This window comes from Thermococcus sp. (genome assembly GCF_026991495.1).
Taxonomy (GTDB): domain Archaea; phylum Methanobacteriota_B; class Thermococci; order Thermococcales; family Thermococcaceae; genus Thermococcus.
This window is the reverse complement of record NZ_JALXBJ010000058.1, coordinates 1-47,934: the sequence shown is the minus strand read 5'-3', so window position 1 is coordinate 47,934 and position 47,934 is coordinate 1. Positions and strand designations below refer to the sequence as shown.

General features: G+C 55.6%; 29 protein-coding genes and 1 pseudogene. All 30 read right to left on the bottom strand.

Going from position 1 to position 47,934, the window contains the following annotated elements; all coding sequences use genetic code 11:
- The coding region (locus MVB78_RS07590; RefSeq protein ID WP_297489952.1) for an ATP-binding protein at window positions 1-906 on the bottom strand (906 nt) is incomplete at its 3' end.
- A 45-nt stretch (window positions 907-951) separates the two neighbouring features.
- Complete coding sequence (locus MVB78_RS07585; protein WP_297489950.1) at window positions 952-2,100, bottom strand: 26S protease regulatory subunit; 1,149 nt, start codon at window positions 2,098-2,100, stop codon at window positions 952-954.
- Between the two features lies 1 nt (window position 2,101).
- A complete protein-coding gene (locus tag MVB78_RS07580; RefSeq protein WP_297489948.1) occupies window positions 2,102-2,668 on the bottom strand; it encodes a hypothetical protein in 567 nt (188 codons plus the stop codon).
- Between the two features lie 12 nt (window positions 2,669-2,680).
- Window positions 2,681-5,842 (bottom strand): PEGA domain-containing protein, encoded by a 3,162-nt coding sequence (locus MVB78_RS07575; protein WP_297489946.1) that lies wholly within the window; start codon window positions 5,840-5,842, stop codon window positions 2,681-2,683.
- Between the two features lie 69 nt (window positions 5,843-5,911).
- On the bottom strand, window positions 5,912-9,940 hold the full coding sequence (locus tag MVB78_RS07570; protein WP_297489944.1) for a PEGA domain-containing protein: 4,029 nt from the start codon (window positions 9,938-9,940) through the stop codon (window positions 5,912-5,914).
- Window positions 9,941-9,967: 27 nt separating this feature from the next.
- A pseudogene (locus MVB78_RS11335) lies at window positions 9,968-10,765 on the bottom strand (LamG domain-containing protein); the annotation flags it as partial.
- A 5-nt stretch (window positions 10,766-10,770) separates the two neighbouring features.
- Window positions 10,771-11,964 (bottom strand): 26S protease regulatory subunit, encoded by a 1,194-nt coding sequence (locus MVB78_RS07565; protein WP_297489942.1) that lies wholly within the window; start codon window positions 11,962-11,964, stop codon window positions 10,771-10,773.
- 38 nt (window positions 11,965-12,002) lie between these two features.
- Window positions 12,003-14,639 (bottom strand): Stp1/IreP family PP2C-type Ser/Thr phosphatase, encoded by a 2,637-nt coding sequence (locus tag MVB78_RS07560; protein WP_297489940.1) that lies wholly within the window; start codon window positions 14,637-14,639, stop codon window positions 12,003-12,005.
- Complete coding sequence (locus MVB78_RS07555) at window positions 14,639-16,627, bottom strand: serine/threonine-protein kinase (RefSeq protein ID WP_297489938.1); 1,989 nt, start codon at window positions 16,625-16,627, stop codon at window positions 14,639-14,641. Before MVB78_RS07555 ends, MVB78_RS07560 begins: the two co-directional genes overlap by 1 nt.
- Window positions 16,628-16,672: 45 nt before the next feature.
- Window positions 16,673-17,797 (bottom strand): pentapeptide repeat-containing protein, encoded by a 1,125-nt coding sequence (locus MVB78_RS07550; RefSeq protein ID WP_297489936.1) that lies wholly within the window; start codon window positions 17,795-17,797, stop codon window positions 16,673-16,675.
- A gap of 4 nt (window positions 17,798-17,801) precedes the next feature.
- The gene (locus MVB78_RS07545) at window positions 17,802-20,516 is read right to left on the bottom strand and encodes a protein kinase (RefSeq protein WP_297489934.1); all 2,715 of its coding nucleotides are present in this window, start codon (window positions 20,514-20,516) and stop codon (window positions 17,802-17,804) included.
- Between the two features lie 102 nt (window positions 20,517-20,618).
- Window positions 20,619-21,191 (bottom strand): hypothetical protein, encoded by a 573-nt coding sequence (locus MVB78_RS07540; RefSeq protein ID WP_297489932.1) that lies wholly within the window; start codon window positions 21,189-21,191, stop codon window positions 20,619-20,621.
- A 138-nt stretch (window positions 21,192-21,329) separates the two neighbouring features.
- Window positions 21,330-21,728 (bottom strand): hypothetical protein, encoded by a 399-nt coding sequence (locus MVB78_RS07535; protein WP_297489931.1) that lies wholly within the window; start codon window positions 21,726-21,728, stop codon window positions 21,330-21,332.
- A 7-nt stretch (window positions 21,729-21,735) separates the two neighbouring features.
- Window positions 21,736-23,097, bottom strand: coding sequence for an ATP-binding protein (locus tag MVB78_RS07530; RefSeq protein WP_297489928.1), 1,362 nt, complete (start codon window positions 23,095-23,097; stop codon window positions 21,736-21,738).
- Between the two features lie 65 nt (window positions 23,098-23,162).
- Window positions 23,163-24,464 (bottom strand): ATP-binding protein, encoded by a 1,302-nt coding sequence (locus MVB78_RS07525; RefSeq protein WP_297489926.1) that lies wholly within the window; start codon window positions 24,462-24,464, stop codon window positions 23,163-23,165.
- Window positions 24,465-24,516: 52 nt separating this feature from the next.
- Window positions 24,517-26,886: a serine/threonine-protein kinase gene (locus MVB78_RS07520; protein ID WP_297489924.1), complete on the bottom strand. Its 2,370-nt coding sequence runs from the start codon at window positions 26,884-26,886 to the stop codon at window positions 24,517-24,519.
- An 84-nt stretch (window positions 26,887-26,970) separates the two neighbouring features.
- Window positions 26,971-28,299: an ATP-binding protein gene (locus tag MVB78_RS07515; protein ID WP_297489922.1), complete on the bottom strand. Its 1,329-nt coding sequence runs from the start codon at window positions 28,297-28,299 to the stop codon at window positions 26,971-26,973.
- Between the two features lie 44 nt (window positions 28,300-28,343).
- Entirely contained in the window at window positions 28,344-29,834 is a 1,491-nt protein-coding gene (locus tag MVB78_RS07510) for an ATP-binding protein (RefSeq protein ID WP_297489920.1), read from the bottom strand.
- A gap of 48 nt (window positions 29,835-29,882) precedes the next feature.
- Complete coding sequence (locus MVB78_RS07505) at window positions 29,883-31,481, bottom strand: serine/threonine-protein kinase (RefSeq protein ID WP_297489918.1); 1,599 nt, start codon at window positions 31,479-31,481, stop codon at window positions 29,883-29,885.
- A gap of 30 nt (window positions 31,482-31,511) precedes the next feature.
- Complete coding sequence (locus tag MVB78_RS07500; protein ID WP_297489916.1) at window positions 31,512-36,137, bottom strand: DUF2341 domain-containing protein; 4,626 nt, start codon at window positions 36,135-36,137, stop codon at window positions 31,512-31,514.
- Window positions 36,134-36,262, bottom strand: a complete 129-nt coding sequence (locus MVB78_RS07495; RefSeq protein ID WP_297489914.1) for a hypothetical protein — start codon at window positions 36,260-36,262, stop codon at window positions 36,134-36,136. Before MVB78_RS07495 ends, MVB78_RS07500 begins: the two co-directional genes overlap by 4 nt.
- Window positions 36,259-37,266 (bottom strand): ATP-binding protein, encoded by a 1,008-nt coding sequence (locus MVB78_RS07490; RefSeq protein ID WP_297489912.1) that lies wholly within the window; start codon window positions 37,264-37,266, stop codon window positions 36,259-36,261. Before MVB78_RS07490 ends, MVB78_RS07495 begins: the two co-directional genes overlap by 4 nt.
- The gene (locus tag MVB78_RS07485) at window positions 37,267-38,277 is read right to left on the bottom strand and encodes an ATP-binding protein (RefSeq protein ID WP_297489910.1); all 1,011 of its coding nucleotides are present in this window, start codon (window positions 38,275-38,277) and stop codon (window positions 37,267-37,269) included. It abuts the gene before it with no gap.
- A 29-nt stretch (window positions 38,278-38,306) separates the two neighbouring features.
- Window positions 38,307-38,924, bottom strand: coding sequence for a hypothetical protein (locus MVB78_RS07480; RefSeq protein ID WP_297489956.1), 618 nt, complete (start codon window positions 38,922-38,924; stop codon window positions 38,307-38,309).
- A complete protein-coding gene (locus tag MVB78_RS07475) occupies window positions 38,924-39,517 on the bottom strand; it encodes a chromosome assembly protein (RefSeq protein ID WP_297489908.1) in 594 nt (197 codons plus the stop codon). Before MVB78_RS07475 ends, MVB78_RS07480 begins: the two co-directional genes overlap by 1 nt.
- A 45-nt stretch (window positions 39,518-39,562) precedes the next feature.
- Window positions 39,563-39,949, bottom strand: coding sequence for a nucleotidyltransferase domain-containing protein (locus MVB78_RS07470; protein ID WP_297489906.1), 387 nt, complete (start codon window positions 39,947-39,949; stop codon window positions 39,563-39,565).
- Window positions 39,950-39,967: 18 nt separating this feature from the next.
- The gene (locus tag MVB78_RS07465; RefSeq protein ID WP_297489904.1) at window positions 39,968-40,342 is read right to left on the bottom strand and encodes a DUF86 domain-containing protein; all 375 of its coding nucleotides are present in this window, start codon (window positions 40,340-40,342) and stop codon (window positions 39,968-39,970) included.
- A 10-nt stretch (window positions 40,343-40,352) separates the two neighbouring features.
- Window positions 40,353-42,092, bottom strand: coding sequence for a hypothetical protein (locus MVB78_RS07460; RefSeq protein ID WP_297489902.1), 1,740 nt, complete (start codon window positions 42,090-42,092; stop codon window positions 40,353-40,355).
- A 1-nt stretch (window position 42,093) separates the two neighbouring features.
- Window positions 42,094-42,609: a hypothetical protein gene (locus tag MVB78_RS07455; RefSeq protein ID WP_297489954.1), complete on the bottom strand. Its 516-nt coding sequence runs from the start codon at window positions 42,607-42,609 to the stop codon at window positions 42,094-42,096.
- Between the two features lie 254 nt (window positions 42,610-42,863).
- The gene (locus tag MVB78_RS07450) at window positions 42,864-47,795 is read right to left on the bottom strand and encodes a protein kinase (RefSeq protein ID WP_297489901.1); all 4,932 of its coding nucleotides are present in this window, start codon (window positions 47,793-47,795) and stop codon (window positions 42,864-42,866) included.
- Window positions 47,796-47,934 lie beyond the last annotated feature (139 nt).

The following is a 47,934-nucleotide window of genomic DNA, read 5'->3' as shown; positions in this document are numbered from 1 at the left end:
GTTTCTCCAGAGGAAGCGGAACCAGAAGTCCACGAGGTTCTGGGCTATGCTATAGCGGTACCTCCCCCTTCCAAAGGCGTCCTTTCGCTTTACCACCAGCTCGTAGTCCCTCTCAAGGGCGCGGAGGTATTTGGTCAGACTCGTGCTCCTGACCGAGAGGTAAGCTGATATCTCGCCGAGGGTGTTCCTGCCCTCGCTTATCGCCTGGAGTATGCTGAAGTACGTCCTGTATTCCTTTCCAAGTTCTTCCTTGAGCATGAGCATGACCTCGGGGAACATCGGATACGGCTCCTCGAAGAACAGCATCCTGATGAACTCTTCAGGCTCCATCGAGAAGCGCTCAAGCGTCTCGTAGTACTTCGGCAGGCCGCCGAAGACCGACCACATCACAACGGCCTCCTCGATGCCGTAGCCAAGGTCCTTCACTATCCTTAGAACGGTTTTGAAGTCGAGCTCTCTAAGCTTTATCACCACGTCGAACCTGCCGTAGAGCGGACTGGAATAGTCCTCAACGAGCCTCTTTGACATCGCTATGAGAGAGCCGGTGACAACCAGCTTGGCCTCGCGGTACTTGTCGAGGAGCCTCTGGAGGTCGTAGAGGAAGGCTGGGTTCACCCTGAGGACGTTCTGGAGCTCGTCTATGAAGACCGTCTCCCCCTCTCGCATGAGGAACTCCACTATCTCCCCCATCGAGCCGAGCGTTGGGATGTAGCGCCTCTCCCTGATCTCTCTGATCCAGTCGTCGCATATCAAGGCCTCTCTCTTTTCGGCGGGGATGAAGAGAGTTATCGGGTTGAGGGCCTCCTCGACCAGCCTCGTCTTTCCAACCCTTCTCCTGCCTATTATAGCTACTCTCTTGGCCTTCCTCAGGAGATCGATCTCCTTTCCCCTGTTGTAGAACTTCATTTTATACCCCTCAGGTATTATACTTGGCAGGTATAAAATTTAAAACTATCCCCCGAACTCCTCCGTCCACTTCTCATACCTCTCAATGTCCTTCCTCGTCAGCGGGCTTTTGATCCGCTTAAAAGCCTCCTCGAAATCCCTCATCTCAAGGGGTCTGACCTTCAGCTCAAGCTCCCCGATCCTTGAGAGGGCATCGAGCTCCCCCAGCTCCGGGTTCACCTCCTCGAGCATGCGGTGTATCGCCGCCTGGCACAAGGCTGTGATCTCCCTGCCGGAGTACAGCCTTTTAACGCTCTCCTCCGCTATGGCGTCGAGGTCTAACCGGGAGACGTCGAGGCCCTTCGTGTGTATCCTCACGATGGCCTTGACGGCTTCCTTATCCGGCAGCGGCACGTAGACCCTGATAGGGAAGCGCGAGAGGATAGCCTCGTCCAGATCCCAGGGGGTGTTCGTTGAAGCCAGCGTTAGTACAAAGCGCTCCTCATTACTCTTGAACCCGTCCAGCTCAGTTAGGAGCGTCGCGAGGGCTCTGCGCGTCGCTTCGTGGACGCTCTCGCGCTTCATGCTGAGGGCATCTATCTCGTCAATGAAGACTATGCTCGGGGCCCTCTCCCTCGCCACCCTGTAGAGGGCAGAGATGAGCTTCGAGCTCTCGCCGTAGTACTTGCTCAGAACGTCGCTGGCCTTCACGTTGAAGAAGGTCGCGTTTAAGCTCCCGGCGGCCGCTGAAGCGAGCAGGGTTTTTCCCGTTCCCGGCGGCCCGAAGAGGAGGATCCCCTTCCAGGGCTTCACGGCCTCTGGCTTTTTGGCAAAGGCCAGAGCAACGTTCCTCGCGAGGAGCTTTTTGACCCCCTCAAGACCGCCTATGTCCTCCCAGGTTACGGCCGAGCGCGAGATTAAGCCCTCGACCAGCGGGGTGTACTCATCTTGGGGAGGGCTTCCCCCGCCGGCTGGAGCTGGAGGGAGTGCCCTTGGTTTCCCTGCCTCTTTTCTAAGCTCCCTCGCGGTGGCCTCCCACTTTTCCGCCTTTTCGAGGTACAGGCCGGCCTTTGAGGGCGTCTTCTCCGCTATCCTCCTGAGTATCCCGGCGCATTTTTCAGCGAATTCAGCCGCGGCCTTCTCGTCTCCCCCGGCAAGTGCCCGCTCGTACTCCCGTCTGCACTCCTCGAAAAGGGAGAGGTAGAGGGACTGCATGTCAACCCCTCATCGCGTCTTCGATCTGCTTGAGCCTGCTCCTGGGTTCGAGGTCAGATGAAGCCGACTCCTCGAAGAGGGAGGCAGCTTCCTCAACAGTCTCCGCGCTGAAGTCGCCGGTCAGGATGCTCTCGCTCGTTAGATCAAGCATCGAGGCGAGGGCATCGTCCAGCTCCTCCACCCTGCCCATGGCCTTCTCGAACTCCACCTGCATCTTCGCTATGTCCTGCGCCCCGGGCCCTTCGGCAATGCTCTCGACTATGTCCTGGCTGAACTGGATGAAGTTCGCGGAGACCTTCACGAGCTCCCTCTGTATCTCAGCTTCCTCCATGAGGAGGAGCAGTCGTTTAGCCTGCTTTATCCTCTCCTCCAAGGCGAGGTACTTTACCGCGCTCCTCTTTAACAGCGCCTCGTCGCCGAGCTTAGCCGCTTCCTTCCCCTGGAGGAAGATTTTGCGCTTCAGGTTCTCAAGGTTGTTTATGTACTGCTTAAGGGCCATCTTGGCCTTCCTCATGCGCATCTTGCGCTCTATCTCCCGGTCCTCCTTCGATTTCCAGAACTTCACCATGGTACTACCCCCTCAGCTCCTGAATACCTCCCACTCAATCCTCTTGAGGAGCTCCTCGACCTTAGTCTTCGTCTCATCGCTCATCGCCACACCTTCTCTCACGAGTATCTCCACCTGGCCTATTAAATGTTCCACGTCCTTTGAGTTCTCCTTAGTTATCCCCCTGAGCTCGTCGAGCGCCCCCAAGAGCTCCCCCCTGTCGTTGGCCCTGAGGCTCAGCCGGGCTATCTTTATGGTCTTGAGAACGCCGGCGCGCCACAGCTTCTCGAACTCCGCCCTGGTTTTGCTCTTCACCATGGCCGTTGTCGTCTTTTTGAGCTCCTCCTTCTCCCTCTGGATCTCCTGGACGGCGTCCAGCGCCTCAAGGAACTCGTCAACGCTCCCATAGCGTTCCTCCTTCCTCTTCGCGAGGAGCTTCTCAAAGATCCCGTCGTACTTCTTCAGCTTCGGGTTGAAGGCTGAAGGCGGCTTTGGCCTCTCGTCCGGCTTCGTTATCTTGGTCATGACGCTCACTATCGAGCTCCCCTCGTAGGGCTGCCCCCCGGTTAGGAGCTCGTAGAAGATGAGGCCGAGCTGGTAGATGTCGGTTCTGTGGTCGGTGTGGCCATAGAACTTCTCATCCACCTGCTCCGGGGCCGCGTAGAGATAGGTTAAGCCCTTCATGGCCGTCGCGGTCGTGGAAACCGCACCGACCTTTGCCAGTCCCCAGTCGGTTATCTTCGGTGTCAGGTCACTCTTTAGGAGAACGTTCTGAGGCTTGAGGTCGCGGTGGAAAACCTGCTTTGAGTGGGCGTGTTTTAAGCCCTCAGCTATGCCCCTGACGAGCTTCAGCGCGGTCTCCTCATCGGCCGGAACGGGGTAAGCCCCGAGATCCCTCACGAGCCTCCTCCTTATCCTCGCTCCCTCAACGTACTCCATCTCGATGTGGGGGACGGGCGTTTTGTACGCGCCGTAGAGCTTTACTATGTTCGGGTGGTCGAGCCTGCTCCAGGCCTTAACTTCCTTCAGGAAGGCTTTTTTAGCCGCCTCGCTGCCCAGGGAGGGGATTTTAACCGCGACTACTTTGCCGTCTTTCTTCCTTTTCACCTTATACACCCTGGCGAAGCCGCCCTCGCCGAGGAACTCAAGGGGCTCGTATTTTTCCAGAAGCTCTGGCGGGAAGTAGGGGACTCTCGGAGGTGCAGGGGGCTTCTCTTTCTTTGGTGCCCTCCTCACGCTGCTCGCTGATGAAGGCGAAGGTTTGGGCTTTCTGCCCCGGGCTTTTGCGGCAACGCCGCCGAGCAGGCCAAGGACAAGAAGGCCTGCGATGATGTAGGTTTTGGGTATCCCACCGCCGGCTGTCGCTTGAGCCGTTTGGGTTGGTGGGATTGACGTGACCAGAGGTGAACTGGTAGTTTGATGCGATTTTATCTGAACTAAACTCGCCGCAACGCTCGCCTTCTCACCGGGACTTACCGTTACCGTCTTTGTAAAGTTCTGGTAACCGTCTTTAATGATTTTAACCGTGTGCTCGCCGGTGGAGAGTTTGTAGTCCTTGAGTGGAGTGTCTCCAGCGTAAGAACCGTCAACGTAAACCTTTGCTCCGGCTGGAGAGGAGTCAACGCTCAAATAGCCATAGGCTGGCGTCAGCGTTGCCGAGATGGTTTTGCTCTCTCCCGGATTCAGGGTTACTGTTGTCGTGTAGTTCTTGTAACCCTGTTTGGTGATTTTTACTTGGTGTGTTCCAGGGGTTAGGTTGAGGGTTAAAGGTGTCGTTCCATTATAAGAGCCGTCGATGTAAACGCTTGCCCCTGGAGGAACTGAGAGTATTGTGAAGGCTGGGAGTGCCGGCCCGTACTGGGTTTTAACCGTCAGCTCGGCCTGGTTCGGGTAGGCGTGCGAGTCCTGAGGAGTAACACCTGAGTCCTCAACCGCGGCTTTTGAATCCCGCACGTCGGGACTGGGAATGGTTATCTTCGCGTTTGAATCCCTGGAGAAGCCGGGCAGGTTCCCATCCGGAGGAAGTCTGAGAACCCAAAAGTCAGCTTTTCCAGCGCCGAAGCTGTAAGTGTAGCCGGCCACGATAACGTCACCGTTGCTCGCTAAAGCAACCGCGAAAGCCACATCATTATCGCTTCCTCCGTAAGTCTTCTGCCACTTCACGTTGCCCTCGCCGTCAAGCCTGAGGATCCAAACGTTTGAGTAACCTGGAGTTCCAGCGCCGAAGCTGTCAGTGTAGCCGGCCACGATAACGTCACCGTTGCTCGCTACAGCAACCGCGTGAGCCTCATCATAATCGCTTCCCCCGTAAGTCTTCTGCCACTTCACGTTTCCCTCGCTGTCAAGCCTGAGAACCCAAACATCATTCCAACCAGCGCCGAAGCTTTCAGTGTATCCGGCCACGATAACGTCACCGTTGCTCGCTAAAGCAACCGCGTTAGCCTCCTCCCAGTCGCTTCCCTCGTAAGTCTTCTGCCACTTAACGTTGCCCTCGCTGTCAAGCCTGAGAACCCAAAAGTCAGCATAACCAGCGCCGAAGCTTTCAGTGTATCCGGCCACGATAACGTCACCGTTGCTCGCTAAGGCAACCGCGTGAGCCTCATCCAAGTAGCTTCCCCCGTAAGTCTTCTGCCATTTCACGTTGCCCTCGCTGTCAAGCCTGAGAACCCAAAAATCAGCACTACCAGCGCCGAAGCTTTTGGTGTAGCCGGCTACAATAATGTCACCGTTCGGAGCTAAGGCAACCGCGTTAGCCCCATCATCACTGCTTCCTCCATAGGTTTTCTGCCATTTCACGTTGCCGTTAGCATCAAGCCTGAGAATCCACACATCAGAACCGCCAGCGCCGAAGCTTGCAGTCCAGCCGGCCACGATAATATCACCGTTCGGAGCGATGACAACCGCACGGGCACCATCGTCCTTTGTCCCGCCGTAGGTTTTAGCCCATGCTATGCCCCCCTCCGGGCTCAGCTTCATGACTAAAACGTCCTTTCCGCCGGTGCCTGATGAAGTGGTGTATCCAACCGCGATAATGCTCCCGTCCGGCAGAACCTTAACGTCGTTGATAACATCAGTCCCGCTTCCCCCGTAGCTCCTCGCCCAGTAGTTGAAGCCGTCTGCCCTAACGCTTGGTGTTTGGACAACCAAAACTGAAAAAACCAAGATCAGAGCCAAAATCACGGAGAGCTTCTTCATTTCATTCACCTCCTCCGGTCAGCCTTTTGGAGATCCGGGAGCCGAAAAAATGAAGGAAGGGACGGCCCATCACCCCTCACTCCCCTGGCCCCCCTGGACGCCGAGGATGGAGTTTATCTCCTCGATTATTTCCCTCTTGAGGGACTCGTATTCTCTCCTCTTCGAACTCACCCTTTCGCCCGTTGACCTGATCTCCCCTAAGATCCCTTCGAGCCCCTTCATGTCACCCCTCCTGTAGGCGTCCCCGGCCTCGTTGACGAGCTCCTTCATGCGCTTCACCTCATCCCCTGCCTCAGCCGGCACCGGGCCGCTCTGCACCTCCTTGAAGACCCCGACGATCTCCGAGTAAAGCCTGTTCAGCTTCCTCCTCCTCAGATAGCGCCTCAGCAGCAGCACGGCGAGAAGGAGGAGAAGAGCTATCGCGCCGTAGAGGTAGTAGTTGTTGATGGTCGGGAACGGGTCGCTGGCGTTGGGTATCCCGTCGTTATCAACGTCGTTCGCCCTCCCAACTGCCTCCTCGGCGAGGCTCATGGCGGCTTTGTAGTCCCCCCTCGCCATCGCGGCCTTTGCCTTCTGGAGGAGCTCCTCTGCCTTGTCCGGGCTGAGACCGAGGCTTTCCGCGTCCTTTATAGCTTTTTCAGCCTCGTTTATCTTCCCAAGCGCTTCGTCGCCCTCCTTCTTCAGCCGCAGGAGGGTCGAGTTGGCGGTCGCGATGTAGGTCGCGGCGGCCGTGAAGTTCCCGTTTCTCACGTTCTCGGCCGCTCTTGAGAGGAGCAGCCCAACGTTCCCCGTGTAGTAGCCCTTCCCCCTCAGGGAGTTAGCAGTCGAGTTTACGGCCTCCACCTTCCTCAGGAGGTCACTCCCGGTCTGCTCGCAGTCCTTTCCGGCCTGGAGCGCCGATTTCGCGAGGTCTATCGCCTTCCCGTAGTCCCCTGCGGCCCCGCTGTCCTTCGCCTCCCGGAGCAGGCTCTCACCCTTCTGGCAGCCTATGCCCTTTGAGCCAAGGGATGAGAGGTAGGCCGTGGCATCTTCGAAGGCCTTTGAGAAGTCTTCGAAGAGCCGAACGGCCCGCTCGCACAGGGACTCAGCTTTCATGGCCTCAACGATCGCCGTCAGGTAGTCCCCCTCAGACAGAGCAGCCTTGGCAAAGCCCAGCTTCTTGGCCGCTTCCGCCACGACCGCCCCCCTCTTCTCCGCAGCTTTGATGCAGTTCTCGGCGTCGCTCACCCTTGAGTTAGCCTCGTTTTCGGCCAACTCGTTGGCCTTCTCGACCACCCGACCGCTCGTCCCCATCGATTCCCTTGCCCCCTCGATTGCCAAGGTGTAGTTGCCGGCGTTGAAAGCGGCTTCCGCCTCTGAGAGAGAGCGGTTGGCCGAGGCTATCATTGATGGAAGGTTTTGGGGGCTTACGTTCAGCTCGTTCAGCAGGGCGACGGCGGCCGTGGCGTTTTTAAGCCCTTCCTTCGCGTCCTGAATCGCGCTGAGCGCTTCCTCTCTGTACTTTTCCCTCATGGCGTTTTCGATGGCCGCCGCGACTTTTTCCAGCGTTCCCGTGGAGTTGCGGGCGAGCCCGTACGCCTTTATGTAGTCTCCGTCCTTGTAAGCCCTGATGGCCGCCGCGAGGGTGTTCTTTGCACCCTCCACCTCGTTCTCCCATTCAGCCAGCGCGTTGGAGTCCGCCCCGTGTTCCTTGGCGAAGTCCAGGTCGTCCTCCGCTTTCTTCAGGGTGGCGTTGGCGGTTCCCATCTCCGCCCATGCCATCTCCCTCATGCTCTCAACGCTGTCCCTGACCCTCTCTAAGGCGGCCTCGGCCGCCCTCACGGCGTCCCTGTAGTTCCCGCTCTCGTAGGCCTCCCTGGCCTCGTTCACGAGATCCTCCGCGTCCGAGACGTTGTAGCCGGCCGAGAGGGCCCCCTGAACAACCGCCTCAGAAAAGCCCACGAGCGCGCTTGAATACGAGCGGTTCGCAAGTTTCCATGCCCCCGTGTAGTTCCCGGAGCTGAACTCCTCCTCCGCCAAGTTGAGCAGGTTCCGGGCCTCGTTTACGTCCGCTCCCTCACCGGTGGCGTTCTCTATGGCCTCCCGGGCCTCGTCTATAGACTCCTCCGCCTTCTTCCTGAGTATCAGCCTCTCCGCCTCGTCGTACGCTTTTACTGCCTTTTCGGCCGCGGCAGGGTAGTAGCTCTGGTTGAAGAGATCGAGAGCGCTGTTGAGGAGGTTCAGCGGATCTGCAACGTCCGCCCCGAGATTCCTCGCCTCGCTGATCTCTCTCTCGGCCAGCTTGATCTTTGCCCCTGCATCCCTCTTGGCTTTATCCAGGGCCGCCTGAGCCTCACTGAGGGCTTTTTCCGCCTCTTCCTTTGCCCTGGTGTAGTTCCCGGAGTCGAACTCCTGCTCCGCCCGGCTGAGGAGGCTTTGAGCTTCGGCGACGTTTATCCCGTGGCTGGAGGCGAAGCTCACGGTATCGTTCGCCCGTTCTATCTCGCCCTCCGCCTCAGCCCTCAGGATGAGTGTTTGGGCTATCCCGTAGGCCTCTTTGGCCTTATCCTCAGCCGCCGGATAGTAGCCGCCCGAGAACAGGCTCTCCGACTCGTTCAGCAGTGAAAGGGGCCCGGTAACGTTCAGTCCCATGTCCCTCGCTTTGTAGGTCTCGTTTTTGGCCTCTTCTATGGCTTTTTCAGCCGACTCTTTAGCCAGGCTTATCGCACGGGTAGCGTTCTGCCCGGCCAGCTCCGCGAGCTCCCTCGCCCCCGTGCAGTTCCCCGAGCTGAGCTCCCCCTCCGCCAAGTTGAGGAGCCTCTGGGCATCGGTGACGTTTATCCCGTGCTCCGTCGCGTTGTCAATGACTTCCCCGGCGCTCCCTATGGCCTTCTCCGCCTCCTCCCTGCACTCTATGGCGCTGAGGGCGTTGAAGTACCGGAGGCCGTTGGACGCGACGAGCAGCTCCCCCGTCTCGGGCACCGCCTCCACCTTCCAGACCCTGTCCCCTGTGCCCTGGATCCAGATGGTTTCACCGCTTGAGGCGTTGAAGAGAACGACCTTTCCAAAACCTGTTCCGGCCACGACGTAGCCCCCGCTGGAGTCCATTGCCAAGGCCGTAACTGCCCCGCTCACTCCCTTTTTCCAGAGGAGGTTTCCGAGGGTGCCGAAGAGGTAGACGTTGCCGTCCCACGTGCCGGCCGCTATCCTCCCGCCGGAGGTGCTGACCCTGTATACGTCGTCGGAGAGCTCCCTTACCCACCTCAGCACCCCGGAGGTGGTGTAGAGGTAGAGGTTGTCGTCGTTCGAGCCCGCTATCAGGTACCTCCCGTCATCGGTTACTGCGACGCTGTTGACGGCTCCTCCGAGCTGGTCAGTTATAACCGGCGTCCCGTCCACTTTGAGGAGCCAGAGCGTACCGTCTTTCCTGCCCGCGGCGACGTACTGGTCGTTCGCTGATATCGCAACGCTGATGACGTTCTTACCGCTCTGAACCCCCGAGCCGGACGGGTAAACCCAGAGCTGCTTTCCGTTCCCGTCGAAGAGATACAGAAGCGATCCGGCGGTTCCCACTGCTACGTACTTTCCGTCCCGCGAGACGGCCAGGGCGTTCACGTCCCCTGCAACGGCCTCTTTCCAGAGGAGGCTCCCATCCGCCCCAAAGGCGTAGACCATGTCATCGTAGAGGGTTCCAGCCACGATTAGATCCCCGCTCCCGTCCACCGAGACCCTCGACACGGGGTCGTCCAGCCTGCGGAACCAGATGGGAATCCCCTGGCCGTTTATGGCCACCACTACGTTCCCGCTCCCGAGGACGGTCAGGTTGCCGCTTGAGTCCGTTGAAGCTGTGGTTACGGGGGCTCCGCTGCTCCACACCCATTTTAGGCCGCTCTCCTTTAAGAGGGCCGTCAGGTTGGGGCTTACGGCCGAGGTTGTGCCGTTCGTGATGGTCACGAGGGTGGAGCAGGTTGGCAGGCCTGGGTAGGCCACGCCGACCACGTGGTAGCCCGGGCTCAGGGGGTACTCCGGCAGGGGCGTTCTCCCGGCGTAGCTCCCGTCAATGTAGACCTCAGCTCCGGAGGGGGTGGAGGTGACGTTGAGGTATCCCCTTCCAACCACATCTTGGTAGAGCTCCTGAACCTCAAAGTCGGTTAAAGCGCGGTTGTAGATTCGGACTTCATCTATTGTCCCTTGATAATAATTAGCACCACCAGGAAAATCGGCTCCAATGTATATTGGGGAAGTCTCTGAATTTATTGTTGCCTTAACTTGTGTTTCAGATATTTTTTTGCCATTTACGTAAAATGAGAGAGTGTTCCCATCGTACGTGACGACAACAAATCTGAACTGATTGGGTTGGATCATAGGCTCGGGAGTGTAATACTTACAACACCAACAAGTTTCTCCAAATCTAACATGGCCCTTTCCGTTATAGAATTCTAAATTAAAGGAATTCGCACTACTACAAATGTCATAATCTCCACCTTTTGAAACAAAGGCAACCCATGAATCCACTGAATCGGGTTTTAACCATCCAGCTATCGTGAATGAGTTAGATGACCATTTAATTTTGTCTACTGTTTTAATGTAATCGCCCCAGTTAAGGTATAACGCCTTCCCTTTCACTCCATCAACGCACTCTGGACTCCCGTAAATCGTCCCGTCATGCCCGTTCCCACTGTCGTCCCGAGCATCACAGTGGTCAAAAGAATAATACGCAACCAAACCCGTGGAGAGGTCAACGCTCGACTCAGAGATCGCCGGGGTTTTTGTTGCTCCAACGTTGATTGCCGTATGCTCCGGGTTTATCCCTGCGCTCCAGTTGTAGTTCTGGCCGTTCTCAGGTTTTCTTAGTTGGTTCTGCGCTCCCGCCCCGAGGACTGGCGTCTGGGCTAAAATTGATAAAAGCAGGAGGGAAACCAACAAGAGGCTTAACTTCCTCATCCCCCTCACCCCCCGAACTCCTCGGCCCACTTCTCATACCTCTCGATGTCCCTCCTCGTCAGAGGGCTCTTGATCCGCTTGAAAGCTTCCTCAAAATCGCGCATCTCCAGCGGCCTCGTCCTCAGGGAGCGCCTCCTGAGCTTCTCGTAGGGGAGCTCTGCTAACTTGTGAAGGTTGGGGTTCTCCTCGCGTATCATGTTCCAGACCGCTGCCTGGCAGAGGTTCTTCAGGTCTCTGCCGGAGTATAACCGCTTAACGCTCTCCTCCGCTATCGCGTCGAGATCGAGCTTTGAGATGTCGAGCCCGCGGGTGTTGATCTTGATTATCTCCTTTGCGGCCTTCCTGTCGGGTAAAGGCACGTAGATCCTCCTCGGGAAGCGCGAGAGAACAGCCTCGTCTAAATCCCAGGGCGTGTTGGTTGCCGCTAACGTGAGGATGAGCCTGTCGCTCTTCTTGTCCTGGAAGCCGTCGAGCTCCGTCAAAAGCGTAGCGAGCATCCTCCTGCTGGCCTCGCTCTGCTCGCCCGAGCGCTTCGTCGTTAGGGAGTCTATCTCGTCCATGAAGACTATGCTCGGTGCCTCCTCCCTCGCAACCTCGTAGAGGGCCGAGATTATCTTAGCCGACTCGCCGAAGTACTTGCTCAGCACGCTGCTGGCCTTCACAGAGAAGAAGGTTGCGTTTAAGCTGCCGGCGGCCGCTGAAGCTAACAGGGTCTTCCCAGTTCCCGGCGGCCCAAAGAGCAGGATCCCCTTCCAGGGCTGTATGGACTCTGGCCTCTGCAGGGCCGAGATGACCACTGTCTCCATTATGAGGGCCTTCACCTCATCGAGGCCTCCTATGTCCCTCCACTTCACCTTCGACTTTGCTATGAGGTTCTCCCTTATGTAGGCCCTGAACTTGTCCTCCTCTTCTCTCTCCTCGTTTTCGGGCTTGGCAGAGCCTTCCTTCATCGGCTTGCCCCTGACTGTGCTTCTGCGTCTCTTTCCGACCTCCTTTGAGAGGGTCTCCCACTTCTTTGCCTTCTTGATGTAGCTCTCGCGGTTGAACTCGTCGTACTTGGCGAGCTGCCTGAGTATCCTCGCGCATTCAAGGGCCTTCCTCTTCGCCCTCTCCACGTCCCCTTTCTGGACTGCGTCCTCATACTCCTTCTTAGCCTTCTTAAACGCCGCCATCAGCGGCCCCGAGAGATCCACGGGCATTCTATCACCTCCACCTCGCGGAGACGCAAACAACGAAATCAGTGGCGGTAGAGCACCACCGTGATGTTGTCGTCGCTGCCGAAGGAGTAGGCCTTGTCTATCAGCAGCTTAACGGCCTCCTGCAGCGAACGTGCGCTCAAAACCGTCTTCAGTATGTCCTCGTCCGGGAGGGCGTCGCTGAGGCCGTCGGAGCACAGGAGAAGATAATCACCGGGCTTCAGCTTGACCTCCTTCACGTCCCCCTCGTCGAGCCTGAGCTCCTTCTCTATCCCGATGGCCTTCGTTATGATGTTCTTCTGCGGATGCCTCCTGGCCTCCTCCTCGGTTATCTCGCCCCTGTCTATGAGCTCCTGAACGAGGGAGTGGTCCTTTGTGAGGCGTTCTATGCTCCCGTCGCGGATCAGGTAGGTTCTGCTGTCGCCGACGTTCCCAACGGTTGCGGTATCTCCCCTGACTATGGCAGCAGTCAGCGTGGTGCCCATGTTGTAGCGCTCCGGGTGATCCGGGTCGTGCCCCATCCTGTATACCTCCTCGTTGGCCCTCAGGATGGCCTCCCTGAGTATCTCCTTGGGGTCGCCGAACTTGTTGAGCCCTAAGGTCTCCTTCAGGATCTCTATGGCCTTCGCGCTCGCGACCTCCCCTGCGAGGTGGCCGCCCATCCCGTCCGCGACCGCGAGGAGAACGTTGCCCTCCACCTTGTCCGCTATGTACGCGTCCTCGTTGTTCTCCCTCCGGCCGATGTAGCTGTCGGCCGCAACGTGCGAACCGAGGTCGAGCTTGAGGGTCTTCCCGTAATCCTCAAGGGCGGCAATGAGCGCCCCGGCCTTTTCAAGGAACGCCCGGCTGATCTCACTGATCCCAGCATAGTTCTGCATCTGGAATGCCTCTTCGGCCTCCTCGGCCATCCTCCTCAGCTCTTCCAGCTTCCCACGGGCGGTCGGATCACCCGAAAGACCGAGCTTCCTGAGCTGCCGTTCGATGCCCCCAATTTTCTTTCTCATGTCCTCGATTTTTTTCCAATACCTCTGCCGCTCTTCTTCCCTCCTGCGCTCCTCCTCCTTTCTCTGCTTTTCCACCTCGTACTCCTCCCTCTTCTGCCTGAGAACGTAGTAGCCCCAGTAAGCGGCGATGATGCCGAGGAGCACCACGGCGGCTATGATTATGCCCTTGAGTATCAGGATGATGTAGTGGCCTGCCCCCTTCGATTTCCCGGGCGTGGTAGAAGCCGTTGTGTTTGAAGCCGGGGTTGTTGATGAGCGGGGCGGCGTACTTGAGGTCGTTGAGGAGCTACTGGACTGGGTTGCGCTCTCGCTCAGGGCCAGGATCCTTTGAACGGAGGAGCTGATCCCGCTCAAGTTCACCTCCTTGAGGCCCATCTCGATCTTACCGAGATCCTTCCAGTACTGGACGAGCGGGGCCGGGTTCTTGTACGATACTGCCTTGGCGTTCCTCTCGATGCTCCGGACGCTTGAGTTCCACTTCATCAGCTTCTCAAGCGTGCCGTTGATGCTCCTCTCAAGGGCCGTGACGTTCTCCGAGATGGCCGCGTTTGTGGCGTTGATTCCCAGGAGGAGCTCCCTCTCTTCCTGGAGCGTGGAGTACAGGCTCTCTATCTCCCCCTGGAGGGAGCCGACCTTCCCCGAGATCGCTTTTACGCTCTCGCTCCTCAACCCCTTCTCTAAGGAGGTCAGGTTTCTCGCGAGCTCAGCCTGCTCGGCCTCGACGCCCTTTACACCATCCGATATTGACGATACGTTGTTGTAGAGGCCGATGAAAGCCCGGTAGTAGCTCAGCATGGCACTCAAATTCGCGGTTGAGTTGATGCCCCTCAGGGCATTCCCATAGCCCTCCTCCAACGTCCCGTTGAGGCCTATTATCTCCCCTTTGAGCTTGAGCTCACTGCTCTCCACTCCCCTCAGCTCCCGCTTGAGACCCCTGAGCTCATCCTCCTTAGTGAGCAGGAAGCTCCTGTAAGCGGAGACGTTGCCGACGCCGGAGGTCGCGTTCAGGAGGCCATCCAGGGTCTTTTCGAGGCTTTCCACCGTCTTCAGGGTGCCCGTTGTTTTGGCCATCAGCTTGAGGAGCGCTGAGTAAGCCGTTCCCAACTCACTCTCCATTCCCATCCTCTGCGAATCCATCAGCTTGATGAGGCAGCCACGGGTGCCGTTCGCGATCGCCTCGACCCTCTCAGTGGAGAGGAGCGCGATGGTCTTGTTGAGGTCTCCTATAACCATGGAGGCGTTTACCGTGCCGTTAAAGCTCTCGCGGGCTTTTTTCAGGTCGCTCTCTAACTCCGTGAGGTTTCCGAGAAGGGCCCTCACGGGCCCGGAGCAGTTCGTGGCGTTCAGCTCCCCGAGGGTTGCGTTTACCTCTTCCCACGGCTTTATCAGCCCGGCCACCGCGGAAGCGCTGACGTTGAGCTCCAGGCGCACAACCCCCCTCAGGTACAGGGCCCTCAGGGTCTCGTTGCTCTGGTTCTCGGCGAGGGTGAGGTTTCCGCCTATGGCCGCGATGGTCTCGTTCGATATTCCCAAGGCGGCGGAGTGGTTGTAGAGGAAGGAGTATATCTCCGTGGCGTTGCCAGCTAATTCGCCGGCGTAGCCGCCCTCCACAGGCGCGTAGACCGGAAGCAGGAGGAGCACGGCCAAGAGGGCGAGTAATCTTCTCATCCCCATCACCCCATCGTACAGGCGTAGCCATACCTGTTGAGCACGGGCAGGATCTGCCTCAGGCTCTCCTCGGTGGGCTTTGCGTCCTGCTCGAGCATGAGCTCAAGCTGCCTCTCCACGCCGAGCACGTCCCTGTCCCCAGTCTGCTCGTAGAGCGAGTTCAGCTCCCTTATTATGGCCTGGAGGTCAGTCCTCCAGTTTGTGCTGGAGCCGTCGGCGATGGCCTTCATCATGAGGCAGATCGTTTTCGTCATGTGCTCAACCACGTCCCTCGTCCCGAGGCTCTCCCTCACCCTCTCGCCCATCCTGATGAGGACTTCCCTGAGGTCGTTCTGCAGTTCCCTGACCGTCTGATAGCGGTTCCTCGGGTCCTTCTCTATCATCTTCATCACTATGGCGTCGAAGGGCCTCGCATCCGGGTTGAGCGAGCTCGGGGGCTCGGGGTTCTCGTTGAGTATGTTGTTGATTATCTCACCGTCGGTCTCCCCTATGAACGGGTGTCTCCCGGTGAGGAACTCGTAGAAGACGACACCGAGCTGGAATATATCGCTCCTGTGGTCGAGCTTCCCAAAGCGCTTTGAGGTCTGCTCGGGGGAGGCGTAGAGGATCGTCTTGTGCTTGACCTGGGAGGACTTCCTCGTGGCCCTCGACGCGAGCTTTGCCAGGCCCCAGTCGCCGAGCTTTGCCCTCTCCGGGCTGCCGAAGTAGAGTATGTTGCTCGGCTTCACGTCCCTGTGGTAGATGCCCTTTGAGTGGGCGTGGTGGAGGGCCCTGCTGACCTCGTATACGACCCTGCCAGCGAGCTCGACCGGCAGGGGCTTCTTGTAGTCCTCGAAGTTGCCAGTTGCGAGCTCCATCTCAAGGAACCCGAGCTGCGGGTCCGCCCTGTAAACCCTGACTATGTTCTCGTGCTCAAGCTTCGCCGAGACCTCGAACTCCCTCTTGAAGGACTCCATGTAGTCCCTGTCGAGGTACTTGAGTATCTTTACGGCCACCTTCTGGCCCCGGGAGTTGACGGCCTTGTAGACGTAGGAGAACGCGCCCTCCCCGATGACGTCCTTTATCCTGTACCTCTCGCGTATCATCTCGAACCTCTTCTGGAAGTCGAGGGACATGTCGAAGAACTCTTCCTCCTCTTCCTCCTCCTGTATCGTGAAGTCCTCCTCCTTAGGAACGCGGAAGTGCCATCCCCTGATCTTCTCCCCCGTGAAGAGAAGCTCCGAGATGCCGCTTATGTTGTGGGTGACCGCTTTCAGGAGCTCCCCTACCTGACCGATCTCGTTGACGAGCCCGTACTTCTTCGCCGTCTCCATCAGCTTGTCCAGAGAGGCCTTCGCGGCCTCAAGGGTCTTCTTGGCCGAGTAGAGATCCTCCTTCCGGTAGAGGTTGTGGGCCTCCCGTATCATTCCAGCGACCGTCTGGAGCTGCATGGCTATGAGCCTCCTGTGGGCGGTTACCATCGCGTCGAACCTGTCGTCCTCCATGGGAACCTCAATGTGCTGGAGCTCTTCGAGGGCCGCGTAGAGCTCCTTCTCGTTCTTGGCCTCCTTTATCCTCTTGTAGATCATCCTGAAGTTGGCTATCTTCCTGAAGTTGTCAGTCGTTTCCATGGCGTTCCTCAGCTTGCCGGCCTTCTCCTCGTCCCCCATAACTTCAACGGCGGTGAGGGCCTGCCTGTACCTGTCCAGGGAGTCCTCGAACTTCGATATCGCCTCCTTGAACTTCTTGTTCCTCAGGAGCTTTTCGCCGTCGTGCCTCAGCTTTAGGGCGGTGCTCAGTAGGAACTCCACGTCCGGCATCGCCGCGGTGAAGGCGTGCTTTATCAGTCCGCGCGCCTCCGAGGTTCTGTTCTCGTTCAGGGCCTTTACAACCTGGCTCAGGTAGTCGCGGGCTTTGGCAGGGTTGGAACCGGGCAGTTCGAGGCGTATGTAGTGGGATATCATGTCGAGCCTTTCCCTTATCTCCTCCAAGTCAGATATCCTTGCTTCCTCCATCCCAACACCTCCTTTATCCCATTGGTATGGACTAACATCCTTCTTTCACCTGATAAGTTTTCTGCTTATCACAACAACAAAGAAAGCCATCATGAAGGCGCCGATGAACGCTTCGGTGGCCGCGAGCATGCGGTGGTTTCCGGGGACGACGTCACCGTAGCCCACTGTCGTGAAGGTTATCACGCTGAAGTAGAGCGCGGTCCCGAAGCCGCCCGGGGTGACCCCGAGCCACCGGAAGAAAGCAGCGAAGAGGAGCACTATCGCCAGCGTGGTCAGCAGGACGCGGAAGGCGCTCTCGCCGTAGTTTGAGGTCAGCCTGTAGAGGACGTTTGCCCAGTAGCGGAGGTTCCCCTCGATGGCTATGAGCCACCTCTTCCCGCTCCTCCCCGTTAATGGGACGAACTCGGCGAGTTCGGCGGGTTTAGGGTGGAGGTGGAGGATGCGCTGGAGCTTCCCCCTGACGCGCCACTCGCCGACGCTGTAGTCCGAGGCCTTCCCGTAGAGCCCCCTCCTCCTGAAGAGGGTCTTCAGGGAGATGTAGACGGAGAGGGCCTTCCTGTAGGCCTCGACCGCTTCCTCGAACTTCTTATCCCCCCTAAACCTGTCGCCCTCTTTCTCCTCTGGGATGAAGGCGTCCATGCGCGCGTACTCCAAGCCCCTTGCTCCGGAGAGGTCAGCGCCGTAGAGCCTTGCCCCGCGGAGGTCGGCTCCTACGAGGTTCACCTGGCTTAGGTTTGCACCGTATAGCTCCGCCCCCCTGAGATCCGCCCTCGCCAGGTTCGCGTTTTCAAGGTTCACCAGTGAGAGGTTCGCTCCAATCAGAGATGCCCCGCTGAGATCCGCTTTCCTCAGGTCGGCGCTCGTGAAGTCGGCCCTCTCAGCCTTAGCCCCGCTCAGGTCTGCCTCATAGAGAACCGCCCAGCTCAGGTTCGCCCCGGAGAGGTCGGCGTCGCCCAGGTCGGCGCGGGTGAGGTTCGCTCCCGAGAGGTTCGCCCCGCCCAGCATTGCCTCGCTGAGATACGCTTCCTCAAGGTCTTCGCCCTCTAAGTTAGCCTTTCGGAAGTCTTTTCCGCCCTCGGGCAGGTGGAATATGCAGAGGCCGTTCTCAACGGCCTCGTGGGGGCACTCCTTTATGGATTTTCGGTACTCGTAGGTGCACCTCAAAGGCATCACCCTAAAGCTTTTCAAAGCCGAGGCTGACTTTATGCGCTATTATCTCCGCCTTCGCGAGCAGCTCCTCGCCGGCGAAACTTAACCCTTCCTCAAGGCGGACCTTTATCCCCTCCGCAAGCTCCTCCACGTCCCTTGAGAGCTCCCCGGAGGCGTAGAACTTCAGGTCGCTCGCGTACTTGTAGGCTTCCTTCATGTTGCCCATCTTGAGGAACATCAGCATCAGCTTGCCCGCGTAAAAAGCGGCCCTCGGGGTGTCGTTCACCGTTATCGAGCGCTTGAGTTCTTTCTTGTATCTCAGGCCGAGGTAGGTGGCGAGCTCAAGCTGAAGCTCCGCAACCGATTGATAGCGGTCGTCGGGGTTCTTCTGGAGGCAGGTGAGGATTACGTGCTCTATCTCCTTCGCCTCCGGGTTGAGCTCGCCTGGCGGAACCGGCTCGTCGGTCGCTATCCTTGAGACGACCTCGATGAGGTCGTCGCCCTCGAAGGGAAGCTTACCTGTCACGAGCTGGTAGAAGAGGACTCCCAACTGCCAGATGTCGCTCCTGTGGTCTGGCTTTCCGAACCTCCGCGAGGTCTGCTCCGGGGAGGCGTAGAAGGGTGTAAAGCTCGCCATCGTGGTTGAGTGGGTCTCTGTCATGGCTTTACTCAGACCCCAGTCGCTTATCTTGGGTATTCCCTCCTTGAGGAGGACGTTGCTGGGCTTCAGATCGCGGTGGATTATTCCCTTGCTGTGAGCATACTTCAGGCCTTCGGCGATGTTGAAGACGATGTAAGAGGCGACTTCAACGGGTAAAGGCTTCGGCAGCTTTTCGAGCGAGCCCTCGCAGTACTCCATCTCAAGGAACGGGATTGGAAGGATGTTCGCGTCATAAAGACGGACGATGTTCGGATGCTTCAGCTGGAGCCAGTGACTTATCTCCCTGAGGAAGGCTTTTCCAGTGTTCTCGTCAAGGCTGAGCGGGATTTTTACTGCGACAACTTTGCCGTCCTTCCTTTTAGCTTTGAAAACCCTCGCGAAGCCGCCCCTGCCGATGGGTTCTATCTCGGTGTATTTGTAGGCGAGCTGGGGCGGGAAGCCGGGCGGGAGTTCAGATGCTGCTGGCGCTGGCGTTGAGGGAGTGGGTGTGTAGGCCGGGGTTTGCGGTGTGGCCGGCGTTACTGGTGTTTGCGGTGTCGCGTAGGCTGGGGTTGCCGTTCTTTCTGCGACCTCAACGGGGATTACCTTCTCGGCCTCGATTTCGAGGCCGTTTACGATGGCTTTGATCCCAATGCGAAGGTCAAAGGCCCCCGCATATTTTGGCGTCACGGTTATTGTTTTGGTTACCTTCTTTCTTCTCTTAAGCTCCGGGAACTCGACTTTGGTCTCCTCAAGCTCGAAGAACTCGTTTCCCGATAGGTCAAGGGTTGCTTTGAGGGAGTCGGCGAGGTTGTTGGTGAGGGTGAGTTTTAGGGGGGCTTCAATCCCCTCGGTTAGGGCGGGAAGAGAAATGGTGATGGCCGATAGAAGCTGGCGTTCTATTCTTCTTTCCTCTTCAGACTTGGCGTAACATTGGGTTTGGATGCTTGGTGTGATGGCCCTAATGTAGGCGTTTGAGTCCTCTACTTTAAGCGAGACCCTCTCCGTGCGCCACTCCTTCCGCTTCTCCTTCCTCTTCTTTTTGAACAGGAAGCCCCCCTCCACCACCTCAACCTCATACTTCCTGACTCCTGAGAGGACTTCGCAGTTTGTATTGTGGATTTCGGCGTTTGTGTTTATCACCTTAGCGTTTGACTCGTTGCAGAAGTCACAGCCCGGCAGGTTCCCATCCGGCGGGAGGCGAAGAACCCAAGCGTTATCTCCAGAACCGTGCCGCCTAGTTGCTCCATAGTAGCCGGCCACGATGATGTCGCCGTTGGGAGCTAATGCAACCGCGTTAGCCTCATCCCAGTCGCTTCCTCCGTAAGTCTTCTGCCATTTAACGTTTCCATTCTCGTCAAGCCTGAGAACCCAAACGTCGCTTTTGCCAGCGCCGAAGCTGTCAGTCCAGCCGGCCACGATAACGTCACCATTAGGAGCTAAAGCAACCGCGTCAGCCTCATCCCAGTCGCTTCCTCCGTAAGTCTTCTGCCACTTCACGTTTCCTTCACCATCAAGCCTGAGAACCCAAGCGTCCCGGCCACCAGCGCCGAAGCTGTCAGTGTAGCCGGCCACGATAACGTCACCGTTCGGAGCGATGGCAACCGCGTTAGCAACATCCCAGTCGCTTCCCCCGTAAGTCTTCTGCCATTTAACGTTACCATTAGCGTCGAGCCTGAGAACCCAAACGTCCCTTTTACCAGCGCCGAAGCTCCGAGTCCAGCCGGCCACGATAACGTCACCATTAGGAGCTAAAGCAACCGCGTGAGCCTCATCATCATCGCTTCCTCCGTAAGTCTTCTGCCACTTAACGTTTCCCTCGCTGTCAAGCCTGAGAACCCAAGTATCCTTGCCACCAGCGCCGAAGCTGTCAGTCCAGCCGGCCACGATAACGTCACCGTTGCTCGCTAAAGCAACCGCGTAAGCCTCATCATCATCGCTTCCTCCGTAAGTCTTCTGCCACTTAACGTTCCCGTCCCTGTCCAGTCGGGCGACGAAAGCATCTCCTCCCCTTTCTCCGACAACAATAATATCTCCGTTCTTATCAAGGGCCACGGCCTTAGCCACACCAGGCCCGTAGGTTTTCGCCCAGTAAGACATCAGACCACCTCCAGGGTGTTTTCAATCCCGTCAATCCTCATGAGAAGGCCTTCCCTATCGAAGGGAAGACCGACGCCGGGACTTTTCGGACTCCTCAAACTTTCAATCTCCTCCATTCCCCACAACCTCCTCAAAGACTTCCTCAAACAGCCTCGTGTACATACCCTGGGCGAGCAAATCAGCTAAAACCATCCCCCAGGGGGGCAGGCTGAACCTGCCAGCCCTCTTGGCGAAGCGGAAGGCGAAGTCGTCGTAGGAATAGAGCGTCATTGGATAGCCCCCCGCGGATTTGAGCCGGGCTGCCTCTTCCGGCTTCCTCACGTAAGCTACCCCTCCTGCAGGACTCAGCACCTTTCCAATCGCCCAGAGGGCGGCAGAGCCTGAGAGCAGGACTTTCGGGCCGGGAAGAAGCTTTACCCTCATCCCTTTTACCCTTTCGAATATCCTCCTCTTGTCCTCTGCCCAGAGCATCACGAAGGCCTTCCTGTCGGGGATTTCCACGGTTCCAGCGCTGTTCACAACGACACCTTCCCTCTCAAGCCTCCGTATCTCCCTGTGGACGTAAGGATAGGGGAGCTCTGTAACCCTTGAAAGCTCCGCTACTCTAACCCTTCCGAGCTCCCAGAGCGCTATGTATATCCTCTCCCTCCTCGTCGGCGGACGCATCTCAACCACCGGAACAATTATAACAAAACTTTTTAAAGGATTTGTTATTATTGTTATATTCCGTCGGAGTTGCCTTTGCCATTGAGTTTGCGCTTTTGGTCGGATTTCCCATCACACCACCTCCCATAATGGGGTCAGTTTGACCCCTTAGGATGTATCTAACACTCCTTCCAGTTTTCCCATTTTCTCAAATATCCCCGCATCAACGAGTTCTTTCAGCTCCCTTGAGGCCGTTGCCTTGGAGACGCTGAAAAGCCCCCGATACTCCCTGTTCGTTGTGCTCCCCTTTTCCTTGACGTACAAAACGGCTTTAACCTGCCTCTCGTTCAGTCCGAGTTCTCCAAGCCTCTCCTCGGTCAGCCAGTCCCTGTAAAAGACCCCCTGGAAGCCGGCAAAGGCCTCCTTGAATTCGGGCCTCGGAAGTTCGGCTTTTTCGAGTGCTGCTAAAATCCTCAGCGTCCCGCTGCCCGGCTTCTCAACGTAGCCCGTTCCAATAGCATTGGTTGCGCTCCACCTATACGTCATTTTCCGATACGACACCCCCATCACCTCCTCAAAGCGCGAGCAGGAACCACTCCCTCGGGAGCCACACGATGTTGTTTTTCCTCCTGAACTCCCCGCCGTGGACGATAACTCCCCACTCAGCCTTCACCTTCCGCATCGTCTTTCTCACCTGCCCCTCATCTTTCCTCCCCCAGCCGACCTCGACCACGACCCTTTCCCCCGGCGTGCTCAGTATGAAATCTGCCCCGCCTTTCCCGGCGTCGTAGGTAACAGAGCCGAGCCTCTCCTTTGCTATTAGGTAGAGGTAGAGCGCGACGGCATCTTCAAGAAGGCTCCCGAAGGTCTTTCCGTTCATCTCAAGGAAGCCGAAGCGGTTCAGGATTGCTGACCTCAGGGCTGGAGCGAGGAACCTGTACTTGGGGGTCTTCCTCACGGCCTTTCCCGCTGAACCGTGCGCCCTAACCGGCAGTATCACCTCCAGAGCTTCGAGGGCGGAGAGGAGCCTCGCCAGAACGGGCCTCGAAACGCCGAGTTTGGATGTTAGCCTGTCGTAGTTCAGGCTCTCGCCAGAGGCTAACATGAGCATCAGGGGAAAGACCTTCTCCAGAACACCCGTTGAAAAGCCCATGTTGGCGAGATCCCAGTGAACTGTGCGCTCCACGATGGAGTAGGCATCCTCCAGGGGTTCCCTTGAGGATATAGCCAAGGGAAGGGAGCCGTAGAGGAGGTACCTCTCGACCTCAATCGGGTCAAAGGCTGAGAGAACCCCCGGTATCTTTTCCTCTATTCCCTCCGCCCCTTTCCCCAGCAGAATTCCCTTCAGCTCGTTCCTTATTCCCTCATCCACCCGAATTCCCTTCAGGTGGAGGTATTCCCCGAAGGTCAGCGGCGTAACGTGGATTCTCTTGGCTCTCCTCGCCAGATCGGTGCTCAGCTTCAGCTCCATTGCCGACGAACCCGTGGCGATTATCATCAGGTTCCTCGCCCTGTCATGCATCACCTTCAGGGTTAAATCCCACTTCTCATCGTAGTGAACCTCGTCGAGGAGGAAAACCGTCGGCTCGCTCAGCTCCTCAAGCCTCTCGCCCACGGCGTGCTCGTAGCCCTCAAAGACCTCCCAGAGGTTGAAGCCGAGCATTTTGATTTCGTCCACCGAGGCGTAGACGAGCCTCTTCTCGCTGACCTTTCCCAAGAGCTTGAAGTAGAGCTGCGCTAACATCGTGGTCTTTCCCACCCCCCTCAGGCCGTAGAGCAGTATCACCCTGCCCCGCCCGGAGCTCAGGAAGGACTTAACTTCCTCCATCAGCTTCCCCATCATCGGGCGCTCGGGGAGAGGCTCCCCGTCCGCGAAGGCGAACTTTTCCAGCCGCCTCCCGTCGAGGGTCAATATCCTCCTGACGTACTCCTCCATCCTCCATCACCGATTTTTAGTTAATTTTAATTTACTTAAACTTTGTTTTTTTAGTTAATTTAGTTTTACATTAACGCCAGGAAGCCCCACCAGGGCACCATGAGTATATCATCCCCCACCTCGAACTCCCTCCCGATGACTATCCCCTTCTCCGCCTTCAGCCTCTTCATGCTCCTCCTCACCTGGGAGCGGTCGTCTTTCCCGAGGCCGACCTCTATCACGTACCTCTTTCCGTTTCTAACAAGGAGGAAGTCGGCCCCGCCTTTTCCGGGCTCGTACTCCAGCCTTCCGGCGGAGTGGAGGTAGAAAGCTGCAGCATCCTCAAGCAGGGCCGCTTCATCAACCCTCTCGAACTTATGCAGTATCGAGGCCCTCATCGAGGGGGAGAGGAACTTCAGCTTCGGGCTCTTCCTAACCTTCTTCGCCATGCTGCCAGCTGGAGGTATCTCGATGAGGAGGTTACTCCTGACGAATGCCCTCACCAGCTCCATCACCGTGCCCTTTGAAACCCCGAGCGTCTTCGAGAGCCTCTCGTAGCTGAAGCGCTCCCCCTTCGGATTCGCTAAGACGAAGAGGAGCCTCATAGCCGAGTCGAGGGTTGATGCATCGAAGTTCCTGACCTCCTTGAGATCCCTGTAAACTATCCTCTCGACCAGCGTGAAGATGGCCTCGTAGGCTTCCCTCTCCGGCAGTTCAAGCGCCAGGGGGAGCGAGCCCAGGCGGAGGTATCGCCCACACTCCCCGTACCTGAGTCCCGCCCGGAGGGCCTTCCTGAGCGAACCCTCATCGAACTCGAAGAGGGCATCAAGCCCGGTGCGCTCAACCCTTTCTCCTCTAAGGTGGAGGTATTCGAGGAACGTCAGCGGCTTGACCTCGATGTGTTTGGCTCTTCTCGCAAGGTCGGGGCTCTCCCTCAGCCTGAGCGCGGAGGAGCCGGTGGCTATTATGAGGTACTCCATCCTGTCGTGGAGAACCTTCAAAGTTAAGTCCCACTTTTTATCGTAGTGAACCTCGTCGAGGAGTATAACCGGCCTCTCCGGCCTGAACAGCCCAACGTATCTCCCAACCGCCTCGTACAGGCTGAATCCAAGGAGGCTCAGCTCGTCCACTGGAATGTAGATAACCTCCGGCGTTTTTGAGAGGGTGTGGAAGTAAAGCTGGCCGAGCAGGGTCGTTTTGCCGGTTCCCCTCAGCCCTGGGAGCAGAACCGTGCCCGTCTTCCCTCCCTCAAGGTATTCGTCAACCCTCTCGGTAAGCTCATCGAGGACGAACCTCCCTCTGAGCTTCCTCGCGTAGTCGAACCTGCCCGGGAGCTCGGCGGCGAGCTTCATTAGATAGTCATTTAACTGTACCATAGCAATCACCATTCTGGTCGTTTAAATGACCAAATATATAGCGATTTTGGTCGCTTAACTGACCTCATCTCAGGGCCTCCCCCTCGATCCTCCTGACTAAAACCTCGATCTTCTCGGCCAGGGAACCGCTTATCGGAATCCCCTCCCTGGTGAGCATCTCAACCTGTGCGATGAGGTTGACCAAATCCTCAAAGTTTTCCCTCGTGTGGAAGCGCAGGTCGTCGAGGGCTTCAAGGAGCAGGGCCTTGTCGTTGAGCTTAGCGCTGAGGACGGCGATGGCCACGGTCTGCCTTATGCTCTTGATCTTCAGCCTCTCGAACTCCTCCCTTGACTTGCTCCTCTTCATCGCCAAGGTGGTTTTCGTGAGGTCTTCCTTCTCCCTCTTCAGCTTTCCAAGGGATTCCAATGCAGATAAGAACTCATCAACCGACTGATAGCGGTCTTCCTTTCTCTTCGCGAGGAGTTTTTCAAAGACTCCGTCGAACTTCTTGAGCTCGGGCTTAATCTCGGAGACCGGTTTGGGCTTTGAGTAAAGGATTTTGCCAACAAGGGCGCCGGGAGAAGTGGCTTTATACGGGAGCTCGCCCGTGAGGAGTTCATAGAATATCAGCCCGAGCTGGTAGATGTCTGTTCTGTGGTCTGGCATTCCGAAGGTTTCCTCGTCGAGCTGTTCCGGAGCGGCGTAAAGCGGGGAGTAACCATAATGCTGACTCAGCGAACTGCGCGCGCTTATCTTGGCCAATCCCCAGTCGGTAATTTTTGGTGTCAAGTCGCTCTTTAGGAGAACGTTGAGGGGCTTGAGGTCGAGGTGGTAGATGCCCTTTGAGTGAGCGTGGGCTAAACCGCTGGCGATTCCCTCAATAAATTTCAGCGCGATCTTTTCATCGAGGGGCTTCGGATAGGCATCGAGGTCTCTGACGAGCTTCCCGTCAATTTCCACCCCTTCAACGAACTCCATCTCAAGGTATGGAATCGGAAGGATGTCTGCCTTGTAGAGCCGGACGATGTTCTTGTGGTTTAGGTTGTACCATGCGGCGACTTCTTTGATGAACAGGCTGCTCGTCCTCTCGTCTATCCTCGGTATCTTAAGCGCGACCACCTTTTCATCTGTTTTGCGCTTGGCTTTGTAGACACGGGCGAAGCCACCTTTACCTAAAAGCTCAACGTTGGTGTATAACTCCAAAAGTTCCTCTGGAAATCCCCGTGGGATATCTAACCTCTTACTGGTGCTGGGTTGAACTATTGACCCCTCTGGTCTTCTTTCCTGTGAGGATGCCATATCCCTCCGGGAAGGAAGTTGTATATCCTCTTGCAGAGAGCCACTATAGACATTTAAAAAGTGAAGCTTTTTAGATTTTTGTGACCTAACTTTGTGGAGCAGGGTTTCAACTCTCTGTATCAATTCCAACGGAATTCTGTCCCCGTTTTTCATTATTGAATCTAGATTATCAATGATGCCCTGTATCTCTTCGTTGATGCTCCCCTTAGTATAGGAGAGAAGATCAGTCGAATAGAGAAGTGCCCCCCTTGTGTCCTGGAGTTTCATGTGCATCAAAATGAGTGATACGGAATACTCGTGGACATGTTTAATTAGATCGCTAATCTTTCCACTTTCTCTTAACCTTTGCTGATGTACACCCTCAATAGTCCTAACGAGGTCTCTCTGAAACTCCTCGATATTTTGATAGCGATCCTCTTTTCTCCTCGCTAGGAGTTTCTCAAAGAGTCTATCATACTCAACCAGCTTTGGATCAATCTTCGAGGGAGGTGTAATTTGATAGCTCTCGTCAACAACGTTCCCAATAAACTCAGATAAACTTCCTTCAAATGGTGTTTTTCCAGTTAAGAGGCGGTAAAAGATGACTCCAAGCTGCCAGATGTCTGTCCTGTGGTCAGAGTAGCCGTATTTGTCGGGCCGTATATTTTCAGGGGCTAAATGGTATATGTTTAATATCGGTGTTGTTCTCACTGTGGAAACTTTTAGAGTTATTTTAATCCAGTCACTTATCTTCGGAACTCCCTCTTTAAGAAAGATGTTACTGGGTTTAAGGTTCCCATGGATTATCCCTCGTGAATGAGCATATTTCAAGCCTTCGGCAATGTCGAAGGCAACCAATGAGGCATCTAGGATGTCCAAAGGCACCAGCAGGTGAGCTAATGATTCTGTGTAATACTCCATTTCCACATAAGGTACCGGAAGAACACTGTAATCGTGCACCTCCGCAATATTTGGGTGAGCTAACCTAACCCAATTTTCGATCTCTTTTAAGAAGGAATTACGCATTGCCTTATCCTCTAAATCGAAGTCAAAGATTTTGACAGCCACAGGTTTATTGTCCTTCCTCCGTTTTACCTTGTAGACACTTGTACCAATCCCTTCTCCAATAAACTCTGGCTCTTTATATTTGGAAAGTAATTCTCGGGGGAACGTCATGGGTGCATTCCCCCATTCTCTTTGAGAAATTCGGTCCGGTATTTCCCACCAGCCGTTTCTGGGATTGTGACAGACTTCATCCCTTCACCCCCTAACGAGTCTTTCCAAATCCTCTAAGTCCATCATACCCTCACCTTTACCCTCAATTTTCTTGGCGATGAGCAGGAACCTCTTATTTTTCACATCGAAGCGCCCGGCTTTCGCCTTCAGCTCTTCAAGAATTCTCTCAGCTTCCCTCTTCTTCAGCTCGCTCCACTTCACCTCGACGAAGAGAAGGCCGTTTTCAAGCTCCACAACGGCATCAATCTCCTCCCCCTTGTGCCACCACCTTGTAACCTTCTTCTGCCCGAAGTCGAGAATCCTCAGCCTGAGCATCTCCCTTACAAGGCGCTCAAACATCATTCCGTAGTAGGCGTTCAGGTTCTTCTCGATCTTCCCCCACACCTCGTCCACCAGTCCGAGCTCTAAATCGGCCAAGTTGGGGTAGACGAAGCGGAACCAGAAGTTGAAGAAGTTGTCCCTGATGTAGTAGCGCCCCCTCTTCCTCCTCCCGTAGGGAAGCTCGTAGGCGATCAAATCGAGCCGCTCAAGGACGTCGAGGTACTTTGAGATGTTTCCCCTGTCGAGGCCCGTGAAGTTGACCAGCTCCCCGAGGGTTTCATGGCCGAGGGCGAGGCCCTTGAGGATGAGCTTGTAAACCCTCGGCTCCCTCAGCTCCTCCCTCAGGAGGAACTCGGGCTCCTCGTAGAGGACTTCGCCCTTCCTCAGGACTTTCCCCTTTATCGCCTCCTCAACGCTCAGGCCCTTAATTAGATCGAGGTAGAAGGGAACGCCGCCGAAGATCGCGTAGGTTTTTACAAGCTCCTCCATGCTCCTGTCGGGGAGCATCTCCGCTGTGGCTTTGATGTCGAAGGGCTCGACCTTCCACTGGCCTGTCCTCCTTCCGTAGAGCGGACTCTCGTACTCAAGCGTTCTCTCCATCATCCCCACCGAGGAGCCGCAGAGCAAGAGAAAGAGTTTTGTATCCTTAAGGACTTCATCCCAGGCCCTCTGGAGAACGCTTAAAATTCCCGGCTCGAGGCCCATCAGGTACTGGAACTCGTCCAGAACTACGGCAACCCTTTCGTTTTTTATCTCCTCCCCGAGGTAGCGGAAGAGCCTCCCAAAATCTTTAACCTCCTTAAAATAGCCCCTTCCTGTCAGTTCCGCAAACTTTTCGGCCAGCTCTTTAACGTTCTCGCCCATTGAATCCGCTGTGGCTAAGAAGTAGACCCCCTCCCTGCCCCTCAGGAACTCCTTCAGGAGGGTGGTCTTCCCCACCCTTCGGCGCCCGTAGATTATTATCAGCTGGGCGCCGCCTTCCTTCCACTTCCTTTCGAGGAACTCAAGCTCCCGCTTCCTGTTCACGAACATGGTACCACCGCGCAAAATGATGTTGATAAAGTATAATACTTTTTCTACAGCATTTTGTCCCCAACCAGCACCACCCCCAGCCTCTCCGCAACCTCCCTGGCCTTTTCCGTAAAGCCCGAGCGGGAGAACATGACCATAACGGGCTCCCCGAACTCGCTTTTGGCCCTCCTCGCGAATTTTTCAACATCCTTAGCACCAACGGGTCTGTTCCTCCACTTTATTTCGAGGACGTAAGTTCTCTCGCCGAAGGCAACGCCGTCGAACTCAACGTCGCCCCTCCTGTAGGGCTCGAACTTTACCCCGAAGCGCTTCCCGAGTTCCTCCCTCACCATAAACTCAACCGCTTTTCCAAGCTCGGTCCTGGCTTTGAGGTACTTCTCCTCAAGCTCCCCGATGAGCTCTCTAAGTAGCTTTTCCCTCCTCAGCTCAAGCTCCGTTATGCCGAGGTACGTTTTCCCGAGCCAGAAGCGCATGAGTTTGTCTGTGAAGTAGTAGCGCTTGTTTTCCTTCGTTATCAGGTCCGTCCTCAGGAGGAACTTCATGTAGTTGGAAACTTCCCCGCTCGGCTTTCCGAGTCTCTCCGATATCTCCGAGAGGGTGAGCCCCTCCTCCCTTGCGAGTATGAGCAGTATTTCCCTGTGGACGGCTCCCTTATAGGCCCTCGAAAGCGACTCGTTGAAGACGTAGTCGAGGTGGCTGTAGATGTCGCCACTCTCGCTCAGCAGCTCGGTAAGGAATGCCACGTAAACCTCTCTGCTTCCCACCCTCTCAAACCCCTCCTCAGTGAGTCTTCTGCAGACGGCCGAGATGTAGAAGGGATTCCCACCCGTAAGCCGGTGGATCAACTCAAGGGCGGCGTTGCTCACCTTAACACCGCTCAGCATCGCCTTTGCCAGCTCAATTGAGTCCTCCTTTGGCAGGCCTCCAAGGTAGAGCCGCCTGAACTGCCCGAAAAAGGGCTTCTTCGGCGACAGTATCTTCTCCATCATCCTCACGGCAGAACCGGAGATGATGTAGGCAACTGCTTTCTGCTTTTCAACGGTGGAGCGCATGATTTCGAGGAAGTTCGGGAATCTAACAGTATCTTGAAACTCGTCGAGGATAAAGATGGCTTTCAAATCGAGCTTTTTGAGGATTTCCTCCTGCAGTTCAAAGAGCTCGCCGATGGAACCCCGTTTTATCGCGGTAACTTCCCCATCAACCCCGAGCTTCGCCCCGAGAACGAGCAGACCGTCCCAGTCCACGAGTTTGCTTCTTTCGGCATCAAACCCCCTCTTTTTCGCCGCCTCGTAGAGGAGCTCCCTCAGATAGGCGAACTTGAACGATTCAACGCTCCCCGTTCTCTGGACGTTGAGGTAGGGAATTACGCATCCGGCTCCCTCTTCGTGGGTTTCCTTAAACTTCAAAAGCAGCTCGGTCTTGCCTATCCTCCTCGGCCCTATCACCGCTACGTTGAACTTTTCTCCCTTCCCCAGGGCATTTAGCGCCCCCTCCAGTACTCTAAGCTCCCTCCTCCTGTTCACGAACATCTCCATCACCTTTGCATTATAGTTTTATGCATTACACTTTTATGCATTATTGTTTTATGTACTACTAATCTCATGCGCCACCACCTCCGCTTTCTCCACGAGCTCCGGCGGAACCGGAAGCCCCTCGCTTATCCTCACTTCGAGCTGCCTGATAAGCCCCTCCAAGTCCCGCTTCGCCTTTCCCTTAGCGTACCTCCTCAGGGAGAGGGCGTACTTGAGCGCCTCCTTCGCGTCCCCGAGTTTGAGGTGGAGGAGGAGCAGCTGGCCGGCGTAGTAGGCGGAGCGGGAGAAGTCAACGCTCCTTTCCAGCTCCCTTGAATACTTCCCGCCCAGGAGGCCCGCGAGGTCGCGCTGAAGCTCGGCAACGCTCGCGTAGCGCTCCTCCTTCCTCTTTGCGAGGCACCTCATTACGACCGGCTCGACAGGTTTTGACTCGGGGTTTATCTCAGACGGTGGAGCGGGTTCTTCCATCGTTATCTTCCCGGCCACTTCAATGAAGTCCTCCCCCTCGAAGGGTAACCTGCCAGTGGCCAGCCAGTAGAGGAGGACGCCGAGCTGCCAGACGTCAGTCCTCTCGTCCGTTGGGCCGAACCTCGACCTGCTTATCTGCTCCGGGGCAGCGTAGTAGGGAGTGAAGGCCGAAGAAGTTGTGCTCGTCTCGGTCATGAGCTTGGCCAGCCCCCAGTCGCTTATCTTCGGTGTTCTTCCCTTCAGGAGGATGTTGCTCGGTTTAAGGTCGCGGTGGATGATCCCTTTAGAGTGCGCGTATTTCAGCCCCTCGGCTATCTCAAAGGCAATCTCAGCGGCCTCCTCCCAGCTCAGGGGGACGCTGAGCTTCTCCAGAGAGCCGTCGCAGTACTCCATCTCCATGTGCGGGTAGGGGTAGAGGTTCGCGTCGTAGAGCTCGACGATGTTCCTGTGCTTCAGGGAGAGCCAGGCCGAGACCTCGCGCAGAAACGCCCTCCCGGTTCTCTCGTTGAGGGAGTGGGGGACCTTTAGGGCAACAACTCTCCCGTCCGGCCTGACCGCCCTGTAAACCCTCCCGAAGCCGCCGCTTCCGATGAGCTCAACGGAGCGGTAGCGGGAGAGGAGCTCGTCAAGGGTCCCAAATACGCGTTCAGAGCGTTCTTTCGGCCTTTCTCTACCTTTAGGAGCTTTAACGACCAGTCTGAGTTCCCTCCCGACCCTGATCCCACCAGAACTCGCGAAGACGGGAACCCGGAACTCGCCCGCTTTTCCGGGCGTGAACCTCACGAAGACGTGCTTGCCCTCGTTGGGCCCAACCCTAAGGCGAAGAAGGCCCTGCGAGACCCTGCCAACCCTTGAGAGCGCCCTCAGGTCAACGTCGACCGTCAGGGGGTAGCGGGAGGCGTTCCTGAAGCCGACCTTGAGAAGGGCGGTGCTCCCCGGGATAAGCTCGCCCGGGGCTTCCAAGATCAGCCCCCTCCTCAGGATCCCCTCGATCTCGGCCCTGCCGGGTCTCGGTGCCGGGGGCTTGGCCACCTCTCCAAGGCCCTCCGTGAAGAGCCTCTTGAAGAAGGACAGGAAGATCAGGAAGGCCAAGAACAGACCGAAGAACTTGAGGAAGTATATCAGTATGACCGCCGCGATCAGCTTGGTGAAGAGCTCCGATGCAGGATCCTTCCCTTTCATCATCCCCACCGCTCAAATTTTAAAAGGGGCTCAGCGCCCCATCTTTATCTGGTGCACTATCACGTCCGCCTTCACAACTGCCTCCTCGCCGAGCTTAACCCCCTCCTCAACCGCGAGCTTCACCTGCTCGATGAGGTTGTCGAGATCCCTCCCGTATCTGCCGGCGTAGTCCCTCAGCTCTAAGAGGTACTTCAGGGCCTCAGCGGTGTTGCCGGCTTTGAGGTTGATCAACGCCAAGTCGCCTATGTAGAAGACCGTCCTCTTCAGGTCGGTGCTCTTTCTGAGGCCTTCAACGTAGGTCATGTTCAGTATCTCTGCGAGATCCCTCTGGAGTTCGGCGACGCTCGCGTAGCGCTCCTCCTTCCTCTTTGCGAGCATCTTCATAATGATGGGCTCAACGGCCTTGGCCTCGGGGTTCAGCTGGCCCGGCGGAACCGGCTCTTCGTTGATTATCGCGTAGGTCACCTCGCCGAGATCGCGGCCCTCGAAGGGGAGCTTTCCAGTGACGAGCTCGTAGAAGAGAACCCCAAGCTGCCAGATGTCCGTCCTCTCGTCCGTTCCGCCGAAGCGCCTCGGGGATAGCTGCTCCGGCGAGGCGTAGTAGGGGGTGAAGCTTGAGAGCGTTGAGGAGCGGCTCTCGCTCATGACCTTGCTCAAACCCCAGTCGCTTATCTTCGGGATCCCGCTCTTGAGGAGGATGTTGCTCGGTTTGAGGTCGCGGTGGATTATCCTCTTAGCGTGGGCGTACTTCAGGCCTTCAGCGATGTTGAAGACTATCTGGGATGCCCTCTCAACGTCCATCGGCTTCCCGAGCCTCGCCAGCGAGCCTTCGCAGTACTCCATCTCAAGGTACGGAATCGGGATGACGTTGACGTCGTAGAGTTCAACTATGTTCGGGTGCTTTAAGTGGAGCCAGTTGCTTATTTCCCTGACGAAGGCCTTGCCGGTTGCAGGGTCGAGGGTCTTCGGGACTTTGACCGCGACAACCTTACCGTCCCTCTTCCTCTTGGCTTTAAAGACCCTCGCGAAGCCGCCCTCGCCTATGTACTGGAAGTCATCGTAGAGAGCGCTCAGCTCCTCGGGGGCGGCCTTTGGAGTGAGAGGCTTCGGAGTGAACTGAGCCGGTGAATAGTAGTCCCCGACCTTGATCTTAAGTGACTTAGCCGTCTCGCCAATGTTGGAAGATATCTTAACGCTGAAGTCGAAGTCGCCCTTGAACTGCGGCGTTATTCTTATGTCCTTTCCGAGCCTCCTACCGGGCTTTATCGGCGGGAATGTAACGCTTTCAGTTTCCATTGTGAAGTATGCCGACAGCTCGGACAGGTCTATGGTGAGGTTCTCTATTGGCACGTCAAGTTTGTTCTCAACGTTGATGCTCAGCGTGCTCTCCCTGCCGTAGGGAATCTCCCTCGGCAGGATGAGCTCTATACCCTTCCTGAGGGTCTCAAGGAGGTGGGCCTTCTCAACCTCCCTGACCTCGGAGTTAATCTGAGCGGCAATCCTCTCGTCGCCGAGTTGCTGGGCAAGCCTGAGGGCCTCGCGGTAAAGGGATAGTGCTTTGGAGTAGTCCTTGCTTTCCCTCGCTACCTTAAGCTTCTCGTTGAGCTCTTTTCTGGCCTTTGCCTCCTCAAGCTTCTCTTTTATCTCCTCGACGCTCACCGTGCCACCTATTTTCTCGGCGAGGACTATGGCCTGCGATAGCTTTTCCCTTGCGCTTTCATAGTCCTCGTCCATCATTGCCCTCTCCGCTTCGGCCACGAGCGAGGAAACCTCGCGGTTGATGCTCTCAACGACCTCGTTGGCCTTTGATGTTCTGCCCTTGAGGAGCTCTATGAAGTAGGCGTCGCCGAGCTCTTTGGCAATGGACAGGGCCTCTTTGTACTTCTTCAGTGCCTCCGAGTACTTCTCCTGTTCCATCAAAACATCGCCTTCAGATGTGAGCTCTCTTATCCTCCTGACCCTGTGAACGTTCTCCATTTTCCTCTGTATCTCCTCGCCCTTCCGCTGATCGTGGAGCTTCTCCGCCAGGCTGAGGGCCTCACGGTAGTATGCCAACGCCTTGTCGTAGTCCCCTTTCTTGAGGACGGTATCTCCTTTGGTCAGAAGGGAGTTTATCTCCCCGGTCACAGTACCGCGGACTGTGTTGAGCTTCTCTTCGGCTTGAGCTATCGAGGAAGCCTCACCGAGGCCCTTCGCCACTTTGAAGGCCTTGGAGTAGTATTCAAGGGCGCTAAAGGGGTCTTTGTCAACGATGTTGTCGCCGGAGTTGATGAGGGAGCCAAACTCGGCGCGGAGGTGCTCCTTTTTGCCGCTGCTCCTCCTGCGGAGGGCAGCGACCATCCCGATGAGGCCGATGAGGACTCCGCCGTAAAGGCCGTATCTGGTGTAGTCTATTCCTTTGAGAGGAGCAACCGCCTTCAATGCCTTGTCAGCCTGGAGGAGGATGTCAAGCGCCCTCGTGTAGTCTTTGGAGTTGTAAGCATCGTAGGCCTGCTGGAGAAGGTCTCTGGCCTTTGAAACGTCGTAGCCCTGGTTCTCCTTTGCCTGGACTTCCACCCTTAGGGTGTCGTAGTAGGACTTAACGGCCAGAGCCTGGGCAGTTTCAGCGAACTTCTTAGCGAGTTCGTAGTCGCCGTTTTCATAGGCTTTCTGGGCCTCGTCGAGCATTGTCTGGGCATCGCCCGTGTCCACGGAGCTTGGCACCTTTGAAAGGACGTTTTTGGCGGTGTTTATGGCCGAGCTGGCGATGGGAGCGAGGGTTGAGGTAGTTGTAGTAGTTGTTGTGACCGTTGACGTTGTGGTCACTGCAGGGCTGTTTGTCGTCGTTGTGGTGCTCGTGGAGGCCGGGGAAGTTGTGGTTGTTTGAGTGGTGGAGGAACCTGTTAGCCTAACCTTGCTTCCAACGAAGGCAACTGGGTCTTTGGGGGCGTATTTGCGGACGAGGATCCAATCGAACTCCGCGCTAACATATGATGGTTCATACCAGTTTGCCACTTCTAAGGAGAACCTTAAATCACTAAGTTCATCTTCTGTGGTTCCTAAATCAGCAAGTACGTTTCTATTCAAATCTAAGAACTTTGCTGCCCATTTGTCACTTCCAATACGGGATAACTGGTATATCCCGCTCTCGTATACCTGCGTCCCATAGTTAACAACGTTATCCCAAGTTGCTTTATTGATCTCAAAGAACAGGTATGTATCCCCATAAGATTCCACACTATTCCTGAATGATATGCCCTTGGCTTCTTTCTCTGAACTAAAGAACTGACCAACGAAAAGTCCGTTATTACCTCCGCCATCGGGATAATGGGCTTTGACTAATTTAGCTTCCAGAACACTGTTCTGAGGGAATCCTACTCTTGACAGTATTCCCCTAGTAAATACATCATGATCATTTAAATCCCAGTCGCTTGGGGTTATGTACAATTTTAATATACTATCCCCAACAGAAATCTTTGAAGAGCTCTCACTATATATGTGTATATAACCGTCATCCACGGTACCGTAGAACGGTTCCCATTTACCCGTATCCAACTGGTTTCCGTTGAAGTCATCAAAAAACTCAAACACTTTCTCCCCGTCGCTCCTGCTCTGGGCGTTCGGGTTACCGTAGTAGAGCTTGAGTTTGACCTCGCCGTTCGCTGGGATCCTTGGAACTATCGTCCATATTTTGGCCCTCTTCGCACTCACGTTCCACTCCTCAATCCAGTAGGGCAAGAAGTTGCCGTCCTCATCGACAATCCTGATGTCGCTTCCATCTGGCTTAGCCTTGGAGAAGTCGAAGTTGTCTGAGTTGAGTTCAATTAAAACCTGAAAGTTCTCAAGCGTTTGCCCTGACTGCTCTCTTATAGTAACTTCACGATAGTACTTCCACTTGGAGAGGTCTTCGGGTGAGAGGTATTCGACTGTTTTTGGAGGGGCAGGCTGAAACTGGGAACTTGAAGAGGACTCAACCTCAAATATCCTGACGTTATCAAAGACAACATTAGCATTTGCATGTCCTGCCGTCAGGACTATTGCATTTATGTTCTCAGTGTCGCTGTGTTCCACTGGTATATCGTCGGCGACGAGCTTTCCATTTATGTAAACGTCGTATGTGTTTGTTTTTCTGTTTAAAATGACTTTTACATGGTACCACGTCTGAGGTTTCCAGGAGGTTAGCTGGTGCTCCTCTCCCTCTGAATACGCATAGGCAATTCCGTTATGTCTAAAAATGACATCTGCATAGTACCTACCCCACGAGTCCAGGTTTCCATTCCAGAATGCAACTCTAATTACGCTGGTTTTGTCTCCTCCACAGCCCTCGGTTCCGTAGCTCTCAGCCCATACGTCAGCTTCGAATCCAATTATGTCTGCATCGGAATCAAACTTATGTTCAGAAACTGCCGCCCAACAACCTTGTGCCGAGAGCATCCGGAACGCCTTGGAGCCTGACTTCACAGGATTTGAAACTATTTTCTGGTATTCCTCCCCCGCCCCATCGTAGTCTAAGATCCAGTTCGAAGAAGGGTAACTTCCCAATGGATAACCTTCAAAGTCGTCAAAGAAGATGGTTTTCTCTGAGTATTTGATCTCTGCGTGGACATCTTTTAGAGTTACTCCTGCAGTGCCCATAATGAAAAGAACCACTATAAGAATCATGAACACCTTTCTCATAGTCTCCACCTTCTGCCCACTTTTTTGAGTACCAGCCAAAAATTGAGACTCCTCCTTCCCTCCGACCTTCCCATCAGTTCAGCTGTTGGGAGCATTGAAATCATCAGCGCGGTGGCCTTCCTCATCTTATCACCTCCAGAGCCTTTCTTATCGCCAGAAGCTCAAGCCGCCCCTGGGGTTTAACAACACCGTTCAGCGGGTCAACGAAGAGGACGTTGGCTTTGACGAGCTCTTTCAGGGCCTTATTGACCCGTCCGTCGAAGGGTACCTCATCCCTATCCCTGAACTCCTTCAGGAGGCTTATCATGTTCTTCCTGCCATAAACGAGGGCGTTTATGGACTGAACCCTGAGCCTCAGCGTTCTCTCGCACCACTCTTCCAGCTCGTCCCTGTGCTTTGGCGCTTCAGCCAAATAGACGGGCTTGCCTCCAAAGTGGTTCCACACAAGTTCCACCTCACCATCGCTCAGCCCCTGATTTTTTAAGAACTCCAAAGCCGTCTCCCTGTCAAAGTCGTCCACGAGGAAGTAATCCGCTCTGCCCTGAAGCATGGCCTCACTGTAAACCCTCTCGATGAAGAGACTGTCCGAAGTTACAACGAAAACGTGGGTCAAGTGGGTCTCTTTGGTGAGGTGGATGAGGAAGTTGAAGAGCTCGTAGATGAGCGAACCGTTGACCTTTAAATCCCCAATCACTTGAAGCTCGTCGAGGATTAAAACGGGCTTTTCGCCAGCTTTTCTAACCTCCTCCATCAGGGTTGCAATGTATGCAAAGGCATTTTTCGGCTTCTTCTCCCTGGTTATTCTCTCGAGGAGTTCTGTCGGAACAGGGAAGCCGAAGGCTTCCCTTCCAGTGGAGAGGATGAGGGAAACTGCCTCTCCAATTGTTTTGACCCTGTTCCTGAATTCGACGGAGAAGAGCACGTCAACGAAGTCCCCGTAGCTTGCAACTGGGGTTCTCCTCAGGTTTATGTAGAAGGCCACGTGGTTGGCGGGAAGTTTTCTAACGAACTCGGCCATTAAAGCCGTTTTCCCGCTGTTAATCGGCCCGTAGACGAAAGTTATCAGGTTGGGCTCGGCCGAAACCAGCCTCAGCAGTTTCCCCAGCTCACGCTCCCTGTCAAAGAACACTCAAACCACCCCCAGAACCTTCCTTATCGCCAAAAGCTCAAGCCGCCCCTGGGGCCTTAGAAGTCTCTTCCTCGGATTCAGGAAGAGGAGGTTGTTCTTAACCGCCCAGAGGATGGAATCGCTCAGTTCATCACAACCAGCGGCCTCGGATTCCCTGAACTTATCAAATAGCTCTAAGATTCCCTTGAAGAGCTCGGGTTTGCTCTTTTTCAGGGAGTTCAGGGAAAAGACCAGCCAGCTAACCTTATCCTCAAGCTCTCCACGGCACCATTCTTTCAGCTCGTCCCTGTGCTTTGGGGCTTCAGCCAAATAGACAGGCTTGCCCCCGAAGTGATCCCAGACGATCTCTGCTTCATCATCTTTCAGTCCCACGCTTTTCAGGAACGCTAAAGCGGTCTCCCTGTCAAAGTCGTCCACGAGGAAGTAATCCGCTCTGCCCTGAAGCATGGCCTCACTGTAAACCCTCTCGATGAAGAGACTGTCCGAAGTTACGACGAAAACATGGCTTAAGTGAGTCTCCTTCGTCAGGTGGACAAAGAAGTTGAAGAGCCTGTAAATCAGCGGGCCGTCTATCCTCAGGTCGCCTATCACTTGAAGCTCGTCGAGGATTAAAACGGGCCGCTTCCCCCTGCCTCTGAGCTTTTCAAAGTACCCCTCAAGGAAGAGGAAGGCGTCTTCCGTTTCCTCCTCCATGAGCTTTTTGAAGAGCTTTTCCGGGACGGGAATTCCCCCGTAGGCTAAGCCGCTCTTGAGGAGCTCCGCCAAAAGCTCCTTGGATGATCCCTCCCTAACGCTGAAGAGCACCTTCATGAAGTCCTCGTAGCTGTTCACGAAGCGACCCCTGAGGTTTATGTAGAAGACCACGTACTCATCGGAAAGCCTCTTGACGAACTCGGCCATTAAAGCCGTTTTCCCGCTGTTAATCGGCCCGTAGACGAAAGTTATCAGGTTGGGCTCGGCCGAAACCAGCCTCAGCAGTTTCCCCAGCTCACGCTCCCTGTCAAAGAACACTCAAACCACCCCCAATAAAGTAAAAAAAATCAAACCTCCTCCACCTCCAGCCACTCCTTTTTCTTCTCCTTCTCCTCGCCGGAAACCTTTTCCGCTGCAGTTTCAGGCTCAAGCTCGCCCTCCTTGACCGCGTGGATGGTCCTCATTATCTCCGCTAACTCCTCGTCCTCCTCGAAGTTGGCGCCAACGCTCAGCGTCTGGTCGGTTATGCCGAGCATCTGGTTGAGGTTCTCGTTGAAGTTCTGGGCATCGAGCTGCATGCTCGCCAAGTTCCTCTCAAGCTCCTCGGGAGACATGTTCCTGAGCATCTCCCACGTTGGCGTTCCCTTCAGGATGGCCTCGTTCTCCTTGATTATGGTGAGGTTGCTTATGAGCATGAGCTGCTTGTTGAGCTGCATGTGCGTCGCCTGGAGGTTCTTCTTGCGCTGGTTCAGCGTCTTTATTTTGGTCGCTATCGTCAGCTCCTCGCTCTTGCTTCTGGCCTTCTTGGCCCTCTCGAAGAGCTCGGCTATCTCGCGGTCTATGCTCGCTATCTCGTTCTCGATCTTCTGGATCTGGTAGTCCAGCTTTATCTGGCTCTCCTTCAGCTTCGGCAGGGGTATGTCGAGGGGGTTCTTCTTCCCGAAAAAGCGGGAGAAGATGGCCATCACTCTTCCTCCTCCTCTTTTTCCACGCGCGAGGCGACCTTCTCCGCTACCTCCTCAACGTCCGCTTCGCCGGCCTCGACCTGGCTCCATGCCTTCATTAGCTCCCTCTCGGTCTGATCCTCGGTCTCCTCGAACTCCGCCACCTCCATCTCGAATACCCTGTTGAGGCTGCCGACCATCTCGTCAAACTCCTTCCCGTCGAGGTTGACCTTTATGAGGGCCTGCTCGAGCTGCTCCGGCTCGACGTTTGCGAGCTTCTCCCACACACCAACTTTCCTCAGCTCCTTCTCGTACTTCTTGACGATTATCATGTTCTTGATTAGGGTGTACTGCTTCTGCGCGGTCGTGAAGTCCTTGAGCTTGAGCTTCTGCTCCATGTCGAGGCCCTTAATCTCCTGCGCGAGCATCTTCTTCTTGAGCTTGTCAGCCCCTATGCCCTCCTGGAAGAGCTGCTTCTTTTTCTTCTCGATCTGGTTGATGTCCTTCTTGAGGCGCTCAAGCCTGTTCTTCAGCCTTATCTCCTCAGCCTGGAGCTCCCTCAGCGAGAGCTTCTCTATGGTGTTCTTCCTCCCAAACATGTCGCGGATTCCCATTCCAAACACCTCCAGCGAGCGTTATTCAGGCAAACAACGAAAGGTTCACTTAGCGAGTAGTTCCTTCCTCATGCGCCTCTCCATCGGCTCGTAGTCGAGGTACTCCCACACGGTTTCCTCGATGAACCTGAACCTCAGCTCGGGGTTTCTGTCGAGCAGGAGCTTCCCCTTAATAGCTCTGTATCTGAAGGCCGGCGGTGCGTCGTTTAAAGCCCTGACGTCAACCTCAACGCCAAGCTCCCCCTCAAGTTCTACTGCCAGCGAGAGCTCCGCCTTCAGGATATCCTTCACGGAGCCGTCGAAGTAAACGGCTACGTCCACGTCCCTGAAGTGCTCCGTTTCGAGTACGCTGCCGTGGAGGTAGGCGAAGACTATCTCGGGGTGCCTCTCAAGGGCCCTCCCGAGCTTCTCTTCAATCTCCTCCCTTCTCAAGGTACCTCACCACGGACTCTATGAATTCTTCAAGGTCATTATCCTGAAGACCCTCTCGTCGTCTACCCTCCAGTACTGATGAACAAGCAGGTTCCTGAACTTCGTCATTTCGGAGAGCCTCTCTCCGAGTTCCTTCTCAATGACCCCGAGGTCTGCAAGCTGCTTGAAGCACTCGGAGTAGCTCTTTGGGATCCTGCCCTTCCTCACCGCGATGTGGTTGCAGACGGAGAAGGCTCCCTCTATGGCAGTTATCAGCAGGTACTTCGCCGCGTACCTGAGGCAGTTCTCCGAGAGGAACGCCTCTACGCCCTTTTCGGTTATTCCCCTGAGCTCTTCGAGAGCGCCCTTGATATCGGCGAGTTTCCCCTCAACGAGCTCCCGGTCTATCTCCAACTGCTTCACCTCAGAGGAAGCCCTCCATGACGAGGACGTAGCCAACTCCCTCGATGAACTTGGCCACGTAGCCCTTCTCCTTAACGAGCTCCTGGAAGGCCTTCTTGACGGCGTCCTCTGCGAACTTCTCGGCGGCCTCCTCCAGGCGCACGTAGCCCTTGGCCTTTATCCTCTCTTCAAGGAAGTCCTTTATCCTTGAGAGCAGCTCCTCATCGCGCTCCAGCCTCAGGAACGGCGCGAGAGCCTTCGCGTACTCATCGTGGGGGTTGTATGTCAGCTCGCCGCTCTCAAGGTCGAGCAAAGCGAGCGAGACGTTCTCGGATATGAAGTTCCTGTGGAAATCGTTCGAGCTGATGTAGCTTTTTACGCGCTTTTCAAAGCCTGTTGGTGAAGCAACGAGGAGGACTACCCTTCCCTCCCTCGCCTCGGCCCTCGCATCCACAAGGAGCGCGTTTACGTCCGCGAGTTCGAGCGGGTCCGTGTCGAAGCCAACCTCGGCGTAGCGCTCGGGCCTGCCGTAGAACACCGCCTTCACGGTGAGGGGTTGCCTCTTCCCTATGAACTTCTTCTCCCTGAGGTGAACCTCGACCATTATGTTGTCCGGGACGTTCTTGAGGTCGCGCTCGCTTAGCTTTCCAGTGTAGGCATTCTTGTCGAAGGTGCCCTTCTCCTCGATCCCCTCGACCTTGAAGGTTCTTCCGGAGAGCTTCACCTCTCCCCTGAACCTGCCGCGTATCCTGCCGACGAAGTTCATCTCAAGCATCTTCGCCTCGTCCCTCCTGACGAAGCGCGAGCCCTTCTCGACCTTCCCCGCCAACTCCATAACCTCCCTGATGCGCTTCGAGACCTCGTCCTCCTTCCGCTGCAGCTCCTCCTCCTTCCTCTGGAGTTCAGCCTCCCTCCGCTGGAGCTCCCTCAGCTTTGAGTCGAGGGCCGAGCGCATCCTCTCAAGCTCCTCCCTAAGTTTGGCCTTCTCCTCGTCGTTCTCAAGCTTAGCCTCCAACTCCTTCATCTGCCTCTCAAGCTCCTCCTTCTCCCTCCTGAGCCTCTCCACCTCCTCGGCCTTCGACGTCCTCATTTCCTCCATGAGCTCTTCGTAGCGCTTCCTTATGCCGTCCATCTGCTTCTGGTAGAGCTTTTCTATGCTCTCCTCCTCCCTCTGAACCTCGTTCAGGAAGCTCCTGAACCAGTCGAAGCGGACGGTCGCCTCGCTCAGCGCGTCGTTCACCTTGCCCTTGTAGGAGTCCCACTTGTACTTGAGGAAGTTCCTGAGGGCCAGCTTTACGTCAGGATCCTCTAAGACCCCCTCTATCCAGCGGTCCGTGCCCTGGTAGTAGTCCCTCAGGAGCCCGAGGATGTTGCCGTCCTGGCGCATTATCTTCTTCATGACGTCGTCCTTCGTGTATATCTCGAAGACATTGTAGCGGAGGATCCTCTCGACCGCTTCGAGCTCCCTCTCGCTGTACCTGTCAGCTGCTGGCTTGTAGGCTTCGCCCTTCTTCCAGAAGCTCCAGGCGAGGATGGCCAGGGCCCCTTCGAACTTCGCCTGAAAGTGCGCGTTCAGGTCGTTCAGGAAGCTCCCGCACTCCCCCTCGAGGTAGCGGTCGTAGTTGTCAGCTATCCTGTTCCAGAGCTCCACCCTCTTTCCAAAGCCCTCGACCCTGATGTCGAGCCCCTGCCTCAGAACCCTTTCCGCAGGCTTCAAAAGCTCCCTAACGCAGTCGGTTCTTCCTTCCTCAAATATCCCCATGTCAACCACCCGCGAAGAGTTTAAGCTCCTCGTCAATCCTTCCGGCCAAAAAATCAACGGCCTCCCCAAAGCCCTCTATCTCAAAGACAACGTGAGAGCTCCCGTTCCCCTTGGTTATGACCTTTATCGTCGCCCTTCCCTTTCTCGTGTAGAGGCTGTAGGTCTTTGCCACCGGGTCAGAGCCCACGAGGCCCGCGTTGAGCTTCGAGAGGAGGTAGTCTATGAAGCGCTCCACCACCTTCTTCTCCTCCGGAACCGTGTACTCTAAAATCCTTTTCTTGCCCTCCACCTTCTTCTTCACCGGTTTAGCCTCGTAGAGCTCCACCTTCTCCTCGACGTCTCCCTCGATCTTTGAGAAGAGCTCCTCAAGGAATTCACTTGGGTTCTCAGCCTCGATGTAGATCACAGTCCCCCTTGGCTTCCTGACCACTGCCCTGGCAGACCACTTGTCTATCAGGTAGTCGATGCGCTTCCTCTCGGCATCGGTATCGTAGCCGACAAAGACTATGTATCCCATACACACCACTCACTCTTATTCGGTTTTTCTCCTATTTAAACTTTTCTCCATTTTGGAGACCAGAGACTTTTGGCGTTCCGCCCTCAATCCCCCCTTCACCATTGGTGAGCACCATCGTGTTATGGTCTTTGGGAATAAATGGCTTTCGCTTCGGTGCCATGATGTACGTTTATTGCCATCAAAACGAGCGCGGGTACCACGGTGTTTAGGCATGGGGAGCGCGGGGGAAAACCTAAAAAAGACGGGGCGGGGCTTCAGGAGCCCTCAAACCCCAGGCGGATCTTGTGCGCTAGTATCTCCGCCTTCTCAACGAGTTCCGGCGGTATGTCTAAGCTCTCCTCAAGGCGGAGCTTTACCTGCTCCGCTAACTTCTTCACCTCGTCCCTGAGCTCCCCGCTTGTGTAATAGGCGAGGTCGCCGGCGTACTTGTAGGCCTCGCTGACGTTGTTAGTCTTCATGTTTATCAGGAGGAGCTCGGTCAGGTAGTAAACCGCCCTCCGGAGGTCGCCGATGGTCTTGCTCTTCTTCAGGTTCTCGGAGTAGGTCATGTTGAGTACTCCCGCGAGGTCTCTCTGGAGCTCGACGACGCTCGCGTAGCGATCCTCCTTCTTCTTGGCAAGCATCTTCATGATTATCGGCTCTACCTTTCTCGCCTCCGGGTTGAGCTGGCCCGGCGGAACGGGTTTGTCCCTGATGATGCCCATCATAACCTGGCTGAGCGAGCCTTCAAAGGGCAGCCTTCCTGTTACGAGCTCGTAGAAGAGCACGCCGAGCTGGTAGATGTCCGTCCTCTCGTCCGTCCTTCCAAACTTCCTGTCAATCTGCTCCGGGGCCGCGTAGTAGGGGGTAAATGAAGCGGTGGTTGTCGCGCTCATGCTCTCCTCAAGGACTTTGCTCAAACCCCAGTCGCTTATCTTGGGCAGGCCGTTCTTCAGGAGGACGTTGCTGGGCTTCAGATCGCGGTGGATTATGCCCTTCGAGTGCGCGTACTTTAAGCCTTCAGCGATGTTGAAGACTATCAGCGAGGCCTCCTCGACTGGCAACGGCTTCCCAAGCCTCGCGAGGGAGCTCTCGCAGTACTCCATCTCAAGGTATGGAACCGGAATCACGTTCACGTCGTGGAGCTCGACTATGTTCGGGTGCTTTAAGTGGAGCCAGTTGGTTATCTCCCTGACGAAGGCCCTCCCCACGGCCGGGTCGAGGGTCTTGGGGAGCTTTAGCGCGACGATCTTGCCGTCTTTACGCTTGGCTTTGTAAACCCTCGCGAAGCCGCCCTCGCCTATGTACTGGAAGTCGGTGTAGAGCTCCTGCAGAGCCTCAACCGGGTTGAGGACGGGCGTTGAGGTGACCGGTGCCGGCGTGGCCCCTGTTACAGCCCTCATCGTCTTGACGACCTTCACGGGAGTTCTGCTCGTCAGTGAGCCGAAGTTGGAGTCTATCTTAACCGTGAAGTCAAAGTCGCCGATGAACTTCGGCTTTACGGTTACGCTCTCCCCTATCGTCTTCCCGGGCTTAACGTGCGGGAACTCCACCTTCTCCTCGCTCAGCTCGAAGTAGTCCCTGTTTTCGGAGAGGTCAGCCGTTAGCGTGAGGTCGCTTGAGAAGCGGTTTGTGACGAGGATCGAGACCTCGGTTTCGGCCCTGTGGGCCATCTCCGTCGGGACGTCGAGTCTGACGCTCTTCTTGAGGAGGGCCTTCTTCTGCCCCTCCTCTATCCGCGATACAGCCGCCTCTATATCGTCAGTCTTTCTCCCGAGGGCTTCAGCTAAGGAGAGCGCCTCGGTGTAGGCAGCCAACGCCCCGCCGTAGTCCCCGCTAAGCTCAAGCTCCTCGCCCTTCGAGAGCAGGTTGTCGAGCCTCGTCGAGAGCTCCTCCCTCAGGGCTTTCACCTTCCTGGTCTCCCTTGTTTCCCTGGCTATCTTCCCGACCTCTTGGAGGAGGTTCCCGAGGGAGGAGTAGTCCCTCCGCGAAAGTGCGGCGTTGATCTCCTTCAAGAGCTCCTCAAGCCGCTTCCTCTTCCTCAGCTCGTCGAGGGTTCTCCTTGAGCTCTCTATCTTCGATCTGACCATGTCACCCTTCCCAAGGGCTTCCGCAATGGGTAAGGCGGACTCGTAGGCCTTGATTGCCCCGGCGTAGTCTCCGGAGGAGAAGAGGGAGTCCCCCTTGGCGATGACCTTTGAAAGCCATCCCTCAACCTCACCGAGAAGGGCCCTGGCCTTTTTCCTGACCCCCGCGAAGGGCGAGGACGAGAGTTGGGTGAGTACCGGCGCGGCCTCCTTCAGATTCCCCCTCTTCACAAGTCTCTCGGTTCTTTGGAGATCCTTGAGCTCCTTCTTCAGGCGTTCGAGCCTCTCGCCTTTCCTCTTGAAGTCCTTCCTTCCGAGGATTTCGGCGTAGGGCTTCGCCTCACTGAGCTTTGCCTCGGCGGTTTTCACGTCGAGGCCCTTAAGGGCGGAGTCAAACTCTCTAATAATACGGTTGTAGGTTTCCCTCGCCTCATTCATCGCAGGGGAGAGGAGTTTTCTCACCCTGCCGAGGGCCTCCGGGCCGACGGGCCCCGCGAGCTTCTCGGCCTCTTTGAGAAGCCTGATTTTCTCAAGGACCGGGGCTTTTTCTGCCCTCTCGATAATGGAGTTTATCTCCCTTAGCTTCCTCTCGCGCTCCCTCCTTTTGTGGACGCGGTAGGAGGATCCGCCGATGAGCGCCGCCGATATTATAACGCCGAGGGCAAAGAGCTTCTGGTAGAGATCTCTTTTCCGTCCTGCCTCCACTGCGAGCTGGTAGGCTTTGAGGTAGTCTCCTTTCTCAAAGGCCTTTTTGGCGTCGCCAATCGGCGAGAGGAAGCCCTCCGCCTTTGAGATTGCCTCCTTTGCTCTGTAGTATTGGTTTTTAATTTCCTCAGCTTTTTGTATGGCCTGCTCTGAGTAATCGTGGGCCTTAACGTAATCCCCTGAGTCAAAGGCATTTTGGGCTTCGTTAAGTAAGTTCTCGGCAGGTGCTAGGATTATCCCCTGGGATTTGTAGGTTGAGATTGTCGATTTCGCTCTCTTAAGCTCAGGTTTCGCTCTATCATATTCGGCTTTTATCTCCTCCGCTTTTTGAATTGCTTGGTTTGCGTAATTGTATGCCTTAGTATAGTTCCCAGAGTTAAAGGCCGTTTCCGCCTCTGCCAGAAGGTTCTCGGCAGGAGTCAGGATAACGCCTTGAGATTTGTAAGAAGTGATAGTTGATTTGGCCTCGTCAAGCTTGGGTTTTGTCGTCTCATATTGATTTTTAATTTCATCTGCCCTTTGTTTAGCCTGGATAAAGAGACCGTAGGCTTTTGTGTAGTTCCCTGAGTTGAGGGCTTCTTGGGCCTCTTTCAGAATGTTCCTGGCGGAAGTCAGGACCATCCCCTGAGATTCGTAGGAAGATATTAACAATTGAGTTGCGTTTAATTCGGATTTTGCCTTGTCATATTGGTTTTTGATTTCTTCGGCTTTTTGGATGGCCTGATTTGCATACTCATAAACTTTGGTGTAGTTTCCGGAGTTAAAGGCTTCCTGAGCTTCTCCTAAGAGACTTTCAGCGGAGGGAAGGACAACTCCCTGGGATTTGTAGGAGTTTATGGTTGAGCTGGCTTCATCGAGCTTGGATTCTGCCTCATCGTGTTGCTTTTTGATTTCCTTGGCTTTTTGTAGGGTTTGATTTGCGTAATTGTAAGCTTTAACGTAGTCCCCCGAGCTGAATGCCTCTTGGGCTTTGTTCAGAAGTTCTTCCGCGGGGGTCAGGATAACTCCCTGAGACTTGTAGGTTGAGATTGTCGATTCCGCTTTGTCGAGAGCCAGCTTTACAAGGGCTTGGTAGGAGTACTGGGTTTTGACCTTGAGGTTCGTGGGCTCCACAACTGCATCGGAGATTTTCACAACGGCGTCTGAAGTTTTCACGATAGCGTTGGTGTTCTCCACGACTGCGTCCGTGTTGTCTACCTGAGCGTTCGAATCACTGCAGAAGCTACAGCCCGGCAGGTTCCCATCCGGCGGAAGTCTGAGAACCCAAAAGTCATCACCACCAGCGCCGAAGCTGTCAGTGAAGCCGGCCACGATGATGTCTCCATTTGGAGCTAAAGCAACCGCGTAAGCCCAATCAGCGCTGCTTCCTCCGTAGGTCTTCTGCCACTTCACGTTACCGTTAGCATCAAGCCTGAGAACCCAAACGTCATAGCCACCAGCGCCGAAGCTTTTAGTGTAGCCGGCCACGATAATGTCCCCGTTAGGAGCTAAGGCAACCGCGGTAGCCCTATCCCAGTCGCCTCCCCCGTAAGTCTTCTGCCATTTAACGTTACCATTAGCGTCAAGCCTCAGAACCCAAACATCATTCCAACCAGCGCCGAAGCTAGTAGTCTGGCCGGCTACAATAATGTCAGCATTGCTCGCTATAGCAACCGCGCTAGCCCAATCATAGCTGCCGCTTCCCCTGTAGGTCTTCTGCCACTTCACGTTGCCATTAGCATCAAGCCTGAGAACCCAAAAGTCTTCTCCACCAGCGCCGAAGCTTTCAGTGGAGCCAGCCACAATAATGTCACCGTTCGGAGCGATAGCAACCGCGTGAGCCTCATCCCAGTCGCTTCCTCCGTAAGTCTTCTGCCACTTCACGTTGCCATTAGCATCAAGCCTGAGAACCCAAACATCTCCATTACCAGCGCCGAAGCTGTAAGTGTAGCCGGCCACGATAACGTCACCGTTCGGAGCGATGGCAACCGCGTAAGCCTCATCCCGATATTTTCCTCCGTAAGTCTTCTGCCACTTCACGTTCCCATCAGCGTCAAGCCTAAGAATCCAAGCGTCACCTCCAGAACCGTCCCAGCTTGCTCCGTAGTGGCCGGCCACGATAACGTCACCGTTAGGAGCTATAGCAATCGCGTTAGCAACATCATACTTTGTTCCCCCGTAGGTCTTCGCCCAAGCGACGCTACCGTCAGGGTTCAGTTTCATCACTAAGACATCCTTTCCGCCGGTGCCTGATGAGGTGGTGTATCCTACTGCAATGATGCTCCCGTCCGGGAGGACTTTAACGTCGTTGATGATGTCAGTCCCGCTCCCCCCGTAGCTCTTTATCCACGGGCCGGGCTCTCCATCGGCTTTAACCACCGGCAGGATAAGCGAAGAAACCAGAAGCAACACTATGAGCAACGATGCTTTTCTCATGTTACCACCCGCCTTACTATGTCATCAGAGGATAAGAGGTTTTCGGCCTAACTTTTAAGCTCGCCCTTCAGTCTGAGGTACTCCTCCCTCTTGAGGGGAAATCTTTAGCAGCCTGCAGAAAAGAGCTGACGGTTTAACC

Coding starts and splice junctions, on each gene's coding strand:
- MVB78_RS07585 (WP_297489950.1), bottom strand. CDS start 2,100: ATGCAGTCCCTCTACCTCTCCCTTTTCGAGGAGTGCAGACGGGAGTAC.
- MVB78_RS07580 (WP_297489948.1), bottom strand. CDS start 2,668: ATGGTGAAGTTCTGGAAATCGAAGGAGGACCGGGAGATAGAGCGCAAG.
- MVB78_RS07575 (WP_297489946.1), bottom strand. CDS start 5,842: ATGAAGAAGCTCTCCGTGATTTTGGCTCTGATCTTGGTTTTTTCAGTT.
- MVB78_RS07565 (WP_297489942.1), bottom strand. CDS start 11,964: ATGCCCGTGGATCTCTCGGGGCCGCTGATGGCGGCGTTTAAGAAGGCT.
- MVB78_RS07560 (WP_297489940.1), bottom strand. CDS start 14,639: ATGGGGATGAGAAGATTACTCGCCCTCTTGGCCGTGCTCCTCCTGCTT.
- MVB78_RS07555 (WP_297489938.1), bottom strand. CDS start 16,627: ATGGAGGAAGCAAGGATATCTGACTTGGAGGAGATAAGGGAAAGGCTC.
- MVB78_RS07550 (WP_297489936.1), bottom strand. CDS start 17,797: ATGCCTTTGAGGTGCACCTACGAGTACCGAAAATCCATAAAGGAGTGC.
- MVB78_RS07545 (WP_297489934.1), bottom strand. CDS start 20,516: ATGTCTTACTGGGCGAAAACCTACGGGCCTGGTGTGGCTAAGGCCGTG.
- MVB78_RS07535 (WP_297489931.1), bottom strand. CDS start 21,728: ATGGGGGTGTCGTATCGGAAAATGACGTATAGGTGGAGCGCAACCAAT.
- MVB78_RS07530 (WP_297489928.1), bottom strand. CDS start 23,097: ATGGAGGAGTACGTCAGGAGGATATTGACCCTCGACGGGAGGCGGCTG.
- MVB78_RS07525 (WP_297489926.1), bottom strand. CDS start 24,464: ATGGTGATTGCTATGGTACAGTTAAATGACTATCTAATGAAGCTCGCC.
- MVB78_RS07520 (WP_297489924.1), bottom strand. CDS start 26,886: ATGACGTTCCCCCGAGAATTACTTTCCAAATATAAAGAGCCAGAGTTT.
- MVB78_RS07515 (WP_297489922.1), bottom strand. CDS start 28,299: ATGTTCGTGAACAGGAAGCGGGAGCTTGAGTTCCTCGAAAGGAAGTGG.
- MVB78_RS07510 (WP_297489920.1), bottom strand. CDS start 29,834: ATGGAGATGTTCGTGAACAGGAGGAGGGAGCTTAGAGTACTGGAGGGG.
- MVB78_RS07505 (WP_297489918.1), bottom strand. CDS start 31,481: ATGAAAGGGAAGGATCCTGCATCGGAGCTCTTCACCAAGCTGATCGCG.
- MVB78_RS07500 (WP_297489916.1), bottom strand. CDS start 36,137: ATGAGAAAGGTGTTCATGATTCTTATAGTGGTTCTTTTCATTATGGGC.
- MVB78_RS07495 (WP_297489914.1), bottom strand. CDS start 36,262: ATGAGGAAGGCCACCGCGCTGATGATTTCAATGCTCCCAACAGCTGAA.
- MVB78_RS07480 (WP_297489956.1), bottom strand. CDS start 38,924: ATGGCCATCTTCTCCCGCTTTTTCGGGAAGAAGAACCCCCTCGACATA.
- MVB78_RS07475 (WP_297489908.1), bottom strand. CDS start 39,517: ATGGGAATCCGCGACATGTTTGGGAGGAAGAACACCATAGAGAAGCTC.
- MVB78_RS07460 (WP_297489902.1), bottom strand. CDS start 42,092: ATGGGGATATTTGAGGAAGGAAGAACCGACTGCGTTAGGGAGCTTTTG.
- MVB78_RS07455 (WP_297489954.1), bottom strand. CDS start 42,609: ATGGGATACATAGTCTTTGTCGGCTACGATACCGATGCCGAGAGGAAG.
- MVB78_RS07450 (WP_297489901.1), bottom strand. CDS start 47,795: ATGAGAAAAGCATCGTTGCTCATAGTGTTGCTTCTGGTTTCTTCGCTT.